The sequence below is a fragment of the Halococcus morrhuae DSM 1307 genome, from assembly GCF_000336695.1.
Classification (GTDB): Archaea; Halobacteriota; Halobacteria; order Halobacteriales; family Halococcaceae; genus Halococcus; species Halococcus morrhuae.
Genome location: NZ_AOMC01000054.1, coordinates 55263 through 110794, shown reverse-complemented (window position 1 = coordinate 110794; position 55532 = coordinate 55263). Strand labels below are relative to the sequence as shown.

At 65.2% G+C, this 55532-nt stretch carries 53 protein-coding genes, 3 tRNA genes, 3 rRNA genes, 1 other RNA gene and 2 pseudogenes (1 of these 62 only partly in view); 26 read left to right on the top strand and 36 right to left on the bottom strand.

All coding sequences use genetic code 11. The features are described 5' to 3' along the window. Positions 1–196 precede the first annotated feature (196 nt). The 3 genes from C448_RS03800 to C448_RS03790 are packed head-to-tail and all read left to right on the top strand — an operon-like array spanning position 197 to position 3077. Positions 197–1831 (top strand): CTP synthase, encoded by a 1635-nt coding sequence (locus C448_RS03800; protein WP_004051987.1) that lies wholly within the window; start codon positions 197–199, stop codon positions 1829–1831. After that, entirely contained in the window at positions 1831–2748 is a 918-nt protein-coding gene (gene guaA / locus C448_RS03795) for a glutamine-hydrolyzing GMP synthase (protein ID WP_004051986.1), read from the top strand. Before C448_RS03800 ends, guaA begins: the two co-directional genes overlap by 1 nt. After that, the gene (locus tag C448_RS03790) at positions 2745–3077 is read left to right on the top strand and encodes a DUF7126 family protein (protein WP_004051985.1); all 333 of its coding nucleotides are present in this window, start codon (positions 2745–2747) and stop codon (positions 3075–3077) included. Before guaA ends, C448_RS03790 begins: the two co-directional genes overlap by 4 nt. On the opposite strand, the gene C448_RS03785 is transcribed toward C448_RS03790, so the two are convergent. The 4 genes and pseudogenes from C448_RS03785 to C448_RS03770 all read right to left on the bottom strand — a co-directional run bounded on the left by C448_RS03785 (position 3058) and on the right by C448_RS03770 (position 6648). Then, on the bottom strand, positions 3058–3387 hold the full coding sequence (locus tag C448_RS03785; RefSeq protein ID WP_004051984.1) for a hypothetical protein: 330 nt from the start codon (positions 3385–3387) through the stop codon (positions 3058–3060). The genes C448_RS03790 and C448_RS03785 overlap by 20 nt on opposite strands. Positions 3388–3462: 75 nt before the next feature. Next, positions 3463–4924, bottom strand: a pseudogene (locus C448_RS03780) (RNA-guided endonuclease InsQ/TnpB family protein). Positions 4925–5085: 161 nt separating this feature from the next. Then, positions 5086–5754 (bottom strand): MBL fold metallo-hydrolase, encoded by a 669-nt coding sequence (locus tag C448_RS03775; RefSeq protein ID WP_004051982.1) that lies wholly within the window; start codon positions 5752–5754, stop codon positions 5086–5088. A 75-nt stretch (positions 5755–5829) separates the two neighbouring features. Continuing rightward, the gene (locus C448_RS03770) at positions 5830–6648 is read right to left on the bottom strand and encodes an aldo/keto reductase (protein WP_004051981.1); all 819 of its coding nucleotides are present in this window, start codon (positions 6646–6648) and stop codon (positions 5830–5832) included. Positions 6649–6733: 85 nt separating this feature from the next. Between C448_RS03770 and C448_RS03765 the strand changes: the two genes are divergently transcribed. Further along, positions 6734–7048: a cupin domain-containing protein gene (locus tag C448_RS03765; RefSeq protein ID WP_004051980.1), complete on the top strand. Its 315-nt coding sequence runs from the start codon at positions 6734–6736 to the stop codon at positions 7046–7048. Here the strand turns inward: C448_RS03765 and C448_RS03760 are convergent, their stop codons facing one another. Then, the gene (locus tag C448_RS03760) at positions 7049–7681 is read right to left on the bottom strand and encodes a MogA/MoaB family molybdenum cofactor biosynthesis protein (RefSeq protein ID WP_004051979.1); all 633 of its coding nucleotides are present in this window, start codon (positions 7679–7681) and stop codon (positions 7049–7051) included. 105 nt (positions 7682–7786) lie between these two features. On the opposite strand from C448_RS03760, the gene C448_RS03755 reads away from it, so the two are divergent. Further along, the gene (locus C448_RS03755; RefSeq protein WP_004051978.1) at positions 7787–8086 is read left to right on the top strand and encodes a hypothetical protein; all 300 of its coding nucleotides are present in this window, start codon (positions 7787–7789) and stop codon (positions 8084–8086) included. Positions 8087–8332: 246 nt separating this feature from the next. Here C448_RS03755 and C448_RS03750 read toward each other — a convergent pair whose 3' ends face one another. Continuing rightward, positions 8333–9913 (bottom strand): acetolactate synthase large subunit, encoded by a 1581-nt coding sequence (locus tag C448_RS03750; RefSeq protein ID WP_049916033.1) that lies wholly within the window; start codon positions 9911–9913, stop codon positions 8333–8335. A 94-nt stretch (positions 9914–10007) separates the two neighbouring features. Here C448_RS03750 and C448_RS03745 point away from each other — a divergent pair, with 94 nt between their 5' ends. From C448_RS03745 to C448_RS03735, 3 genes are all read left to right on the top strand, one after another. After that, positions 10008–11360, top strand: a complete 1353-nt coding sequence (locus C448_RS03745) for an MmgE/PrpD family protein (protein WP_004051976.1) — start codon at positions 10008–10010, stop codon at positions 11358–11360. A gap of 45 nt (positions 11361–11405) precedes the next feature. Further along, on the top strand, positions 11406–12242 hold the full coding sequence (locus C448_RS03740) for a phosphosulfolactate synthase (RefSeq protein WP_004051975.1): 837 nt from the start codon (positions 11406–11408) through the stop codon (positions 12240–12242). An 86-nt stretch (positions 12243–12328) separates the two neighbouring features. Then, positions 12329–12667: a DsrE family protein gene (locus C448_RS03735; RefSeq protein WP_004051974.1), complete on the top strand. Its 339-nt coding sequence runs from the start codon at positions 12329–12331 to the stop codon at positions 12665–12667. Here the strand turns inward: C448_RS03735 and C448_RS03730 are convergent. From C448_RS03730 to C448_RS03720, 4 genes are all read right to left on the bottom strand, one after another. Beyond that, on the bottom strand, positions 12664–13587 hold the full coding sequence (locus C448_RS03730) for a sulfite exporter TauE/SafE family protein (protein WP_004051973.1): 924 nt from the start codon (positions 13585–13587) through the stop codon (positions 12664–12666). The genes C448_RS03735 and C448_RS03730 overlap by 4 nt on opposite strands. Before the next feature lie 257 nt (positions 13588–13844). Next, an RNA gene (gene rnpB / locus C448_RS03935) (RNase P RNA component) lies at positions 13845–14315 on the bottom strand. Between the two features lie 41 nt (positions 14316–14356). Next, complete coding sequence (locus C448_RS03725; protein ID WP_004051972.1) at positions 14357–15499, bottom strand: nicotinate phosphoribosyltransferase; 1143 nt, start codon at positions 15497–15499, stop codon at positions 14357–14359. A 36-nt stretch (positions 15500–15535) separates the two neighbouring features. Further along, positions 15536–17026: an Hvo_1808 family surface protein gene (locus C448_RS03720; protein ID WP_004051971.1), complete on the bottom strand. Its 1491-nt coding sequence runs from the start codon at positions 17024–17026 to the stop codon at positions 15536–15538. Between the two features lie 81 nt (positions 17027–17107). Between C448_RS03720 and C448_RS03715 the strand changes: the two genes are divergently transcribed. Beyond that, a complete protein-coding gene (locus C448_RS03715; protein WP_004051970.1) occupies positions 17108–17680 on the top strand; it encodes a cysteine hydrolase family protein in 573 nt (190 codons plus the stop codon). On the opposite strand, the gene C448_RS03710 is transcribed toward C448_RS03715, so the two are convergent. Continuing rightward, positions 17681–18145 (bottom strand): PaaI family thioesterase, encoded by a 465-nt coding sequence (locus C448_RS03710; protein ID WP_004051969.1) that lies wholly within the window; start codon positions 18143–18145, stop codon positions 17681–17683. 42 nt (positions 18146–18187) lie between these two features. Next, positions 18188–19054 (bottom strand): hypothetical protein, encoded by an 867-nt coding sequence (locus C448_RS03705; RefSeq protein WP_004051968.1) that lies wholly within the window; start codon positions 19052–19054, stop codon positions 18188–18190. 96 nt (positions 19055–19150) lie between these two features. Here C448_RS03705 and C448_RS03700 point away from each other — a divergent pair, with 96 nt between their 5' ends. Both C448_RS03700 and C448_RS03695 read left to right on the top strand, forming a co-directional pair. After that, positions 19151–19825 carry a lipoyl protein ligase domain-containing protein gene (locus C448_RS03700; RefSeq protein ID WP_004051967.1) on the top strand — a complete coding sequence of 225 codons (675 nt, stop codon included), beginning with the start codon at positions 19151–19153 and terminating at the stop codon, positions 19823–19825. 24 nt (positions 19826–19849) lie between these two features. Continuing rightward, entirely contained in the window at positions 19850–21175 is a 1326-nt protein-coding gene (locus C448_RS03695; RefSeq protein ID WP_004051966.1) for a dihydroorotase, read from the top strand. On the opposite strand, the gene C448_RS03690 is transcribed toward C448_RS03695, so the two are convergent. The 5 genes from C448_RS03690 to C448_RS03670 are packed head-to-tail and all read right to left on the bottom strand — an operon-like array spanning position 21167 to position 27891. Next, a complete protein-coding gene (locus C448_RS03690) occupies positions 21167–21523 on the bottom strand; it encodes a DUF7268 family protein (protein WP_004051965.1) in 357 nt (118 codons plus the stop codon). The genes C448_RS03695 and C448_RS03690 overlap by 9 nt on opposite strands. Positions 21524–21527: 4 nt before the next feature. Further along, positions 21528–22460: an ABC transporter permease gene (locus tag C448_RS03685; protein ID WP_004051964.1), complete on the bottom strand. Its 933-nt coding sequence runs from the start codon at positions 22458–22460 to the stop codon at positions 21528–21530. Continuing rightward, positions 22460–23569, bottom strand: a complete 1110-nt coding sequence (locus tag C448_RS03680) for an ABC transporter permease (RefSeq protein WP_004051963.1) — start codon at positions 23567–23569, stop codon at positions 22460–22462. Before C448_RS03680 ends, C448_RS03685 begins: the two co-directional genes overlap by 1 nt. Before the next feature lie 21 nt (positions 23570–23590). Beyond that, positions 23591–25357: an ABC transporter substrate-binding protein gene (locus C448_RS03675; protein WP_004051962.1), complete on the bottom strand. Its 1767-nt coding sequence runs from the start codon at positions 25355–25357 to the stop codon at positions 23591–23593. Between the two features lie 56 nt (positions 25358–25413). Beyond that, positions 25414–27891 carry a dipeptide ABC transporter ATP-binding protein gene (locus tag C448_RS03670; RefSeq protein ID WP_004051961.1) on the bottom strand — a complete coding sequence of 826 codons (2478 nt, stop codon included), beginning with the start codon at positions 27889–27891 and terminating at the stop codon, positions 25414–25416. Positions 27892–27972: 81 nt separating this feature from the next. Here C448_RS03670 and C448_RS03665 point away from each other — a divergent pair, with 81 nt between their 5' ends. Then, positions 27973–28419 (top strand): DUF7529 family protein, encoded by a 447-nt coding sequence (locus C448_RS03665; protein WP_004051960.1) that lies wholly within the window; start codon positions 27973–27975, stop codon positions 28417–28419. A gap of 33 nt (positions 28420–28452) precedes the next feature. Here C448_RS03665 and C448_RS03660 read toward each other — a convergent pair whose 3' ends face one another. After that, positions 28453–29100: a DUF5806 family protein gene (locus tag C448_RS03660; protein ID WP_004051959.1), complete on the bottom strand. Its 648-nt coding sequence runs from the start codon at positions 29098–29100 to the stop codon at positions 28453–28455. A gap of 87 nt (positions 29101–29187) precedes the next feature. Between C448_RS03660 and C448_RS03655 the strand changes: the two genes are divergently transcribed. The 3 genes from C448_RS03655 to C448_RS16890 all read left to right on the top strand — a co-directional run bounded on the left by C448_RS03655 (position 29188) and on the right by C448_RS16890 (position 30258). Further along, complete coding sequence (locus tag C448_RS03655; protein ID WP_004051958.1) at positions 29188–29544, top strand: universal stress protein; 357 nt, start codon at positions 29188–29190, stop codon at positions 29542–29544. Next, a complete protein-coding gene (locus tag C448_RS03650) occupies positions 29541–30059 on the top strand; it encodes a GNAT family N-acetyltransferase (protein WP_004051957.1) in 519 nt (172 codons plus the stop codon). Before C448_RS03655 ends, C448_RS03650 begins: the two co-directional genes overlap by 4 nt. Positions 30060–30123: 64 nt before the next feature. Then, positions 30124–30258, top strand: coding sequence for a hypothetical protein (locus C448_RS16890; protein ID WP_275039121.1), 135 nt, complete (start codon positions 30124–30126; stop codon positions 30256–30258). 6 nt (positions 30259–30264) lie between these two features. Here the strand turns inward: C448_RS16890 and C448_RS03645 are convergent, their stop codons facing one another. Beyond that, on the bottom strand, positions 30265–30708 hold the full coding sequence (locus C448_RS03645; protein ID WP_004051956.1) for a universal stress protein: 444 nt from the start codon (positions 30706–30708) through the stop codon (positions 30265–30267). A gap of 81 nt (positions 30709–30789) precedes the next feature. On the opposite strand from C448_RS03645, the gene C448_RS03640 reads away from it, so the two are divergent. Together C448_RS03640 and C448_RS03635 are read left to right on the top strand one after the other, a co-directional pair. Continuing rightward, positions 30790–31221, top strand: coding sequence for a universal stress protein (locus C448_RS03640; RefSeq protein WP_004051955.1), 432 nt, complete (start codon positions 30790–30792; stop codon positions 31219–31221). 38 nt (positions 31222–31259) lie between these two features. Then, positions 31260–32339, top strand: a complete 1080-nt coding sequence (locus C448_RS03635; RefSeq protein WP_004051954.1) for a DHH family phosphoesterase — start codon at positions 31260–31262, stop codon at positions 32337–32339. 41 nt (positions 32340–32380) lie between these two features. Here the strand turns inward: C448_RS03635 and C448_RS03630 are convergent, their stop codons facing one another. From C448_RS03630 to C448_RS03615, 4 genes are all read right to left on the bottom strand, one after another. Beyond that, positions 32381–33235 carry an NAD+ synthase gene (locus tag C448_RS03630; protein ID WP_004051953.1) on the bottom strand — a complete coding sequence of 285 codons (855 nt, stop codon included), beginning with the start codon at positions 33233–33235 and terminating at the stop codon, positions 32381–32383. Between the two features lie 51 nt (positions 33236–33286). Continuing rightward, on the bottom strand, positions 33287–33733 hold the full coding sequence (locus tag C448_RS03625; protein WP_004051952.1) for a DUF5807 family protein: 447 nt from the start codon (positions 33731–33733) through the stop codon (positions 33287–33289). 86 nt (positions 33734–33819) lie between these two features. Then, the gene (locus tag C448_RS03620) at positions 33820–34251 is read right to left on the bottom strand and encodes a DUF7112 family protein (RefSeq protein WP_004051951.1); all 432 of its coding nucleotides are present in this window, start codon (positions 34249–34251) and stop codon (positions 33820–33822) included. After that, positions 34248–34652, bottom strand: coding sequence for a 30S ribosomal protein S6e (locus C448_RS03615; RefSeq protein WP_004051950.1), 405 nt, complete (start codon positions 34650–34652; stop codon positions 34248–34250). The genes C448_RS03620 and C448_RS03615 overlap by 4 nt, the downstream gene beginning before the upstream one ends. Positions 34653–35068: 416 nt before the next feature. Here C448_RS03615 and C448_RS17160 point away from each other — a divergent pair. Together C448_RS17160 and C448_RS03605 are read left to right on the top strand one after the other, a co-directional pair. After that, positions 35069–35695, top strand: a pseudogene (locus tag C448_RS17160) (DUF7537 family lipoprotein); the annotation flags it as partial. Between the two features lie 76 nt (positions 35696–35771). Next, a complete protein-coding gene (locus C448_RS03605; RefSeq protein ID WP_004051947.1) occupies positions 35772–37016 on the top strand; it encodes an MBL fold metallo-hydrolase in 1245 nt (414 codons plus the stop codon). On the opposite strand, the gene C448_RS03600 is transcribed toward C448_RS03605, so the two are convergent. Continuing rightward, entirely contained in the window at positions 37017–37985 is a 969-nt protein-coding gene (locus C448_RS03600) for an oxidoreductase (protein WP_004051946.1), read from the bottom strand. An 87-nt stretch (positions 37986–38072) separates the two neighbouring features. On the opposite strand from C448_RS03600, the gene C448_RS03595 reads away from it, so the two are divergent. Then, on the top strand, positions 38073–38465 hold the full coding sequence (locus tag C448_RS03595) for a hypothetical protein (protein WP_004051945.1): 393 nt from the start codon (positions 38073–38075) through the stop codon (positions 38463–38465). Between the two features lie 23 nt (positions 38466–38488). On the opposite strand, the gene C448_RS03590 is transcribed toward C448_RS03595, so the two are convergent. The 3 genes from C448_RS03590 to C448_RS03580 all read right to left on the bottom strand — a co-directional run bounded on the left by C448_RS03590 (position 38489) and on the right by C448_RS03580 (position 40974). Next, a complete protein-coding gene (locus C448_RS03590; RefSeq protein WP_004051944.1) occupies positions 38489–38773 on the bottom strand; it encodes a DUF6360 family protein in 285 nt (94 codons plus the stop codon). Between the two features lie 6 nt (positions 38774–38779). Then, positions 38780–40552 carry a nitrite/sulfite reductase gene (locus C448_RS03585; protein WP_004051943.1) on the bottom strand — a complete coding sequence of 591 codons (1773 nt, stop codon included), beginning with the start codon at positions 40550–40552 and terminating at the stop codon, positions 38780–38782. Positions 40553–40635: 83 nt separating this feature from the next. Continuing rightward, positions 40636–40974 (bottom strand): hypothetical protein, encoded by a 339-nt coding sequence (locus C448_RS03580; protein ID WP_004051942.1) that lies wholly within the window; start codon positions 40972–40974, stop codon positions 40636–40638. 461 nt (positions 40975–41435) lie between these two features. On the opposite strand from C448_RS03580, the gene C448_RS03575 reads away from it, so the two are divergent. Together C448_RS03575 and C448_RS03570 are read left to right on the top strand one after the other, a co-directional pair. After that, positions 41436–42125, top strand: a complete 690-nt coding sequence (locus tag C448_RS03575; protein ID WP_004051940.1) for a DUF7119 family protein — start codon at positions 41436–41438, stop codon at positions 42123–42125. Positions 42126–42154: 29 nt separating this feature from the next. Further along, a tRNA-Lys gene (locus C448_RS03570) sits at positions 42155–42228 on the top strand. Positions 42229–42388: 160 nt separating this feature from the next. Here C448_RS03570 and C448_RS03565 read toward each other — a convergent pair. Continuing rightward, on the bottom strand, positions 42389–43387 hold the full coding sequence (locus tag C448_RS03565) for a hypothetical protein (RefSeq protein ID WP_049916037.1): 999 nt from the start codon (positions 43385–43387) through the stop codon (positions 42389–42391). A 104-nt stretch (positions 43388–43491) separates the two neighbouring features. Between C448_RS03565 and C448_RS03560 the strand changes: the two genes are divergently transcribed. Further along, positions 43492–43869 (top strand): Rid family detoxifying hydrolase, encoded by a 378-nt coding sequence (locus C448_RS03560; RefSeq protein WP_004051938.1) that lies wholly within the window; start codon positions 43492–43494, stop codon positions 43867–43869. A 195-nt stretch (positions 43870–44064) separates the two neighbouring features. Here the strand turns inward: C448_RS03560 and C448_RS03555 are convergent. From C448_RS03555 to C448_RS03530, 6 genes are all read right to left on the bottom strand, one after another. Then, a tRNA-Cys gene (locus C448_RS03555) sits at positions 44065–44140 on the bottom strand. A 224-nt stretch (positions 44141–44364) separates the two neighbouring features. Then, positions 44365–44483, bottom strand: a 5S ribosomal RNA gene (gene rrf / locus C448_RS03550). 131 nt (positions 44484–44614) lie between these two features. Beyond that, a 23S ribosomal RNA gene (locus tag C448_RS03545) occupies positions 44615–47550 on the bottom strand. A 206-nt stretch (positions 47551–47756) separates the two neighbouring features. Next, positions 47757–47828 (bottom strand) — tRNA-Ala (locus tag C448_RS03540). A gap of 148 nt (positions 47829–47976) precedes the next feature. After that, positions 47977–49450: ribosomal RNA gene (locus C448_RS03535) — 16S ribosomal RNA — on the bottom strand. The 16S, 23S and 5S rRNA genes sit together here with 2 tRNA genes alongside, the layout of an rRNA operon. 707 nt (positions 49451–50157) lie before the next feature. Then, entirely contained in the window at positions 50158–50469 is a 312-nt protein-coding gene (locus tag C448_RS03530) for a non-histone chromosomal MC1 family protein (protein ID WP_004051937.1), read from the bottom strand. Between the two features lie 184 nt (positions 50470–50653). Between C448_RS03530 and C448_RS03525 the strand changes: the two genes are divergently transcribed. Both C448_RS03525 and C448_RS03520 read left to right on the top strand, forming a co-directional pair. Then, positions 50654–50851 (top strand): hypothetical protein, encoded by a 198-nt coding sequence (locus C448_RS03525; RefSeq protein WP_004051936.1) that lies wholly within the window; start codon positions 50654–50656, stop codon positions 50849–50851. 25 nt (positions 50852–50876) lie between these two features. Next, a complete protein-coding gene (locus tag C448_RS03520; RefSeq protein ID WP_004051935.1) occupies positions 50877–51926 on the top strand; it encodes a quinone-dependent dihydroorotate dehydrogenase in 1050 nt (349 codons plus the stop codon). Here the strand turns inward: C448_RS03520 and pheT are convergent, their stop codons facing one another. Continuing rightward, a complete protein-coding gene (pheT, locus tag C448_RS03515; RefSeq protein WP_004051934.1) occupies positions 51927–53639 on the bottom strand; it encodes a phenylalanine--tRNA ligase subunit beta in 1713 nt (570 codons plus the stop codon). Continuing rightward, on the bottom strand, positions 53639–55138 hold the full coding sequence (gene pheS, locus C448_RS03510; RefSeq protein WP_004051933.1) for a phenylalanine--tRNA ligase subunit alpha: 1500 nt from the start codon (positions 55136–55138) through the stop codon (positions 53639–53641). The genes pheT and pheS overlap by 1 nt, the downstream gene beginning before the upstream one ends. A gap of 93 nt (positions 55139–55231) precedes the next feature. On the opposite strand from pheS, the gene C448_RS03505 reads away from it, so the two are divergent. Then, positions 55232–55532: the beginning of a ferredoxin--NADP reductase gene (locus tag C448_RS03505; RefSeq protein ID WP_004051932.1), read on the top strand. It continues 764 nt past the right edge of the window; 301 of the gene's 1065 nt are visible here — the first part of the coding sequence; its start codon is at positions 55232–55234; its stop codon lies off the right edge, out of view.

Here is a 55532-nt window from a genome sequence, read left to right as displayed (position 1 = left end):
GAATAACGAAATCCAGTTTCGTCCTGTATATTTTTTATACTCTCCTTGTGGCGGATGTTTTATATCTAACGGAATGATGAATCATAGCAATAGACAAAGAAGGCCGGACTAGGAGAAGACGAATGGAAACGATGAGGTAATCGGTACGCGTTGGTAGCTCCGAAACGTCTTTCCCTACCGGTTGCTCACCGTTGCTATGCCGACCGATTCGGGTCCCGCCTCGGGACCGAAGTTCGTTTTCGTCACAGGTGGTGTAATGAGCGGCCTCGGAAAGGGGATCACGGCCGCGAGTACGGGTCGATTGCTCGAAAACGCCGGATTCGACGTGACGGCAGTCAAGATCGACCCCTATCTCAACGTCGATGCCGGGACGATGAACCCCTACCAGCACGGCGAGGTCTACGTGCTCAAGGACGGCGGCGAGGTCGACCTCGATCTCGGCAACTACGAACGGTTCCTCGACGCGGACATGACGTTCGATCAGAACATAACCACAGGCAAGCTCTACAAGAACGTCATCGAGAAGGAGCGCGCCGGCGATTATCTCGGGAAGACGGTCCAGATCATCCCCCATATCACCGACGACATCAAGCGCCGGATCCGGGCGGCCGCGGCGGGCCACGATGTCTGTCTCATCGAGGTCGGCGGCACGGTCGGCGACATCGAGGGCGGCCCGTACTACGAGGCCATCCGGCAGTTCGCCCACGAGGAGCGCGATGAGGACGTGTTACTCACTCACGTCACCCTCGTCCCGTACTCGAAAAACGGTGAGCAGAAGACCAAACCGACCCAGCACAGCGTGAAGGAACTCCGTTCGATCGGGCTGCAGCCGGACGTCCTCGTCGGGCGCTGTGAGGACGAACTCGACGCCGACACGAAGGAGAAGATCGCGCTGTTCTGCGACGTGCCGACCGACGCGGTCTTCTCGAACCCCGACGTCGAGGACATCTACCACGTGCCGCTGGTGGTCGAAGAGGAGGGGCTCGACGAGTACGTGATGGACAGGTTAGGGCTCGCCGCCGACGCCCGGCCGAAAGCCGAACGCGCGAGCCAGTGGCGCGACATCGTGACCCGCGAGCAGTCCGGGACCGTCACCGTCGCACTCGTCGGCAAATACGCGCTTGAAGACGCCTACCTCTCGATCCACGAAGCGCTCAAACACGCGGGGCTCGAACACAGTACCGATGTCGAGGTGCTCTGGGTCGACGCCGAGGAGATGGCGAACACTCACGAACAGCGCCTTCGCGAGGCCGACGGCATCGTCGTGCCGGGCGGGTTCGGCACTCGCGGCACGACCGAGAAGATCGCCGCCGCGCGCTACGCCCGCGAGAACGACGTCCCCTTCCTCGGGCTCTGTCTCGGCTTCCAGATGGCCGTCATCGAGTACGCCAGAAACGTCTGCGGGCTCGACGACGCACATTCGACGGAGATGGAGGCCGAGACGCCCCACCCGGTCATCGGCCTGTTGCCCGAACAGTACGACGTCGAGGATCTCGGCGGGACGATGCGACTCGGCGCGCACGAAACCGACATCCAGGACGGAACGCTCGCAGCCGATCTCTACGGCAAGCACTGTACCGAACGCCACCGCCACCGCTACGAGGTCAACCCCGAATACATCGAGGAGCTGGAGTCGGCCGGCCTCCAGTTTTCGGGCCGGGCGAACAACCGGATGGAGATCCTCGAACTGCCGGACCATCCGTTCTTCTTCGGCACGCAGTTCCATCCCGAGTTCCGCTCGCGACCCCAGCGAGCGAGCCCACCCTTCGTGGGCTTTCTCGACGCCGCGATCGACGAGCGCGAGCGGCCGGTCAGCGAGGTGGAAGCCTGATGGTCGAAGTAGAGCAGTTCATCGACGAGGCGATCGACGAGATCGACGAGCAGGTCGGCGATGCGGACGCCATCATCGCCCTCTCGGGCGGCGTCGACTCCTCGGTGGCGGCCGCGCTCGCCTACGAGGCGCTCGGCGATCAGCTGACCCCGGTCTACGTCGACACCGGACTGATGCGTAAAGGCGAGACCGAACAGGTCGAGGAGACCTTCTCGTACATGGAGGGACTCCGGATCGTCGACGCCCACGAGCGGTTCCTCGACGAGCTCTCGGGAGTGACGGACCCCGAGGAGAAACGCGCGATCGTCGGCGAGCGGTTCATCCGCGAGTTCGAGCGCGAGGCGCGCGAGGCCGACGCGGAGTATCTCGTACAGGGCACGATCTACCCCGACCGCATCGAGAGCGAGGGTGGAATCAAATCCCATCACAACGTCGGCGGACTGCCCGAGGTCGTCGACTTCTCGGGTATCGTCGAGCCCGTGCGCGAACTCTACAAGGACGAGGTCCGCGAGGTCGCCCGCGCGCTCGACCTCGACGCGCTGGTCGCCGAGCGGATGCCGTTCCCCGGTCCGGGGCTCGCGGTCAGAGTGCTCGGCGAAGTCACCGAGGAGAAGCTGCAGGTGGCACGCGAGGCGACGCACATCGTCGAGGAGGAGTTGGAGGAGTACGATCCGTGGCAGGCGCTCGCGGCGGTCATCGGCAAGGCCACGGGCGTGAAAGGTGACAACCGCGTCCACGGCTGGGTCGTCTCGGTCCGTGCGGTCGAGTCGCGCGACGGGATGACCGCCCGCGCCCAGGAACTCGATTGGGCGACGCTCCAGCGCCTCCAGAGCCGGATCACCGGCTCGCTGGAGAACGTCTCCCGGGTCGTCTACGACGTCACGCACAAACCACCCGCGACGATCGAATACGAATGAGCACGGCCGTTTTCGTCGGCCCTGATCCCGAAGGACTCGGCGACGCGCTCGAAGCGGAGGGGTTCGACGTGACACGCATCGACGGTATCGCCGACGGGTCAGCGCTCGAAGACGCCGGCATCGACGCGGCCGAACTGTACGTGCTCACCGATGTCGGCCAGGCGACCTCGATCCCGGTCGCCGTCGACCGCGCCGGCGAGCTCCACGTCGTCGTCTACACGCGCGAGTCGTTACCCGAGTTCGCCAAGGGCCAGGCCGACCTGCTGCTCGATCCCGCACTCTTCGATCCCGAAACGGTCGCCGAGGAGCTCACCGGAACGACGCGATGACGTCCGCGGCGCTCTCGTTCCCGTCGACACAGCGCTCGTTGTAGGTCTCCATGAACTCGCGGGCGATGTCGATCGCGCTGTCGCGACCATCGATCCCCTCGCGAACCGGTTCGGTCATCTCGCGGTCCTCGTCGACGACGTTGAGCCGCCAGACGTCCTGGTCCGTGTCGGCGGTGTTCGTCGCCGGCTGGATGTGAACCTCGATTCCGTCACGCTCGTAGCGGATCGGCTGCTGTGGATTGTACTGGCCGGCCTGTGCGTCGGTGTCGGGTTGCTCCCAGCCATCAGGGAGTTCGTTGCCGTCAGTCATGCGAGACCGTAGCACCTGGATCGTTGACATCCTCCCCGCCCTGAAGGGCGAGGATTCCCTGCCGCAGTTGGGATATTAAGGTTCGTGGGTCGCCTGTTCTGACGGGAGGAAGCTTCCTCGGGTTTTGTCGAACAAACGAACCACAGGCTGTGCCAACCAGCCGTTACTCCTATCTTCATCGACTGAAGACTCGGAGGTACTTTTCTGCCTGATGTTCTCCGCACCGTTCGTGTCGGCGTTCGCCACGGTTCCGCATTCGTCGCAGACGTACAAACCACGCTCAACGCGCTGGCTGTCCGCTTTCGTCCCACAGACCGAGCAGGTCTTCGACGTGTCCCGTTCAGACACCGTTTCGACGGCGATGCCCTGCATCTCTGCTTTGTATTCGAGCATCGTCGTGAAGCGGTCGAACGCCCACCCGTGCAGATCGAGGTTGCCGTGTTTACCCCAATTCTTCGGGTTGCCGTTCTCGTCGTCCCGGATTCCACCGAGATCGCCGACGAATATCGTTCCGACACCGCGTTCGGCGCACTGTTCCACGATCTCTTTCGAGAGCGTATGGAAGAAGTGCGTGCGGCGGTCGGTGTGTTTCTGGTCAAGACGCCGTGCCTCTCGTGAGGCCGAATCGTCCGTTTCGGCGCGTTTCTTGCCGAAGTAGTATTCGTCCTCTTTGAGTGAGCCACCGGGGTAGAGCAACGATTCATCCCCGAATGAGACGGCGGCGACGTTGCAGATTCCGAGATCCACGCCCGCCGTGCGGTCGCCGGGGGGTTCGGCCACTTCCACTTCGACACGACAGACGATGTGTAGTCGCCACACACCGTGTTCGTAGACGGCGCGGACCTGTTGGACGTTCTCGACGGTCGTCCCCTCCGGGCCGATAACGTCGTACTCGCAGAGCACGAAGTCAGAGCGGTGCGCTTTGAGGTTGCGCCCCTTCGAGAGCCGAATCCGCTGGTTCTTCGCATCGTGCTTGAAACCAGCCTGTTTGAACGTGACCGTCGAACGGGGGTGTTCGTCACCGTTCTTGCGGTAGCCGGGCGGGTTCGCTTTCTCGTTCCCAGAGTTTCGGTGGCCAAACCATCCAGAGAACGCTTCACCGAGTTCGGCAAGAACTCGCTGANTTGCGGTAGCCGGGCGGGTTCGCTTTCTCGTTCCCAGAGTTTCGGTGGCCAAACCATCCAGAGAACGCTTCACCGAGTTCGGCAAGAACTCGCTGACTGGATTGTGAGTGCAAATCCACGTAGCGTTCACTACCTTTGAGGTAGGCCTGAAGGTCGAAACCACTGGGAATCTGGCCGCAAGCGTCCCAGACACGTTGGGCGGTCCATCGCCCGACGTTCCAGAGCTTGCTGGCGGCGAAACCAAGCGAATCGAGGTCNATCTGGCCGCAAGCGTCCCAGACACGTTGGGCGGTCCATCGCCCGACGTTCCAGAGCTTGCTGGCGGCGAAACCAAGCGAATCGAGGTCATCACGCACCTGCGAGTGGTTGCAGATGCGTGCGCGGTAGGTCCGTGTGACCTCGGAAATCGCCATACGTAACCATGTATGGCCGGGTAGTTGACCCTTCCGATCGTTGAATATCCAGTTGGGCCATGCCGTGTAGCCGGCAGGCGAACAGTACCGAGACAGAGCTTACGGCGCGTATCCCCGCCCTAAAGGGCGAGCCTTTGCGCCTGTCTTTCACGTAAACTTCCTCAGTTGGCGGCGAGGTCGGCGAGGCGCTCGTCGCCACCTCGGCAGAAGGGCACGCCGTGGCCCATGCCGAGCGCATCGAATGCCGGCGCGCGCTCGACGAGCGATCGGATGCTCGTGGCGACTGCGATGGTATCGTAGCTCACGAGCCACGAAGAGGGCGCGAGCGCACCGCGATCCTCGAAGACGAGATCGCCGAGAAAGCCCGCTGAGCGCTCCTCGCTCACGAACGCGGTGTGGCCAGGCGTGTGTCCCGGCGTGTGATAGGCCGTGAACGAGCCCACCTGCTCGCCGTCGGCGATCGGTTCGATCGGGCAATCGGGCGTGCGCACGAACGGTCCCGAAACGCGCTGGAGCAGCCCCTTGTGGTTCGAGAACGGTGGTTTCCGCTCGCCGGTGAGGACGGCAGCGTCGGCCGCGCCGGCACGGATCGTCGCATCGAGATCCGGAAGCCGCGCGAGCGCGCCGGCGTGGTCGAAATCGTAGTGCGTGAGCAGGACGCGCTCGACGTCCCCGACCGTGTGGCCGGCGTCCGCGATGCCGGCTTCGATGGCGTGGGCGTCGAACGGCGTGCCGGCATCGACGAGCGTGAGTACGTCGTCTTCGACGAGATAGGCGTTCACGCCGGTCAGTTCGAACCAGTGGATGCCCTCGGCGAGCTCGGTTGCCATGTGACGACGAGGAGCGCGACGGAGGAAAGCATCAGGGGTGATCGGAGGAAAAGAGGGAGGGAGAGGGGAGGAAACTCAGAACGGCAGTCGTGCGCGGAGGAAACTCGACGCGGTGCGCGAGATGGATGGTCGCCGGATGGCGCGCAGCTCCTCGTCGGTGAGTTCGAAGTCGAACACCTGGAGGTTGGCTTCGAGATGCGCGGGACTGGTCGATTTCGGGATCGTCGAGACGTTGTCCTGTTGGACCAGCCAGCGGAGCGCGACCTGTGCGGGCGTCTTGTCGTAGCGCGTGCCGATCTCCGCGAGGAGGTCGTCGTTCACCGCGCCGCCGTGAGCCAGCGGGCTGTAAGCCGTCAGCATGAGATCGTTGATCTGGCAGTAATCGACCAGCGTCGACTGATCCCAGAAGGGGTGGTACTGCACCTGGTCGGTGAGGATCGACGCGTCAGCGTGCTCGCGGGCGGCGTGGAGGCGCGAGAGACCGAAGTTCGAGACGCCGATATGGTCGACAAGCCCGTCGTCGACGAGTTCGTCCATCGCGCCGATCGTCTCTTCGAGCGGTGTGCCGGTGTTCGGCTGGTGAATGAGCAGCAGATCCACGTAGTCGGTTTCGAGCTTCCGGAGGCTCGCACGGGTCGACTCTACGACGGAGTCGTGATCGCGGTTCGACGAGCCGAGCTTCGTCGTCAGGAACAGCTCGTCGCGATCGACGCCGGATTCGGCGATGGCCGCGCCGACCTGGCGCTCGTTGCCGTAGGCCTGGGCGGTGTCGACGTGGCGATAGCCCAGTTCGAGCGCCGTTGCCACGGCACGCCGGCAGGTCGCCCCCTCCATTCGCCACGTACCGATCCCGAGCGCCGGGATCTCCGTGTCCTGAACGGTAACGTACTCCATGTGGAGCGGTGCATCGGCAGGCGGTTAACCTCCCGGCCTCCGGCAGCGCCGAAAGGGATAGGGCTCTCGCGCCCGCCGAACGACCGTGCTCGACAGCTATCCCGATCTCGACCCCGAGGCGGGCGAGGTGCTGACCGAGGAACTCCACGCGAGCGATGACGTGCTCGTGAAGGCGTTCGCGCTCGGTCCCGACGCGGAGATCGAACCGCACGAACACGAGGGCGCGACCAACGTCTTCCACGTCCTGAAGGGCAGCGTCGTCGTGACCCGCGACGACGAGGAAGCAACCGTCACCGCACCGGGCATCGTCGCGAACGAGCGCGGCGCGGTCCACGGCGCGCGCAACGAGGGCGAAGAGCAGGCGATGCTCACCGCAAGCCTCTGTCCGCTGCCGTCGTAGCTACTCGTCCGCGTCGTCTTCGTCCGTCTCGTTCGCCGCGTCAGCATCGCCATCGGCCTCGTCGTTCGTCGTTCGTCCGGCGAGCCCGGCGAGATGGGCCGCCTCCTCGGTGATGATCCCCGCGCCGAGACGGGCGGCGTTCTCGCTACCGGGCAGGCAGAAGACGGGGACGCCGTCGACGACGCCGCCGGTAGCACGGGTGGCGACGACGCGCGTGCCGATCTCGTCACGCGAGCGCGCGCGGAACAGTTCGCCGAAGCCCGGGAGTTCCTTCGAGAACAACGGCTGGACCGCCTCGATCGTCACGTCGTCAGGCGTCACGCCCGTGCCGCCGGTGGTGACGATACAGTCGACGTCCTCGCGACCGGCAAGCGCGTCGACGGTCCCCTGGACCGTGTCGTACTCGTCGGGGACGAGTTCGCGCGTCGGCACCTTGTCGTCCTCCTCGACGGCCGCTGCGAGCGTGTCGCCCGCCGGATCGTCGTCGAGCGTCCGCGAGGTCGAGATCGTGACGACGGCGATCCCGACCGGTCCGAACTCGTGTTCGTGGGCGTGGACCGCCTCGTCTCCGTGGTCGTGGTGATCGTGATGGTCATGCCCGTCCGAACCGTCCTCGTCGTGTGAATCGGCCATGCGAGAGGCCGGAGCGCCCGGGACAAAACTCCCCATGCTTTTGGTCGTGCCGACCCTCGAATCGGACATGTACCACGGCACGCCGGGCCGACGGGGCGGGCCGCGATGAGCGACGACGGCTACGTCCACGACCCGGAGGCGTTCGACGACGACCGCCCGCGCAGCGAGTACGACGAGGCGCGCGCCCGCGCCGCCGACCAGGAGTTCGACTGGCGCGGCTGGGTGCTCGTCGGCATCATCGTCGTCGCCTTCCTGGTCGTTCCGGGAACGATCCTCGCGCTCCCGCACGCCGGCGGGCTGCTCGCCGCGGTCGGGCTGACGTGGCGCGACACCTTCCTCGTGCTCCCGCTCGCGCCCGCGGTCGCGCTCGGCGTCGCTGCGATCTGGGCGACCGCACGCGCCTGATCGACCACACGGAACGCCGATCGAGGACGTTGCCGTGCGGTTGGCGCGCGGGAGCGCCCGGAGGGCGCGGCTCGCGCGAGGGGCGACTGAGCGACCGAAGGGAGCGAGGGAGTCGGTTGGGGAGGCGTGTGGCTTGCGGTTCTCATTTGCGTCAGGATCGAGGCTGTTCGAGAGCCAGTAACAGCTATCCGGACATCCGCCGGGAGCAACACCGAAAATCGACGCACTGGCGCGACGACCGGTTCGTCATTCCACCGGGACTTCGACGAGGGACATCTCGTCGCCCGGAACGACGGTTTCGAGCGTCTCGCCCAGCTCGTCCCAGCTCTCCGGACGGTACGCGTCGATGCCGAAGCTCTCCGCGAAGGTGACGAAATCGGGGTTCGTGAGAGCGGTCCCGGTATGCTCGCCGCGGTGATCCTCCTGCTTTGCCGAGATGAGACCGTAATCGTCGTCGGTGAACAGCAAGATTGTGAACCCACAGCCCAGTCGAGTGGCGGTCTCGATCTCGGCGGCGTTCATCAGGAAGCCACCGTCGCCGGTGGCGGCCACCACATTGGAATCGACGGCGAGGTCGGCGGCCACCGCGCCCGGGACGGCGATCCCCATTGTCGCCAAGCCATTGGAGATGATGCAGGTGTTCGGCTCGTCGGTCGGGAAGTTCTGGGCGATCGCCATCTTGTGGTTGCCCGTGTCCGAGACGAGGACGTCCTCGTCAGCCATCGCATCCCGAAGGAGGGGGAGCGTGCGGCGAATCGAGAATCCCTCGTCGGGGTCGGGGTGGCGCGTCACGTCCGCGACGATCGACTCGCGGAGGTCGGCGTACCAGTCGGTGTCGGTCTCGATCGTCGTGTCGGTTCGCTGGATCGCGCGCAGCCCCGCCGAAACGTCCGCGACGACCTCGACCTGCGGGTTGTAGTGGGCGTAGACCTCCGCCGGCTCGAAATCGAGATGGATGATGCGCTTTTCCTGGTGTGGGTTCCAGTTCTCGGGGTCGTGCTCGGCGATGTCGTAGCCGACGGCGAGGACGACGTCCGCCCGGTCGATTGCGCTCGCGGCCTGACCGTCCGCACCGGAATCGAGCGTCAACAGTGAATGATCGTCGGCGTCCGAGACTGCGCCCTTGCCCATGTAAGTGGCCACGACGGGGATATCGGTCTCGGCGACGAACGAGCGCAGGCGTTCCGACGATCGAGTGCGGATGCCGCCGTTGCCCGCCAGCACGATGGGGCGGTCGGCGTCGGCGAGCAGCGCCGCGGCGCGCTCGATCGCCTTCCCGTCGGGGCTCGGTCGGCGCACCCGATTGCGCGGCGGCAGCGGCCGGTGATCCGTGTCGGTGGCCGCGACGTCCTCGGGGAATTCGAGATGGGTCGCACCGGGTTTCTCGTGTTCGGCGAGTTTGAATGCCTTGCGCACCGATTCGTTGACGATCTCCGGATCGGAGATCCGCGTGTTCCACTTCGTGATCGGCGCGAACAGGTTGACGACGTCGAGGTTCTGGTGGCTCTCCTTGTGGAGGCGTTCGAGACCGCCCTGACCGGTGATGGCGACGACCGGGCTCTTGTCGAGATGGGCGTCGGCGACACCGGTCAGGAGGTTCGTCGCACCCGGTCCCAGAGTGCTGAGACAGACGCCGGCATCGCCCGTGAGCCGGCCGTGGACGTCGGCCATGAAGGCCGCGCCCTGTTCGTGGCGGACGGGGACGAACTCGATCGTCGAATCGCGCAGCGAGAAGAGGATCTCCTCCAGCTCCTCGCCCGGCAGGCCGAAGACGTACTCGACGCCCTCGACTTCGAGACTCTCGACGAGCAGGTCGGCAGCGTTCATGCCGGCGGGACGCACCCGCCGCACATCATTCCACCGGCGCTCGCGTGGTCGGTGGCCGGGGAAAGCTTTTGCGCCCATCGGTGATAGAACAAGCATGACGACCACCGAGGAGCTGGCCGACTTCGTCGACGACGTCGCCTACGACGAGTTCTCCGACGACGTACGCGAAGAGCTCAAAAAGCGTGTGCTCGACTCCGTGGGAATCGCGGTCGGCGCGCTCGGGGCCGACGCGACCGAGAGCGTCCGCGAGACGGTCGAAGAGACCGCCGGCGGCGATGCGGCCCGCCTCTGGGGGACTGACGGGCGCGCCAGCCCGACCGGTGCGGCGACGTACAACACCAGCCTCACGCGCTATCTCGACTTCATGGACTCGTTTCTCGCACCGGGCGAGACGCCACATCCGAGCGACAACATCGGGAGCCTGATCGCCTGCGGCGAACACGCCGACGCCTCTGGTACTCAGCTCATCGAGGCCGTGGGAACGAGCTACGAGATACAGGGCGAGCTCGCCTGGAACGCACCCGTGCGCGATCGTGGCTACGATCACGTGACCCACACAGTGATCTCGGCGGCCGCCGGCACAGGAAAAATCCTCGGACTCGATCACGAGCAGCTCCGCAACGCGGTCGGCATCGCCGGCACCGCGCACAACGCGCTGCGAGTTACCCGGACAGGCGGAATCAACGAGTGGAAGGGGATCGCAAGTGCGAACGCCGCCCGGAACGCCGTCTATTCGGCGCTGCTCGCACGAAACGGGATGGAAGGGCCCGTCAATCTCTTCGAGGGGCAAAAGGGCTGGAAACAGATTATTTCGGGCGAATTCGAGGTCGATCTCGACTCGTCCTGCGAGCGCGTGTTCGACACGATGACCAAACGCTACGTCGCCGAGACCTACGCCCAGTCGGCGGTCGAGGGCGTCATCGAACTCGCCGAGGAGGCCGACATCGACCCCGAACAGGTCAACTCCATCCATCTCGACACCTTCCACGGCGCGAAGCTCATCATCGGCGGTGGCGAGGGGAGCAGATACGAGGTCGAAACGAAGGCCCAGGCCGACCACTCCCTCCCATACATGCTCGCGGCCGCGCTCATCGACCGCGAGATGACCAACGACGCCTACGACGAGGAGCGCATCCAGCAAGACGACGTGCAGGAGCTGCTCAGAACTGTGGAGGTCGAGGAGGACGAGGAACTCACCGAACGGTTCGAGAACGGCGAGATGCCCGCGGTCATCGACATCGCGCTCGCCGACGACTCGACGCGCCACATCGAGAAGGACGCGTTCAACGGCCATCCGACGAACCCGATGACGTGGGAGCAAGTCGAAGAGAAGTTCGTCACGATGACCGAGGAGCGATACGACGAGGATCACAGACGGGAGATCATCGACACCGTCGAGAATCTGGAGGAACACGACGTGGCCGACCTCACCGAGTTGCTCGACTGAACAGTCACGAACAGCTAAGTGACCGGCCTGTGAACACGAACGGGTATGAGCGACAGACCGTTCGACAGGGCCTTCGACTTCCTGCACGTCAACGAGCGACCGGAGAAACCCCGCGAGAAGGGGATCACCGAGATGCGCGGGCCGTACTACGATCCGATGGGCCCCCGCGAGCTACGGGACATCCTGGAGACGATGGGTTGGTACGTCGATATCTACAAGTTCTCGGGCGGGTCGTTCTCGCTGATGCCCGAAGAGGCGGTACGCGAACTCATCGACATCTGCCACGAGTTCGATGTCAAAGTCTCGACTGGCGGGTTCATCGAGAACGTCCTGATCCGTGACAACGACAAAGTGGATCAGTACGTCGAGGAGTGCGCCGAGATGGGCTTCGACATCGTGGAGATCTCGTCGGGGTTCCTCGCGATCGATGCCGACGACATGGTGGCGATGACGGAGATGGTGTCGGAGGTCGACGGCGTCGAGCCGAAACCCGAGATCAACGTCCAGTTCGGCGCGGGCGGTGCCTCCGATCCCGAAGATCTGGAGGAGGGTCAGCAGGACCCCGATATGGCCATCCGCGAGGGCGAGCGCCATCTCGACGCCGGCGCGGATCTCCTGATGGTCGAGGCCGAGGGCATCACCGAAGAGGTCGTCGAGTGGCGCACGGACGTCGCCTATCGGATCGCCAACGAGCTCGGCGCGGAGAACTGCGTCTTCGAGGCCCCCGGTCCGGAGATGTTCGAGTGGTACATCAAGAACTTCGGTCCGAACGTGAACCTGTTCGTCGACAACTCACAGATCGTCGAGCTCGAATGCATGCGCTCGGGTCTCTGGGGCAAGACCACCAGCTGGGGCCGCACCACGACCTACAGCGAGGACTGAGGCCACGCGGTCTTTCGGTGCAGGAGGTAGGTGCATGGCATGCCGGAACCCGACGGTTTTGAGATACTGGCGCTCGTTTTATCTCCGTGAACGTCGTTTTCCACCACACTGACGACGATTCGGAGCTCCACGCACGCGTCACGGGCAACATCGAGAACCTACTCGACGACGAGACCGTCGAAACAGACGACGTGGCGCTCGTCTCCAACGGTGGCGCCATTGCGCTGCTCACCGAGGACTCGCCACAGCGCGAAGCGATCGAGACCCTCCAAGAACGTGGCGTCGCGTTCAAACAATGCAGCAATACGCTCACGGACATCGACATCGACGAAGACGATCTCATCGACGGCGTCGAACTCGTCTCGTCGGGTGTGGGCGAGATCGCCCGACTCGAAGCAGCGGACTACGTCTACATCACGCCCTAGAGGAACAGCGCCGGGATCGTGTTCCGGAAGATGTTGAGCGAGATGATGAACAGTAGCCCGATGACGAACCACGTGAATTTCTGCTCGTCGATCTCGATGCGCCGGAGGTAGGTCCCCAGGAGGAGTCCAACGATGGCGACGACGGCGATGACGGAGCCGAGCCAGAGGCGATAGGGAGTCATCAAATCGGTGAAGAAAGTCATGAGGACGATGCGGGTGGCGAAGATCGTGCCGAGCGCCATCGACAGCCCGCCGATGTATTTCTCGGCATCGCGCTCGAAGGTGTGGAAGTACGCCGGCAGCACGGGTCCGAGGTTTGCGGCGGCGAGCAAGAACCCCTCGACGAGCCCGATCGCACCCAGCGCGATGGGATGATGGGCCTCCTCGATGACGACGAAGTTCTCGACGATCTGGAAGACGACGTAGCCGAGGATGATGAGACCGATCAGGAACGGAACGAGCGGGCCGGTGCTGAACTCGGTGAGAAAGACCACGCCGATGACGGTGCCGATGATGGCGAGGATCATCAGCGGCCACTGCTTGCGGACGAACTCGATGCCGGTTCCGGTATCGCCCATCTGAAAGACGTTGATGATCAGCGGCGGGACGGCGAGGACGACCACCGCGAGCGTCGGGTCGATGACGCTCACGAGGACGGGCGTGACGATGAGCGAGAACCCGAACCCGAGCATCCCCATGACCGTTCCGCCGAGGATTGCAACGCCGATGAGCAGGGCGAACAGACCCCCCGAGACGTTCGATTGAATTCCCTGCGTGACGTTCTCCACCCCCGGGAAGAGCACGATCGCCGCGGCGATGGCGACGAAGGTCGCACCCGTCATCAGCACTTCGCGATAGTGAAAGTGGGTGAGATTGTCGATGAACTGTGCGACGTCGATGCTGGATTCACGTGTGCCCATTCGATGAATACTCCTCGAAGATGGCCGGTAACGTGCCGACCGCGCTTGAAGAGAGACAGGAGTGGCACACCTATGGGGGCGCGGTCCGCGGAGAGAACTGCACGTATGCGGGTCGGGTCGTTTCCGACCGATCCGTTGCCAACGCGGCTTGTCGGGACGCTATGGTCGATACGGCCTGCTCATGGCTGTCATGGAATTCGGCAATATTTGTGAGTTTCGTGGAAGAATGCGACGCCGATCGGTCGTGTCGAGAACATGGCTGAGAGGAGTAAGCCCCCTTCTGTTCGCCCCGGCATTCGGCTGAGCGTCCACGTCCCTGCCGGGCTACCGTGCGGCCGATCCGCGTGGCGTGGACTTGCACCGGTGAGGATTCGCCGTTCCATCCGTTCTCCACCCTCATCCCTCGGCGGGTTAGCTCCCCGTTGCTTTGTCCGACCAGTGGCCGTTTTGCGTCGGGTTCGCACGCTCGCGGCTGGCTCGCGGGCGGTGCCCGCTCGCTTCGGGGCGCACGATGCACCCCGTGCCGCTCGCGCCGAGACGGTGGCGATGCCACCGCCCGCGCCTCATCGGTCGGGTGGAGGGGTCTCGTTGCTGTTCCAGCGCCGACGGTCTCCCGTCCCGGGGTTTCCCCGGTCACCTGCCCGGCGGTGGGGGGACTTTCCTCGCGTGCGTACCCGCTGGCACGTGTGTGCCTGTCGGTACGCCGCGGTGGCCGGGCTCTCTCTGCCGGTTCGGAGTAGGCCCGCAGTCGTCAAAAGCGGTTCGCTCGTCACGCGAAGTCGACCGCCGCGGCGTCCGTACGGGCGCGGTCGGTCGCCGCATCGAGATCGAACTCCCGGACGAGTTCCCCGTCGCGGAGCAGCGGTTCGAGCAGCGGTTCGCCCGCGCTCTCGGTGCCGGCGAGTGCGACGTGATGGCCACCGTCGTCCGTGCGATAGACCTGCTTCTTTCCGGAGAGTTTGCCGCGTTTGGCGGCGGGCTCGCCGTCGATCGCGACGATATCGAGCGCGAAATCCACCGGATCCGCGTTCGAGACGTAGCCGCCGACGCCGAAGCCCGCGGCGATGTCGCGAAGATCGCGCAGCGAGTCCGGATCGAGACCACCGCTGACGAACACCTCGACGTCCTCGCGCCCGCGTGCGTCGAGCTCCCAGCGCACCTCGCGGATGATGTGCCGGATGTCGCCCCGCCGGGAGCTCGTCGTGTCGATGCGCACGCTGTCGAGGTTCTCGCCGAGCGCGTCGGCCGCGCGCAGCACTTCGTCGACCTCGTCGGAGTAGGTGTCACAGAGCGTGATGCGTGGCACGGAATCGGCGACGGCCTCGTCGAAGGCCGTCCACGCTGCCTCCTGATTGCCCTTGCCGAAGGCGATGACGAGCGCGTGGGGCATCGTCCCGCTCGCCTCGCGACCGAGCAGCTCGCCCGCGGCCACGTGCGAGAAGCCGTCGAACCCGCCGAGCAGCGCGCTCCGCTCGACGACGGCCGCGATCGACGGATGGACGTGGCGCGCGCCGAAGCTCAGCAGCGACGCATCGGGAGCCGTCCGACGAGCGCGCAGCGCGTTCGTCGCCATCCCCGAGGCCTGCGAGAGAAATCCGAGGAGGGCGGTCTCCAGCCGGGCGAAATCGAGATACGGTCCCTCAATCGACATGACCGGGCCGCCGTCGAACAGTTGGCCCTCGCGGAGTGCATCGACGGCGACGTCGCAGCCATCGAGCAAGCGGGCGGCGTCGGCGATCCCCGCGAACACCTCGAACTCGCCCGTCGGGAACTGATCGGCGGTGACCTCGGCGACGACGTGGGGGTTCTTCCCGGCGTGATCGAGCGTTTCGACGGTGCGCTCGAAGTAGGCGTCGGTCGCGCGACCCTCGCGGATGGTCTCGGGGGTGACGATGTCGAACGGCTCCGGCATGGGGAGAGTGCTCGACCGATCGACAAAAACCATTCGTCACCCGCGCGCGTGGACCGCGTCGAGCGCCGATGGCTGCGGGGCATTGACGATGGTCACGGTGTCGCCCGATCGGGAGATCCGGAAGGCGTCGGTGAAGGGGCTCGACCGCTCGATCTCCCAGACGCCCTGCCGACCGAGAACGCGCTCACCACCCCAGTGACTCAACAGTTGGCGGTAGCCACGGACGAACTCGCGGGCCTCTTCCGGCGAGTCCCAGGCGAGTTTCCAGACGTAGCCCGTCGACCCGTCGTTCTCGTAGACGGCCATCCGATCGCCGTCCCAGCCGTCGGTGGGGGCGAGCCCGTACTCGAAGGGATCGGTCCGGTTGACGCTCCGCCCCTCGGAGTTGATGAACTCGTCCGGCCGAACGACCGACGAGCGGTTGTAGTCGTCGTAGATGGTGTAGCCGAACATCGCCGACAGCCCCGACTGGCCGAGCGTGGCGTAGTCCGGGCGGCCGTTCGGGCGGACCCGCTCCCAGCCGCCCGCGGTGCGATCCCGAACAGTGAGATTCGTCGGCGTGTCGGTGCCGTACTTTTCGGGATGGATGATCTGCTCGGAGCTTGCGGGGATCTCATCGTAGAGCTCGTTCACACCCTGCCAGCCCGCGCGGTCGTAGACCGCATCGACGAACGCCGGCCCGTCGGCGTACGGGAAGTATTCGAGCGCGTAGACCCCGAGATGGAGGTCGCCACCGCCACCGCTCCCGCCCGCACCGCCGACGTCGAGACAGCGCCACTGACTGCCACAGCGCTTCTCGTACCGTCGCTGGACGTAGTTCGCCTCGCCCTCGACGAGTCCGTTGCGGGCGTTGTAGCCGTCACGGGTCGGGGGCGCGCCCTGTGAGAGGTTGAACTGCTGGTCCTGGAGCGCGTGGACGAGTTCGTGGGCGAGCGTCGAGCGTCCGAGTTTCGGGGTCTCGCTATCGGAGACCACCACGATCGAGTCGTTGCGGGGGCTGTAGTAACCGAGTACGTTCTGGTTACTGTTCGACTGCTGGACCGTGAGCGAATCGTTCTCCTCGCCGATGAGGAACAGCCCCTCGAACTTCGCGTTGTCGAAAGTACGGAACGCCGGCGAGCGCGCCCCACCGCCGGTCGCGTTCGGGGGGCCCTGGAACTCCTCGCGCGAGATGACCTCGACCGGCACGGTGCTGTCGAACTCCAGCTCCCGAACGCGCTCGATACGGGCCATCGTCCGGTTGACGAGTGCCGATTGTTCGCTCTCGTTGAGACCATCCGTTCCCGTGACGGGGATCGACTCGTTGTACCAGTAGCCGCCCTCCCAGCCGAGTACGTCGTCGGCAGGGTCGGCGAGGTTCCGGGCCGGGGCATCGGCGGTCGCGGTAGCGGTTCCGGCATCGCCGGCCCCGCTGGCCCCGGTGCTGTTCGATCCACCGGTCGTGCCCTCACCGCCGATGGAGAAGGGGACGCTGCAGCCGGCGAGAACGACGAGGAGCACACAGAGGACGGCGGCGCGGGGTCGCATTGTCCGAGACGGGGGCGCTATAGCCAAAAAAGCCCCGGCTGGCGAGCAAAGACACTTGTCGAATCCGGCGATAGGACGGGTATGCAGTTCGATCCAGACCGAACCGCGGTCGTCGTGGTGGACATGCAAAACGGGTTCTGCCATCCCGACGGCAGCCTCTACGCCCCGGCGAGCGAGCACGTTATCGAACCGATTGCGGAGCTGGCTGCGGCGGCCCGGGCGGCGGGTGCAGCCGTGCTCTACACTCGCGACGTCCATCCCGACGAACAGTTCGCGGACAACCACTACTACGACGAGTTCGAGCGCTGGGGCGAGCACGTCGTCGAGGGGACGTGGGAGACCGAGATCGCCGACGGGCTCGACGTTCGGGGGGACGATCACGTGGTCGAGAAACACACCTACGACGCCTTCCACGACACAGAGCTGGAGGGCTGGCTCGACGCCCGCGGCATCGACGACCTCCTGTTCTGTGGCACGCTCGCGAACGTCTGCGTGCTCCACACGGCCGGCAGCGCCGGTCTACGCGATTTCAGGCCGGTGCTCGTCGAGGATGCGATCGGCTACATCGAGGAGGACCATCACGAGTACGCGCTCGATCACGCCGACTGGCTGTTCGGCGAGGTTGCAGACCGTGAGGAGATCGAGTTCGTCTGATCAGGGGCGGAACAGTCGGTAGGCTCCCTGACCGGTGGCGACGGGTTTGGTCTCGCCGTCGGGCGTCTCGCTCTCGACCGTCACCGCGGAGACGCCGACGCTCGTGCCCGCCCGGATCACCTCGGCGGTCGCCGTCAGATCGCCGGCGGCCGGCCGGAGGTAGTTGACGTTGAGGTTGATCGTCGAGACGCCGCCGTTGATCGGGTCGTCGAGCGCGGGCCGGAGCGCGATGCCGCCGGTGGTGTCGATGAGCGTCGCGGCGATGCCGCCGTGGATGCGGGCGGGCATCTCGTTGCTCTCGCCCGGCCCGGAGTTCGTCAGTTTCGTGTCGAACGGGATCGTCATCACGAGTTCGCCGTACTCGATCGACTCGACGCGCGCGCCGAGCCACGACAGATAGCCGTGGGCGTCGACGTAGCGCTGGAGGAGATCGGTCGTCTGGTCGGGAACGTCGGCATCGCTCATGGCGGTTCGTGACTGGCGATCGGTTTGTACCCGTCGGTAGCGTCAACCGAGCCGCACGGGATCGTCGCTCGGCCGGAGTTCGATCGCGACCGTCTCGCCGACGGCGAACTCTCGCTCGGGACAGACGAGTTTCGCACCGAAGGTGTCGCGAGCGCAGAACAACGACAATCCGGTGATCGGTGCGTCGTTCGCGATGATTTCGAGGCCGTTCCAGGCCACGTCGCGGCCGGTCGCGCGGCCGATCGGTTGGCCGAACAGCGAGACCGTTCCATCGTCGCTTCCGTGCGCACCACCGCCCACGTAGTGGACGAGTCCGCCGTCGAGAACCGCGCCCCCGTCGCTCGCGATGCCGACGAACCGCTCGCCCGGTGCGGGGTGGGTGGGTGCGTCGAGGACGGCGTAGGTCGCGCCGCTCTCGACGACTTCCCCGAACCCGTCCCAGTCGAGCGCCTCGATCGGGACGTCGATGGCGAGCGATTCGGACCCGCTCGCGCGAGAGAGGTTCGCGTCGGGATCGCGAAATTCGAGATGGACGTGGTTGTCGACCCACGGCGCGAAGAAGCCCGCACGGACGAGTTGGCCCATCCCGTCGCCGATTTCGAGCACGTCGCCCGCTGTGACCGACGGCTCGACGTGGAGGATGCGCGCGACGTACTCGCCCGTATCGACGAGCACGAGATGATCGTTCTCGGCAGCGTAGGGTTTCGACGGTGCGCGCACAGTCCGGGTGTCGAGCACCTCGCCGGCGACGGGCGAGGGAGCGATCGAGCGATCGCCGTCGGTTGCCGGGCCGAATCCCGCGTTGGGATAGAGATCGACGGCGAAGCCCCGCTCGTGGGCGACGTAGGGTGAGTTGTACAGCGAGAAGCGCCGAAAAGGCGAGAGTGCGTCCGCCGAGAGGGTGGCCATCGCCGACCGAAGGGCGCGTGAGCGTTTATGCGGACCGTTGTAGCGTGCTGGAAGCCTCACAAACAGCCCCTTAGCCTTCGCTCTCGTACTCGTGCCATGCGCGTCTTCGACGGCCGGGCTGCCGACATCGACGCCGACAGGGAGCGAACTCAGGCGATGTTCGCGTTCACGAAGGAGACCGGCGAGCCGGCCGTGCGCGCGTGGTGTCCCCATCGGCAGGTGGCGTTCGGACGGCGCGACGCCCGCGCTGACGGCTACGGGGAGGCGACACGGGCCGCCGCAGACAGGGGATTCCCGGCCGTTGAGCGGGCGGTCGGCGGGCGGGCAGTCGCCTACACGGGTTCGACGGTCGCGTTCGCGCGCGCCGAACCCACCGAGGGACGAGCAATACAGCGACGGTACGACCGGACGAGCACCGATCTACGGCGCGCCTTCGACCGTCTCGGCATCGAGGCGCGCCCCGGCGAACCGCCCGACTCGTTCTGTCCCGGCTCGCACTCGCTCCAGACGAACGGCAAGATCGCGGGGCTCGCACAGCGCGTCACGGACGAAGGGGCGCTCGTCGCCGGTATCGTCCTCACTCGTGACGCCGACGCGATCGCCGACGTGCTCGCTCCCGTCTATCGCGCGCTCAACGTCCCGTTCGATCCCGCGAGCGTGGGCAGCGTCGAACGGGCCGGCGGCGAGAGCGAGCCCGCGACCGTCGCCGACGAGATCGAGCGGGCGCTCGTCGAGGGCTATCGAGAGGACGCGGGCGATCGACAGGATTAGGCCCGCAGGCACGCCAGCGAAGGCATGTTGATCCAGAACGCGACGCTCGCCGACGGTCGTCGGCGCGACGTTCGCGTGGAGGGCGAACGCATCGCTGCCGTCGAGCGCCGGCTGTCGCCACGCGATGGGGAGTCGGTCGTCGACGCCGACGACAAACTCCTCCTGCCGGGGATGATCGACGCACACGTCCACTTCCGCGAACCGGGCTTTCCCGACAAGGAGACGTGGGCGAGCGGCAGTCGGGCGGCGGCCGCCGGCGGCGTCACCACCGTCGTCGATCAGCCGAACACGGAACCGCCGACGATCGACGGGGAGCGGGTCGCCGAAAAGGCGGCGCTGGCCGCCGATTCGCTCGTCGATTTCGGCATCAGTGGCGGCGTCACGCCCGACTGGGATCCCGACGAACTGCTCGCCGAACCGCTGTTCGCGCTCGGTGAGGTCTTCCTGGCCGATTCGACGGGCGAGATGGGCATCGACGCCGACCTGTTCACGGACGCGGTCGCGGCGGCCACCGAACACGGCATCGCCGTGACCGTTCACGCCGAGGACGCCGACGAGTTCGACGAAAGCGTGCGACCCTCCAGCGAGGACGCCGGAGACGGGCAGCGCCAAGGAGCGGACGAACGCACGGACACCGACGCCTGGAGCGCGTTCCGGACGCCCGAAGCCGAACACGCCGCCGTCGAACGCGCCTGCCGGGTCGGCGAGGAACTGGGCGCACAGCTCCACATCGCCCACACGAGCACACCGGGCGGTATCGATCGTGCGAAGGAAGCAGGCGTGACCTGCGAGGTGACGCCCCACCACCTCCTGCTTTCGCGCGACGACCTCCCCGAACTGGGTACGTTCGGACGGATGAACCCGCCGCTGCGCAGCGAGCAGCGGAGAGAAGGAGTCTTCGAGCGCGTCGCCGACGGGACGGTGGACATCGTCGCGACCGACCACGCACCCCACACCCGCGCCGAAAAGGATGCCGCGATCTGGGACGCACCGAGCGGCGTGCCGGGCGTCGAGACCGCCCTCCCGCTCCTCCTGGCCGAGGCTCGCGAGGGACGACTGAGCTACGAACGGGTGCGCGATCTCACGGCGGCGACCCCCGCAGCCGTGTTCGATCTCCCGCGAAAGGGGCGGATCGAGGCGGGCAACGACGCCAATCTCGCCCTGTTCGATCCCGATGCGACACGCGAGATCAGGGGCGAACAGCTCCACTCGAAGGCGGGCTGGACGCCGTTCGAGGGCTGGGACGGGATCTTCCCGGAGTGGACGATGGTGCGCGGCGAGACGGTCTACCGAAACGACGAGGACGAGGCGTTCGGCGACGCACGCGGCGAGAACGTCCGATCAGGGTAGTAGCGGCGTCACGATCACGACGCCGGCCATCACGCCCGCACCGAACCCCGAGAGGCGGGTCATCGCTCGCCGGGAATCGCGTTCGGTCCAGTCGGAGTTCGTGTCGAGGCGGCGCTGGAGCCCCTCGATACTGCGGCCGGCGAGCGCCGATCCCGACCAGCCGAGAATTCCGAACCCGAACGCAAGCGTCCCGATCGCGAACGTCTGCGTGCTGGCGGTCGTCGGATCGTCGAGAACGGCGATCACGACGGCAGCGATCCCACCCAAGACGATTCCGACCGCGCCCGCGGTGGCGACGAGACGAAGTCGACGGCGGAACCACGCGAGCAGCGGATCGTAGCGAGCCATCGACTCACTCGACGGTTTCGCGCATCCGCGGGTCGAGCGCGTCGCGCATCCCGTCGCCGAGCAGGTTGAAGCCGAGCACCGTGACCGCGAGGAACAATCCCGGGAAGAAGGAGAGCCACCAGTCGCCGGTCAGCAGCCCGTTGCTGACGCCGTTTTTCAACATCAGCCCCCACGACGGCGTGCCGGCCTGCGCGCCGAAGCCAAGGAAGGACAGCGCCGCGAGATCGATGATGGCGAGCCCGAAGTTCAGCGTGCTCTGGACGGTGATCGGCGCGAGACAGTTCGGCAGCACGTGGCGAACGAGCACGCGCGGATCGCGCGCGCCGAGCGCCACCGTGGCGTCGATATACTCGTCTTCCAGAACCTTGAGTGCGGCACCGCGGACGACGCGCGCGAAGCGAGGCGTGTAGACGAGCGTGAGCGCGATGACGACCTTCGACAGCCCTGCGCCGAAGATGGCGACCAGCGCGAGCGCCAGCAAGAGTGATGGAAAGGCGAGGAAGACATCCATCGTCCGCATCACGACGTTGTCGACGACGTCGCCGTAGTACGCCGCGATGATACCGAGCGAGATACCAAGCACCGTGGAGGCACCGACGACCAGTACGCCGAACTTGAGCGCCAGCCACGCGCCGTACAGCACGCGCTTGAAGATATCGCGCGCGGCGGCATCGGTACCGAAGAGGAACTGATCGAGCGCCGCGGAGCCGAGCCAGCCGGGCGGGGCCTTGTTCGGATGTGCCGCGAGCTGCGACTGTGAGATGGCCCCGAGATCGAGAAACAGCCGGGCGTAGACGCCGAGGAGCACCATCCCGAGGATGATGCTTAACCCGATGATCGCGAGCCGGTTCGAGAGCAGTTCCGAAAGGAACGGCGAGGCGCGCAGTCGCTCGACGATGCCCCGACGGTCGGCCGTGGTGGAGGTTTCGGTCGCCATTATTGTTGGATCCGTGGGTCGAGATAGCTGTAGGTGACGTCGACGCCGAGGTTCACGAGCGTAAAGAGCAGCGCGAACACCAGCACCGTACCCTGGACGAGCGGGTAGTCGGTCGCACCGATCGCCGCGACGAGCAGCTGGCCGATGCCGCCGATGCCGAAGACCGTCTCGGTGAGCACCGCCCCGCCGAGCAGCGTGCCGAACTGGATGCCGATCACGGTGATCACGGGGATGAGCGCGTTCCGGAGCCCGTGTTTCAGTATGGTGATCCGCTCGCCTTGGCCCTTCGCGCGCGCAGTACGGATGTAGTCCTGGCGGATCACTTCGAGCATCGACGAGCGCATCATCCGCGACAGCAGCGCCATCGAGTAGATGCCGAGCGTCAACACCGGCAGGAGCAGATGTTGCACCGCCGAGATGAACGAGGCGTAGTATTCGGTCAGCGACGCGAACGCGCCGAGCCCCTCGCCGTAGAGGATCGACTGGACGAACGCGCCCGTGTCGAGGATGAACGTATCGATCGACACCATCCCCGTCAGCGGGAGCTGCGTGCCGAACAGCACCCAGTGATCCTCCAGGAAGAAGGTGCTACCGATGCGCCCGCTCGTCGGGAGCCAGCCGAGGAAGGTCGCGAAGACGAGCAAAACCAATGGGCCGCTCCAGAAGATCGGGACCGAGATACCCGTCAGCGCGCCGATGCGGGTGACGTGATCGGTCAGCGAGTCCTGTTTGACCGCCGAGAGCACGCCGAGGGGGATCCCCAGCAGGATGGCGGTGATCTGGCCGTAGATCGCGAGCTCGATCGTCACCGGCAGACGGTCGGCGAGCACGTCCCAGACGGGACTGCCCTTGGCGATCTGGTAGGACTGTCCGAAGTCGAGCTGGGCGGTATCGGCGAGGAATCGGCCGTACTGGACCCAGATCGGGTCGTTCAGCCCGAGCTCACGCCGTAGCTGGACGACCTGCTGGGTCGGCGCGCGCTGGCCGAGGATCACCCGCGCCGGGTCGCCCGGTGCGAGATGGAGAATGGCGAAGACGACCGTCGCCACGCCGAACAGCACCGGCACCAACAGGAGGAGACGTTTCGCGATGAACCGCTTCGAGACCATATAGATCGTTCCTGAGGGTAGCTACTGTTTGAGCTTTACCGATTCGAGATACGGGTTGTTGATCGAGGTGACGGTGAACGTCGACTGATCGACGGCCTGGTTGACACCGCGCAGCGTCTTGGCGTAGTCGACAAACACCCAGGGTGCCTCCTCGTGGGCGACCTTGCTGGCCTCCTGATAGATCGATTTGCGCTCGGACTCGCCGTAGGTCTTCTGTCCCTTCTCGGTGAGATCCATGAACTTCCGGTTGGCCCACCCCGAGGCGTTGTTCGTGTTGTAGCCCTCGGTGTCGAAGCTCACCCAGTCCTGGCCTTCGGGGATCTCCGATTTGTCGACGCCGGGATGGAGCAGCACGTAATCGAAGTTGTCCGGGTCGGCGTTGTCGGTGTACCAGCCCAGGAAGCAGGCGTCGTGTTTGCCCGCGTACGTGTATTCGAGATAGGACGAGAAGGTGGAGAACTGGTTGATCTTCACCGAGATGCCGATATCCGAGAGGTCGGATTTGACCTGCTGGGCGGTCTGGACGGGTGAGGGGTTGTAGCCCCGCGGGTTCGAGAACGTCGCCAGCTCGAAGGAGAGCTCCGATTCGCCGGCCTCCTCCAGCAGTTTCTTCGCCTTCTCCTTGTCGTTCGAATACGGATCGATCGAGTCGTTGTAACCGGTGACGTTCGGCGGGAGCGGCTGATCGGCCTGAGAGGCGAACCCCTCGTAGATGTCGTCGACGATGGCCTTCGTGTTGATCGCGTGGCTCACCGCCTGGCGCACCTTCTTCTTCCGGAACGGCTCGTAGCGCTCCATGTTCATCGCCATGTAGCCGATGTTGATCCCGTCCTTCTGGAGCAGCGAGGCGCTGTCCGAGTTCTGGAGCTGTTTCGAGGCCTGCGCGCCGATGCCGTCGATGATCTGGGCGTCGCCGTTGATCACGGCCTGTGCACGCGTGGAGTTCTGGCCGATGGTCGTGAAGATGACGCGGTCGAGATACGGCCCGTCCTTCCAGTAATCGTCGTTCTTGCCGAGCAGCACGCGCTGGTTGCCGTCGTCGAGCTCTTCGAAGGTGAACGGGCCGGTGCCGACGGGGTTCTTGCCGAGCTGGTTCTGTTTCTTGCCGAGCTCCTCGATCTGTTTCTTCGAGAGCACTGCCGAAGGGAACATCCCGAGGTTGCGCAGGATCGGCGCGTACTTCTGTTTGAGCTCGATTTCGAGGTCGTAATCGCCGTTCACGGTGACCGACTTGATCCAGTCGCTGTACGTGACCGACGCGTAGCCGGAGGGCTCGCCCGAGACCGCGTCCTTGCCGAGGTAGTACTGGTAGCTGTCGTCGACGAACCGGCGGTAGGTCGCCTTGAAGTCGTCCGCGGTGAACTCCTCGCCGTTGTGGAATTTCACGCCCTGTCGGAGCTTGAGCGTCACCGTCGTGCCGTTCAGCTCGTAGTCCTTCGCCAGACCGGCGGTGAGTTTCCCGCCACTGCCGGGGACGAACGCGATGAGATGGCTATACACCTGGTCGGTGATCTTCGCCACCTCGCCGCTGGTCGACTGGTGGGGATCGTAGTTGGAGGGGTAGTCACCACGAGCGTAGGTGAGCGTGCCGCCGCTCTGGCCGCCACCGCCGCCGTTGCCGCCCCCGTCAGAGCCGTTCCCACCGCTACCGTTTCCACCGGAGCCGTTGCCGCCCGATCCGTTGCCGCCCGAGCCACCGCTGTCGAGACAGCCGGCCATCGCCGCGGCCGCCGCACCGCCGGCCGCCGTGAGGAACGACCGCCTACTCGTGTCGCTATCGAATGACATGGTGGCTACTGACGAGAGTGGATTAATAAGAGTACCGGAAAAAATTGCGTCAGACGTCAGTGCTGGCGGTCGGTTGGCTGCTCGTAAAGATGACACGCGGCGGGGTGGGCTTCGTCCTGGAGGACCGGCTGATCGCGTTCACAGACGCTCTCGAAGCGCTCGCGAAGCCGGTCGGCCGCCCCGTCCCAATCGTCGGCGACGATTCGCTCGAAGGAGTCCTCGATGACCGATCGCGATCGCTCGTCGAGTTCGTCGTCGTGCTCGAAGAACTGCTCCCAGAACGCCCGCGTCGGTACGTCCGTGCCACCGTCCGCCGCGACCGTCTCCGCCCGCTCGACACCGGTGTCGGCACGTACGTCCGCCACCGAGATCGACTTGTTCTCGACGCGCTGGCGGTAGTCCATCACCTCGCGGTAGGCTTCCTGGGAGACGTCGAGTTCGTCGGGCGGGATGACCGACGGACAGCGCGTGTGGAACCGACAGCCGGAGGGCGGATCGATCGGGCTCGGCACGTCGCCTTCGAGCACCACCCGATCGGTGTCACTCGTCGGATCGGGTTCGGGGATCGCCGACAGCAGCGCCCGCGTGTAGGGATGTTTCGGCTCGGCGAACAGCTCTTGCGTGCCCGCGACCTCGACGATCTCGCCGAGATACATCACGGCCACGCGATCACAGATGTGGCGCACCACCGAGAGATCGTGTGCGATGAACAGGAAGGTCAGCCCGAACTCCTCCTGGAGATCTTCCAGAAGATTCAGGATCTGGGCCTGCACCGAGACGTCGAGCGCGCTTACGGGCTCGTCACAGACGATGAAGTCGGGATCGACGGCCAAGGCACGGGCGATGCCGACGCGCTGGCGCTGGCCGCCGGAGAGCTCGTGGGGGTAGCGATCGAGCTGGGAGACGTCGAGACCGACGGCCTCCATCAGCTCCTCGACGCGCTCGCGGCGCGTCTGCCCGGTCGAACCCTCTTCAGAGTCGGGGAGATCGTGGATCTTCAGCGGTTCCGCGATCGTCGCGCCGACGTTCATCCGGGGGTCGAGACTCGACAGCGGATCCTGGAAGATCATCTGCATCTCGCGGCGCTTGGCGCGCAGCCCGTCCGTGTCGAGCTCGCTCAAATCCTCGCCAGCGAAGACGACCCGTCCGTCGGTGGGGTCGAGCAGCCGGAGGATCGACCGCCCGGTCGTCGATTTCCCACAGCCGGACTCGCCGACCAGACCGAGCGTTTCGCCCTCGTAGACCTCGAAATCGACGCCGTCGACCGCCCGCACCGGCTGACCACCGCTGCCGAGCCACGAATCGAGCAGGTCGTCGGCCTGCGAGAAGTGCTTTTCGAGCCCATCGACCGAAACCAGCGGGTCGGTGGCGCTCTCCCGCGTCGGCGTGGCATCGCTCGTCGCCTGCACCCCCTCGTCGGTGCCGTACTCGTCGGTATCGAACGACTCCAGAATGCATTTCGAGCGGTGATCCGTCTCGTCGGGGCCGTGCTGAAGATACGGGATCTCGCCCTCTCGGCATTCGGGCTGGGCCCACGGACACCGCGGCGCGAACGAACAGCCCGTCGGGAGATCGACGAGATCGGGGACGTTCCCCTCGATCGGCGTCAGCCGGTCGGCATCCTCCCGGGGGATCGATTCAAGCAGCGTGTAGGTGTACGGATGTGAGGGGTTGTGGAAGATCTCCTCGACGGGGCCCTCCTCGACGATGTCGCCGGCGTACATCACGGCCACGCGATCGCAGGTCTCGGCCACGACGCCGAGGTCGTGCGTGATGAAGAGGACGGACATGCCGAACTCGTCCTGAAGGTCGTTGATGAGATCGAGGATCTGAGCCTGAATCGTCACGTCGAGCGCCGTCGTCGGTTCGTCGGCGATCAGGAGCTGGGGCCGACAGGCGAGCGCGATGGCGATCAGGACGCGCTGGCGCATCCCGCCGGAGAACTCGTGGGGGTACTCGTCGACGCGGGCGGAGGGTTCGGGGATGCCGACCTCGTCGAGCATCTCGATCGTGTCGGCGAGCACCGCCTCGTCCATCTCGGAGCCGGTTTTCGGGAGGATCTCGCGGACGGCGTTGCGCCACGAATCGGGTTTCTGGCCACCGTACTGATGGAGACGGAGGCTCTCGGCGACCTGCTCGCCGACGGGGACGGCGGGGTTGAGCGAGGTCATCGGGTCCTGGAAGATCATGCTCATCTCGCCGCCACGGACCGTCCGCATCGCGTCCTCCGGCGCGTGCGTGAGATCGACGGTGCCCGCGTCGGGATCGGCGACCCCGTCCCCGTAGTCGTCGGCGAACGATCGCGCGAGCTCCGCGTCGTGAAATTCGACCGTGCCGTCGGCGACAGTACCGGGATCGTCGACCAGTCCCATCGCCGACAGCGCCGTCACCGACTTGCCCGAGCCGCTCTCGCCGACCAGTCCCACGGTTTCGCCGGCCTCTACCGTCAGATCGAGCCCGTCGACGGCTTTGACCGTGCCACGCTCGGTGGCGAACTGCGTCCGCAGCCCGGATATCGAGAGAAGGTCACTCACGCCGTGGCGTTTGCAACCGTGCTATATAGATTTGCCGCAACCGAAAGCAAGGCTTTTGCTCGCGTCTCCCACACGACGCCTGTGTCCGAGAACGAGCCGAACGAGCACGTGGCGGGCCACTGGGAGGCGGTCGTCGACGACATGGAGGCCACCGCCGCGGGCTACCGCGACGCGGGCGTGTCGGTGCTCGAACTCCATCCCGGCGACGTGACGGTCCTCGACGAGGGCAACGGACTCGACGTGCTCGTCCCCGGCGACGAGTTCGAAGAGCTGGAGACGCTCGCCAGCGAGGCGACCTTCGACTCCTACGAGGTCTATCGCGCCGAGGAGTCGGGAACCGTCTTCGCGCTGATCGTGCTCGAAGACGCCGCCGGCGAACGCGCGGTCTGCTGTCCGATCCACTACGATCGCGACGAGATCGAGCGGCTGAAACGACGACTCGACGACGGCGTGCTCTACACCCATATCCGCCCGCTGGCCGACGATCGCGTCGTGGCGTTCAGCTACGAAGACCCCGACCTGTTCTGAGGAGACCGTCTCACTCGGCCGACTGTTGGACCCCTACTCGATGTCGGCGTGTTCGTCATCCCCGTTGGCTGCCTCGTTCGCCGTGTGGTCGTCCGCAGCGTCGCTCGCGGCGAACTCCTCGCCGCAGTGCGGGCAGGTGAGGTCGTCGTGGCGCAGCGCCGCACTCTGGGCGCGCACCTCGCGCATCGTACTGGAGATACGTTCCTCGCTATCGAGCTCCTCGCCGACCGCGAGATCGACGCCCTCGACTTCGAGCAGGAACTTCGCCACCTCGGTCGCCTCGTACATCACGTCGTCGAGCTCCTCGGCGGTGAAGAAGTCACACATCGCGCCGTAGAGGAAGGTCGCCCCCGCCTTGCGGACCTTCTCCTCGAAGGCTGCGCGCGCCTGATTGACGGCCTGTGGCGTGTAGGTATCGGTCATGAACGGAACGAGCTCGGGGAGATGATTACCGATCTTCGTCATCTCGACGCCGGTCTCGGTACGGAAATCCGCACAGAGGCGGGCGATCGCCCACTCGCGGGCGGTGATGTAGGTGCGCTCGCGCAGGAAGTCGTTGGCACGCTCGTAGCGCGCGCCATCCATCTTCGTGAACCGCTCGTACCGGCGCACGTCCTCGGGAACCTCGGCCTCGTCGCCGCTATCGGTGGTCGGCGTCGGCGATGGCGAATCCTCGGTCATCGGCGTCGATTGCGAACGGCCGGGAAAAAGCGTGTCGTGTCCCGCGGTCGGCACAACGGTTTTGCCCCGACCACCCCATCGGCGGGCATGAACGTCGTAGTGAGCATCGACGGGAGCGACGACGCCTTCGCCGTCCTCGAACGCGCGGTCGGCCGGGCACGCGAGACGGGCGACGACCTCACGGTGGCGCTCGTCGAGAGCGCGCTGGACGACGCGACGACGGTCGCCGACCGCGTGCGCGAGACGCTGTCCGAGGCGAGCCTGGAGGCCGCGATCGAGCACGTCGCCGACGACGGCGAACTGGTCGAACTGGCCAACGGCGAGCGCTTCGACAGGCTCGTCGTCAGCGGCGGCGAGCGCACGCCGACCGGCAAGCTCTCGTTCAGCCGGACGACCGAGTTCGTCCTCATGAACGCCAACGTCTCGGTGACGCTCGCACGATGACGCGCGTCTATCCCGACGACCGCGCCGGGGAGTTCGAGCGGCCACCGATCGAGTTCACCGACGCCCACGACCGCGACATCGAGATCACGGTCTACGCCGACGACGACCGCGCGGCGCTGACCGAGATGTACGTCTCCTTCGACCCCGCGGACCGCGCACAGGGCATCCCGCCGACCGAGCGCGGCGCGATCGAGGGCTGGCTCGACACCATCCTCGACGGCAGCTACAACGTCGTCGCCAGCCACGGCGAGGAGTGCGTCGGCCACGCGACGCTCGTCCCGGACGACGAGGACGCCCACGAGCTCGCCATCTTCGTTCTCGACACCCACCAGCAGGCCGGCATCGGCTCACGGCTACTTACGGGGCTGCTCGGCCACGCCAGGGCCGAGGGTGCCGAACACGTCTGGCTCACCGTCGAGCGCTGGAACACGCCCGCGGTCGCGCTCTACCGGAAGGTCGGCTTCGAGACCTGCAACACCGAGAGCTTCGAGATGGAGATGTCGCTACGGCTCTGACCGATCGAAATCGGCATGCAATGGCACCCCACAGCGTTAGGATGATCGAGACCCGACGGGAGATATGTCACCGTATCAGCGATGTCCGTACTGCGAGACGGTCATCGAGATCAACTCCGACGACAAGGAACGGCTGAAGCGCCATATCCGGGTCGAACATCCCGACGACGAGCAAGTAGAGCAGTGTCGCGCGGCTTGATGGGAGCTACACCGAGAGCACGGGCTGGGTCGCGTACTGGAGGACGTACTCGGCAGCGCGCCCGAGCGGTTCGTCGGGATCACCCGAGACCGGCTGGCGCGGGATGACGATGAAGTCGACCTCGACGTCCTCGGCGGCGTCGAGCACGACGCTGCCCGGATGGCGGGTCTTCGTCATCGCCGAGAAGCCGTAGGCCGACGAGTGCGAGAGCGAAACGCCCTCGGGTGCGAGTTCGTGCGCGTCGGCGATGAACGCCTCGTTGGCGGCGGCGAGCTCCGAATCGTCGACGTCGCCGAAGGAGGCCGTGCGGGTAGTCTCCTCGTCGACGACGTACAGCGCGTGGACGCCGGCGTCGTAGCGCTCGGCGATCGCGACGGCGTATTCGATCGCGCGCATGGACGTGTCGCTGCCATCGACCGGCGTGAGAACGGTCTCGACCGCGAGCGTCATGCTTGCCACTCGCGGCCGGAAGTCAAAAACCCACCGAGAACAGCGCGCGACCTTTATCACCCAGCGGTCGGTAGCGGACGTATGTTCGAGACCGTGGTCATTGCCACCGACGGCTCGGAGAGCGCCGGGCGGGCAGTCACGGCCGCGCTCGACCTCGCCGATCGCTTCGATGCGGCCGTCCACGCACTGTACGTCGTCGAGGAGGACGACGTTGCCGCCGCACCGGAGGACGTCCGCGATCGCCTCCGATCGTCGCTCGAAGAGAGCGGCGAGGCGGCCGTCGAGAGCGTACAGGCGGTCGACGAGAGCGTGACGACCGCCGTTCGCGAGGGCCAGCCGACCAAGGAGATCCAGCGCTACGCCGACGATCACGACGCCGATCTCGTGGCGACGGGCACGCGCGGGCGACACGGTGAGTACCGGTTCGTCCTCGGCAGCGTCGCCGAAGCGCTCGTCAGAAACCTCTCGGTCCCGGTGCTCACCGTCCGCCAACTCAACGAAGCGGCGGACTGAAGCGGGGAGTACTTCGGCCGCGGTAGCGTTGGAGGCGCATGAACGACCGACTCATCGACGACGATCACCTCCCGCTGGCCCGGAAGTCGCTGCTGCCGGGCACGGGTTTCTTCTATCCCGATTCGTTCGACGAGGAGCGGGCCGACCGCGAGACGCGTGAGACCGTCACCGGCGCGGAACGGGTCGTGATCGCCGATCCCGATGCCGACGGGCTGGCCTGCGTCGCCCTGATTCGGGAGGCGTTCGGCCCGACGGCGCTCGTCCCGGCCGGCCCGCACGACCTCAGTAACGCCATCGACCGGGTGGCCGATCATCTGGATGCCGGCGCGCGCGTGTTCGTCTGTGACCTCGTGCCCGACGACTTCCACTACATCGCCGGCCAGTTCGAGCGCCTCACCGAGCGTGCCAGCGCGGTGAGCTGGTTCGATCACCACCAGTGGGACGAGGAGGACGCCGAAAAGGTACGCAGCCACGGTGCGCGCCTCGTCGTCGGCGATTCCGACGAGGAGTGCTCGGCGGACGTCACGCTCGCGGCGCTCGATCACGAGTTCGGCCCGCGGTGGGCGGAGCTCGCGGCCGTGACGCGCGATCACGACCTCTGGCTGCGCGAGGATCCCCGCAGCGACGATCTCGCGGATTTCGCCTACTGGACCGACCCCGAGGAGTACGTCGGAATCGTCAGCGAACACGGCGCGGACCTCCCCGCCGAGATCGAAGAGTATCTCGCCGAGCAGCGCGTCGAGAAGGAGGCACTCATCGAGCGGGCGGTCGAACGGGCAACGATCGAGGAGATCGGGCCGTGGACCGTCGGGGTCACCTACGGCCGCTGCTCGCAGAACGAGGTCGCCGAGGCGCTCCGAGAGGCGGGTGCCGACGCCGCCGTCGTCGTCAAACCCTCCGGCAGCGCCTCGATCCGTGGTTCCGACGGGTTCGAGCGCTGTCACGAGGTCGCCGGACAGGTCAACGGCGGCGGCCACCCGAAAGCCGCCGGCTGCAAGCCCGACATCTACGGCGACATGCTCGACTACGCCAATCACTGGACGACGCGCGGTGCAGTGACCAAACAGGTGATCTTGGAGGCGTTCGGGCGACTCCTGAAGAACGAAGAAGCACAGTAAGACGGGCGTTCGATCGGAACGTCAGGTTCGATTGCAAACGCTCAGGCGTCGGTCGGCATCGGCGGCGCGGTCCGCTTGTGCTCGTTGTCGCGGTGGAGCTCCTGAATGTGCTCGACGACCGCCGGCGTGGTGTCGGCGATCTCCGCGGCCGCGGCGGTCGCCACGTTGCCGTCGACGGTGAGCGCGACGATCGCATCGATGGTGTCGTACTCGACGCCGATCTCCTTCTCGTCGGTTTCGTAATCGACCATTCCGCCGGTCGGCGTCTTCTGGACGAGCCCCTCGTCGGCCCCGAGGTCGGCGGCGAGCTGGCGGACCTGCTGTTTGTAGCAGTTGCCGATCGGGTTGCAGTCGACGCCGCCGTCGCCGTATTTCGTGACGTAGCCAAGCGAGAGTTCGACGCGGTTGCCGGTCCCGAGCACGAGTTTGTTCTCCTTGTTCGCGACGAGGTAGTTGACCGTCATCCGGACGCGTGCGCTCGTGTTGCCGACGAAACGGTTCGCCCAGTCGTCCTCGTCGCTCGCGCTCTCACCCGCATCGATCGCGAGCAGTTCGTCCATGACCGGGTCGATATCGACGACGTCGTAGCGAATGCCGAGATCGACCGCGACGCGCTCGGCATCGCTCATGTTCGCGTCGCTGTTGACGTCACGGGGGAGTATGAGCCCGTGAACGGCCGATCGGCCGAGCGCCTCGACGGCGAGATGAGCGACGGCCGTGCTGTCGACGCCGCCCGAGAGCCCGAGGACGACGCCGTCGGCGTCGTGGCGATCGACCTGTTCCTGAATGAACGACGTGATGCGCTCGCGCTCAGCAGTGAGTTCGTCGCTCGAAAACCGCAGGTCGAGCGGCGTTATCTCCGCGTCGAGCTGGGGCTGTCGCTGTGATAATTCCATGGCCGTACACGGCCGTCATCGTATATAAACTGCGTGATGCGCTGCGACCGATCAGGCCGCGCCCGCGACCCAGCGCTCGGAGTAGACGCCTCCACACTCACAGACTGCATAGGCGTGGATCACGTCGCCCTCGGCGTAGATGCCGCCGACGTCCTCGTTGCGCTCCTCGGCAAAGGCGAAGACGAATCGCGGGGCGTGCTCGTCGGTGCCGTCGGCATCGTCGCCGTCGGCCTCGGGGCAGTCACCCTCGAAGGAGTCGAGATCGACCGTTCCTTCGGCGTCCATCGCCGCGCTCGCGAGCGTCATCGGGTCGACACCGGTCGCCCCCTCGAAGGCACTCCGGCCGCGCTCGGCGTCCAGAATCAGTGCGACGCCGTTGCCGACCGCCTCACCGTGTTGAGAGAGCGTTCCGAGGTCGGAGACGGCCGATTCGGCGAAGAACAGGAGCACGTCCTCGGGGCGCTCACCGTCGAGGAACTGGCGTCGGTCGGGGTTCATGGAACCGTTACAGCGAGGGCGAACAAAAGGTCGCGGGACTCGTGTCGTCGGTTTCGAGAGCACCGATCGCGGACGACCGTTCGACGTCAGCCGTCGGCGTCGTCGAGATCGCGCGCGATGGCCGCCAGCCCCTCGTTGGGTGATTCGACGGCCTCGTAGACGACGCGCTCGCCGGGTTCGCGAACGCCGTAGAGAAATCCCGGCTCGACGACATCGACCAGCACGCTCCGTCCGTAGTCGATGTCCACAGCTCTGCGCCACGCTTCGAGGCGATCCTCGCCGTCGCGCTCGCGTGCGAGTCGGGCATTGCCGTACGCACCGTTGATCTCGACGCCGTCCCCACGAGCGCTCTCGATACGGGAGTGAGAAACGTCACCATCGAGAACGAGACGGGTAGTCGTGAGTGGAAAACGGTCGTCCGCCGGCAGTTCGAGCCGGGAGCGGGTGCGTCCGCGGCGGGCGAGCGTCGCACGCACCGTCTCGATCGACGGATGGTCGCTCGGCAGCCGGTCGGTCACTCGTCGTCTTCGTCCGCGTCGTCCGCGTCGAGCAGTTCGTCGATCGATCGGTCGCCGCGGGCCGTGATCGTGGCGTTGATCTGCTGGGTCTCGTCGCCGACTTCGCGCCCGCGGACGGTGACGCGCTTTCGCTCGCCGTCACGGGTCGGTTTGAACCCCGTTCCGCCCGAGAGCAGGACGGCGTTGAGCGCCGGACCAGCGATGTCCTCGCGCATCGGTCGGCCGGCCGTATCCGAGCCACCGGTAAGTTCGAGCGTGTAGCCGTCGAGACCGACCGCGTCGCCGTCGACTTCCTCGCCGATCGAGCGTCCGATGAAGCGGTTCGCGTCCTGTCCCTCGACCGCGTTCTGGTAGGCCGCCCCGTCCTCGGGGTCGGCGACGACGACCGTGAAATCAGCCATGTGCGGGGAAGTCGGTCGGCGTTCAAAAGCGTATTGAAAGCTTCATGGCGGGAACGTCACGGACGGCGAACACGATCCACGACCAGCAGATTAATATTTACCCGGGCTGCAGACGATAACCAATGACACGACGGACGATTCTCACGGGGGTCGTCATCGCGCTCGTGCCTGTCTCTTATACACATCTCTGATGGCGCGNGGCACCGACGGCGGAGACGACCGCCGCCGCAACGACGGTATCGACGGCGACAGCAACCGCGACGGCAACGGAAACGGCGACCGCAACGGCAACGGCAACGCCGACATCGACAGCGACACCAACCGAGACCGCCACGCCAACACCGACCGAGACCGCCACGCCGACGGACACAACAACGGCGACGGAGACCGACGAGTCGGCGGCGTCGGCCGCCGGACCCGAGACGCCGCTGGACGCTGGCAGTATCGCCAGCGGACACGTCGAGGGGCTCAGAGCCGCTGGCAGCTTCTCGATCACCGATAGCGAGACGATAGAGGGCGACAGAACCAACGACCGCAGCGGCCGGGCCGATCTCGAAGCGAACACGGCCCGACTGACGTCGCAGCCGACCGACGAGGCGACCCGCCACAGCTACGCCGAGGGTGCGACGGCCTACGAGAAAACGGAGTACGAGAGCATGGAGCCCCAGTACGAGGTCTCCGAACTCGGCCGGCCGCTCGCCGAGAGCCTGCTCACGGCCACCGAGATCCAGGAGACCGTCCGGGCGGTCGACTACGAGCGCTCGGGCAGCGTCACGCGCGACGGCCGCGAACTCGCCGTCTACGTCGCCAACGGCACCGACGGCCTCAGCACGGACGTCCTGTTCCGCGGCGAGGACGTCTCCGAGTTCAGCTCGACGCTCGTCGTCGATCCCGAGACGGGCATCGTCCACACGCTGAAAACCGAGCGCACGACCGACAAACTGAGCGCCGGCGAGCCGAACACGATCGTCGAAACCCTCGAATTCTCGGATGTCGGCTCGACCAGCGTCGAGCAGCCCGGCTGGGTCGACGATCTGAAGTAGCGAAACAGCCAGTAAAGAGCGGACAGGGCGCGGACGGACCGACGGGCCGAAAGCCCGCAGCCATGAAGGATGGCCAATGAACGTCGAATTCCTCGGCGGCGCGCGCGAGGTCGGCCGGAGCGCGGTGCTGATCGACGACGAGCTGTTGCTCGATTACGGCATGAAAAGCGGGACACCGCCGGGCTATCCGGTCGGCTCTGTCGATCCGGAGGCAGTCGTCGTCTCACACGGCCATCTCGATCACGTCGGAGCCGTGCCCGCGCTGCTGTCGGGCGACGATCGGCCGACGGTCCACTGGACGCCGCCGACGCGCGAGCTCGCGATGACGCTCGCGCGCGACACGCTCAAACTCCACGGCGGAACCTACGGCTGTCCGTTCACCGAAACCGAGCTACGACGGCTCACCCAGGTCTCGGAGACCCACGCATACGGCGAGTCGTTCACGGCCGCTGGCCACGAGATCACGCTGTACGACGCCGGCCACATCCCCGGGAGCGCGCACGTCCTCGTCGACGATGGCGAAACGCGGCTCTGTTACACCGGCGACTTTCATACTGGTCATCCCGACCGCGGCCAGCGCCTCGTTCCCCCCTCGACCGCCCGACCTGACGCCGACGTCGTGATCTGCGAGAGCACCTACTCCGACACCGAACACGACCCTCGTGAACAGGTCGAGGAGCGATTCGCCGAGAGCGTCAGGAGAACGCTCTGGAACGGCGGGACGGTCGTCGTGCCGGCCTTCGCCATCGGTCGCACGCAGGAACTACTCCTGGTCTGTGAAGCCCACGACATCGACTGCTACGTCGACGGAATGGGCAAGGAGGTGACGGGGATGTGTCGACGCCATCCCTCGTTCGTCCGCGACGGCGACGCGCTCGATAGGGCGGCAGGCCACGCACGATTCGTCACCGGCCGCGACGGCCAGCGAGAACGCATTGCCGCCGAGAACACCGCGATCGTCACCACCAGCGGGATGCTCTCGGGCGGGCCGGCGATGTCGTACATCCCCGAGATCCGTGCGGACCCGACGAATCTAATCGCCATGACCGGCCACCAGGTCGCCGGCACCCCTGGTCGCGAGCTGCTCGATACCGGGCGCGCGGAGATCGACGGCCGCGTGATGGCCGTGAGCGCACGGGTCGAGGCGTACGATTTCTCGGCACACGCCGACCGCCGCGGTCTGCTCGCGTATCTCGATTCGTACCGCGACGCGACGGTGCTCTGTGTCCACGGCGACCGCTGTCCGGCCTTCGCCGACGAGCTACAGGAACGGGGTTTCGACGCGAACGCACCCGAACGCGGCGAGCGGGTCGAGCTCTGATTAATTCGAACTGAGATCGTACTGCACGCCGGTCAGGTTTTCGGAGACGTCCCAGAGCCGTCCGGCGGTCGTCTCGTCGTACGAACGCTCGCTGGAGCGCTGTATCTCGGGCTGGCCGCGGATGGTCCCGAACCCGCCCGGGCCGACGTACTCGCCGCCGTCGATGTCGTCGGCGGTCGCGGCGTAAAGCAGGGGGAGCGCGCCCGTCGCGGCGTCCTGGCCGATCACGGCGTTGGCGGCCTTCATTCCCAGTAGCCGGAGCGTGGAGCCCGCCTGCTCCGGCCCGCGCTTCTGGAGATTCGTGTCGGCGTAGCCGGGATGGCAGGCGACGCTCGAAACGCTCTCGACGCCCGTGGCACGGAGGCGGCGCTGGAGCTCGTAGGCGAACAGTACGTTCGCGAGCTTGCTCTGCCCGTAGGCGTCCCACTTGTCGTAGGACTCCTCGCGCTGTCGATCGGCGCTGCGCGCCACGCTGTCGAAGTCGATCTCGCCGTTCTCGTGGAGCGCGCTCGACTGGGTGACGACGCGCGTCTCGCCCTCGGTGTCGCGGAGTTCGTCGAGCAGCAGGCCCGTGAGCGCGAAATGGCCCAGATGGTTGACGCCGAACTGCGTCTCGAAGCCGTCCGCGGTTTCGCCATACGGGACCGCCATCACGCCGGCGTTGTTGCAGAGCACGTGGAGTTCGTCGTGCGTGTCGGCGAAGCTCGTCGCGAACGCACGGATCGACGCGAGATCGGCGAGGTCGAGTTCGATCACCGTCAGTCGGGTGTCGGGAGCCACTTCCCTGATGCGCTCGCCCGCATCGACACCGCGCTCGACGTTCCGACAGGCCAACACGACGTCCGCGCCGTGAGTCGCGAACGCTTTCGCCGCCTCGAAGCCTAGCCCGCTGTTCGCGCCGGTGACCACGACGGTTCGATCGCTCAGGTCGCCCATCCGCTCGGTCGTCCAGTCGCCGTTGGCGGTCATGGCCGTCGTGAGAGTGGCCGGCGGAAAGCGGTTGGCGTTGCGGCGACCGCACCAAACGTTTTGGTCGCTCTCGGCAATGGGGAGGGTATGGACGACCAGCAGGGACCGGACGAGGACGAACGGGCGGCGCTCCACGACCTCCAGCTCGGCATCGAACACCTCCACCGGGGCTACGGCCACCTGCTCGCCTTCCACCACGCGGTCGGCCGCGGCATGAACCGCTTCGACGACGCCCGCGAACAGCTCCGCGCGAGCGGACACGGCGAGCACGCCGACGCGCTCCGCGACGATCTCCTCCCGGCGGGCGTCGTCGACGAACAGTGGACCTACGAACTGGTTGAGGCGTTCGTCGACGAGTTCCTCGATCCCGTCGACGAGTTCGAGGCGGACGTCCGCGAAGAACTGGCCGACGGTCGACGCCATGTCACCGAGGATCGCCAGCGGCGGGCGTGGCGCGAGCGCAGTGAAAAAGACTGGTAACGAAAGATAAGAGCGGGATCGGTTCAGTCGTCGTTCACGCCCTCGACCGTCTCGGCGCGTTCTTCGAGGGCGGCGGCGACCGTGCGGGCCTGTTCGGGCGTGAGTTCGATCTCGTCGGCGTGGGCCGGCACGGCATCGAGATCGGTGTTGTCGAGTTCGAGCTGGAGTTTCACCGCATCGGGGTTTTTGCGGTCGGCCGTGACGTTCAACACAGCCAGCGCGTCCTCCTCGAAGCCGTGGCCCTCCGCCCGCCCGTCGAGCAGGTCAAGCGTCGTGTAGGCGTTGACCTTCAGGATGCGATCGCTCATCGGCGATCAGTCGTCGGCGGTGATCGGCGTGCCGTCAGCACGGGCCGGCGTCGGCCGATCGTCCATCTCGTCCTCGTCGGCGTAGGGATACCACGTCATCTTCGTGTTGTGCATGTACGGGTCCGCGTAGTCGGTCTCTTCGGGCTCGGCGAGTGCTTCCAGTTCCTCCTCGTCGCGCGCGGCGATGAACTCCCGGAAGCTCTCTTCGCCGGATTCATCCTCGTAGGCCGCGAGCACGTTCCGGATGTAGCCCGGCACCTCGTCGGCCGCGACACGCATCGCGATCCAGTCGGCGAAGTGGGGATCCTCACCGAGACCCCCTCCAAGACCGATGTCGAACGCCTCGACCGGCTCGCCGTCCTTTCTCGTCTTCATTCCGCGAAGGCTGATATCGGCGATCTGTGGCTGGGCACAGGAGGCGGTACAGCCCGAGAGATGGATGTGGAAATCCTGGATCCCGGCCGGCAGCTCGACGTTCTCCTTGAGCCAGCGGGCGTACCGGACCTGTCGATTCTTCGTCTCGACGATCGACAGCGAGCAGAACTCCGTCCCGGTGCACGCGATCGACCCGCGCATGAACGGATGCGGGTCGGGCGAGTAGTCCTCCAGGAGCGGTTCGTCGAGGAACGCGTCGAGGCTCCCCTCGGGAACGTCGGTGACGATGACGTTCTGGCGCTGGGTGAGTCGCACTTCGCCGGAGCCGTACTCGTCGGCGAGGGAGGCGAGCTCGCGAACGTCGTCGACTCCCATCCGCCCGACCATGACGTTCAGGCCGACGTAGTAGTTGCCGTCGGGCTGTTCGTGGACACCGATATGGTCGCCGTGTTCGTCCTGTCGGCCCGCGTTGTAGGTGTACTGTTCGCGGAGGTCATCGCCCGCCGAGGGGAGTTCGTACTCGACGTACTCCTCCTGAAGGGTGTTCCGGATCTTCTCGGTGCCCCACTCGTCGACGAGGAACTTGATGCGGGCGTTGAATCGGTCGTCGCGGTCGCCGTGGTCCCGAAAGAGCGCGGACATCCCCGCCGAGACCTTCGGGGCGTCCTCGGGCGTACAGAACACGTCGATATCGCGCGCGAAGCGCGGTTCCTTCCGCGAGAGACCGCCGCCGACGCGGACGTTGAACCCCATCGTCTCCTCACCGTCGATCTCCTTTCGGGCGGGCTCGAACGCGAGATCGTTGATATCGCCCTGGCCACAGCCCTCGTCACAGCCCGTCACCGAGACCTTCCACTTCCGGGGGAGGTTCTCGTAGGCGTCGTTGCCCTTGAACTCCTCGTGGAGCTGCTCGGCCACCGGCCACGCGTCGACGTGCTCGTGTTTGTCCTTGCCGGCGACCGGACAGCCGACGATGTTGCGCCACGAGTCGCCACAGGCCTGCATGGTCGACAGTCCATTGGCTTCGAGTTTGTCGAAGATCTCGGGCACGTCCTCGATCCGGATCCAGTGGAGCTGGATCGACTGGCGCGTGGTCCAGTCGCAGTACGCGCCGCCGAACTCGGGGTTGTCGGCCGGGCCGCGGGCATACTCGTCGGCGATATCGGCGACCACCTCCAACTGGCCCGGTTCGAGCACGCCGTTGGGCGTCCCGATCCGCATCATGAAGTAGCTCTCCTGGCCGTTGCGCTGGTGGTACAGCCCCCACCATTTGAACCGCTCGAACCAGGCGTCGTGCTCGTCGTCGGGGATCGACTCCCAGCCCTCCTCGGCGAACTCGAAGAGATGCTCGCGGATCTCCTCGCCGTAGACCTCGTCCTTCCAGCCTTCGACGTTGGTCGACATACCGTCGCAACGACCCCGACTCCTAAACCCTCCTCCGTGGTGTCAAACCTCCCCGCGTCTCGGTAAACGAGGAAAGAATTGCTTCATTCGAGCGACGCCGGACGGGCGAGTCGGCTGCGTCGACACGGGATATGGACGCTCTCGGGCACGACAGGGCGGAACTCGCCGTCGAGCACGCGACCGACGGCGAGCCAGTCGGTGACGCCGCTCGCGCCACAGGCGATGCACTGACCGGCGATGCGTGCCTCGATAGCCCGCGTGTCGACGCCGACCTCGACGAACCCCTCGGCGAGGAAATCGGCCATCTCGCAGCCACAGAACTCCTGTCTGGCGAGTCGCCAGAGGTTACTCACGCTCACCTCGCGGCTGTCGTTGACGCTGATCCACGCGCCGGCGTCGAGCTGATGGACGTCGATCGACACGCCGTCCGTTCCACCCCCAGTACACTATGTCTGTCGCCCGCTCGCCGCCGAGATTATGGTGACGCACGATTTCGGAAAAACCGCATGACTACGGCTGGATTCGTCGATGAGGTGCGTCGAAGACACAGGCAGCAGTTGCCGGGAGATGAGAGCCGGGGTAGCGCTTACGGGTGAGCGCGTGCTTATGCTGGTACCGCCCCTGTTGAACAACGATGTCAGACACCGAGGGCGCGCGCCAGCACGTTTCAGCTGACGTCGCGCCGGAGCTCTACGAATCGGGAGACGAACGATGAGCGAGACGGAACGCGAAGAGGAGGAGCCGGCGACCGACCACCTCGACGATGTCGCGGACGGCTGTGGCTGCACCGAGATCTGGGAACACCTCTCCGAGCAGCGCGACGACTGAGCGTGGCGGAGTCACACGGCGAGGTGCTTTTGTCCGTTGCCGTTTCACATGGAGTATGACCCCCGACGACGCACCCGACGGGCCGACCGATCGCGAGTCACCCGTCGGCCAACCGGTCGTCCGGGGCGATCCGGCCTTCGCCGGCGAACACGCCGAGCAAGCCGTCCAGTTCGATCCGGACGATCCCGACAGCCTCAGTCGTGCCGCCGACATCGTCGAACGCTTCGCCGACGATTCGATCGGGGCGGCCGACAGCGTCTACATGCTCCGCGGGGCGGCCGCCTGTGCCGCACTCGTCCGCGGCGAGGGCTCCTACAAGGCGGCCGCCGAGCGAGCCGACGAGGGCGTCACGGTCTCGTTCATTCGGAAGTGGGCGCGCGTCCACGACCTGCCGCGACCGATCCGCCAGTACGTCGCCACCGGCGACATCGCTCCGACGGCGGCCAAGCACATCGCACGCGTCACCGACCGATCCCGCTATCTCCTCGCGTGGGCCGTACTCGATGGCGATCTCACCGTCCGCGAGGTGCGATCGGTCGCGAGCGCGATCAACGCCGGCACCGATCCCGAGGCGGTGCTCGACGCCCACGACGTCACCCTCGGCGAGATGACGCTGCGCCTCCCGCGAGAGACCTACACCGATCTCAGACGCCAGGCCGCACGGGAAGGCGTCGATCCCGCGGTACTGGTCGCGGAGGCGCTCAACGAGCAGCCGACCGACCCCACAACCGCCGAACGGTACTGATTTACGGCCGCCGCCCTCAGCCGAAGCGAGGGCTGGTAGCTCAGTTAGGCAGAGCGTCTGGCTTTTAACCAGACGGTCGGGGGTTCGAATCCCTCCCAGCCCGCTGTTCTGCCGAACGACAATGAGAATCCAACAGCGAACGCTGACGGTTCGAGCGACAAAGCGGACTGAGCATGGCGAGTACAGAGATTACGATGACGAAGCGATTCCGTCGCACGAAATATCGATCGATACCGAAACGAAACCTGCGGCGGAGCGCCGGGTTAGCCTCTGATCGGCAGATACGCCAGCGCAACGATGAGAATGGCGGCGAACAGGCTGATGATGACGATCCCCCAGAGGCCGAGGATACGGTTGTTGAACTCGTCCAGCTTCGACTGCTCGGCCTGATAGCCCGAGACGTTCTGCGAGAGCGTGACCGAGCTGTTGGTCGGGAACTGCGCGACGTACGTCGTTCCGCCGATCGTCGCGTTCTCGCCGTCCTTCAGCTCCGTCGAGCGGGTCAGATTGCCTTCCCACGCGAGCGTCGCGCCGCTGGTGTTGACGCTTGCGACGCTCGACGAGTTGTTCTCGTACGGGAACGAGTCACCGACCGAGACGTTCCGAACCGCCGGCGTCGGGAGATACTCGTCGAGGGGCTGGGTCGTCCCGTTACGGTAGCGGACGTACTGCGTACCGTTCTCGCCGGTCAGCGCCACGTCGGCGACCGACGGGTCCTGCCGCAGGCGCTGGCTCGTCATGAACTCCTGACGAAGGGTGAACGACGAGACGTTGGTCGCGTTGCCGGAGGCGTTGCCACCGGACGCGTTCCCGCCCGAAGCGTTGCCGGCCGTAGCGTTCGAGATGACGACACGGAATCGCGTCGCGGAGTCGTTGCTGGCCGACTCACCGGTCGCAAGACTGGTTCCCGAGCCACCGGGCGTACCCGTCGCACTTGGCGAGGGGCTACCGGTACCGGTTCCGGCACCGCCGCCCGAACCGTTCGGAGCGGGGCGATACTCGCCGTTCGCGAAGAGCAGCGACGAGTTGTTCGCGATCGACGTGGTGAACCGCGCCGATTCGTTGACCCGCGAGACGTTGCCTTCGCCGTCGTTGACGTTGACCGTCCACTCCATGCCGCCGGCCGAGAGGGTATCGCCCTGCGAGTAGTTCTGTCCCGCGACCGATACCGACGGCTCCTGCGCCACCGTCGTCAGCGAAAACGCTCCAACGGCGACGAGGACGAAGAAGACGACGTAGATCGCCGCAGCCCGTCGTTGCATGTTCGCCAGAAACATTGCCGGTGGTATAATCGTTGCTTTTCGCCGGAGGACCGCGCGGGACGGCAACCAAAGCCATTAACTCACATCGGATGGATGACGGACACGTGAAACGAATCATCTCGACCGACGACGCACCGGCGGCCGTCGGCGCGTACAGCCAAGGAGCGACGACCGACGAGCTCGTCTTCACCGCGGGACAGCTCCCCTTCACCGCCGACGGGGACTCCCTCGCCGACGAATCGATCGCGACCCAGACCGAACAGAGCCTCGCGAACATCGAGGCCGTCCTCGCCGAGGAAGGACTCGACATGGACGACGTGGTCAAAACCACCATCTTCCTCGCCGACATCGACGATTTCGACGAGATGAACGAGGCCTACGGCGACGTCTTCGACGACGAGCCGCCCGCCAGAAGCGCCTTCGCCGTTGGCGATCTCCCGAAGGGCATCGGCGTCGAGATCGAAGCCATCGCCTCGCAGTAACGGACTGCTGGTCGAGAGCCGCCGCTATCGGTTCGATTTTTTTTTGGAGACTATTCGTACTGCTAACCGCAATAGCGTAGGCTGACGACGAGAACGGACTCGATCACCGACGAATCGGCTGATACAACACAGACGGCGAGATAGTGAAATCCTTGACAGTGGGTCTTTCGAGCTGCAAACAAATGGTGCGTGTGAAGCCAAGGGCCGGATTTGAACCGGCGATGGGCGGCTCTGCAGGCCGCTGCGTTAGGCCGGACTCTGCCACCTTGGCGCAGTCGGGACTACTGGACTGACTGGCATAACGGTAGCGGTTTGCTACCGAGCGTTGCCACTCCGCGAGTGATGATGAGTGAGCTACCGAAAAGGGTAGCTCGAAGTATGAATGGGAGGCGGCGAACCACTAGTTATGAGCCGTTGTAACGGAGCGGTCTCGGGTTCCACCGGGACGGACCCTGCGTGTACTACCGATTGCGCTCCTGGGCTCACACTTGGCCCCTCTTGCGAGGCAGTTTTCCCAGAGGTTCGCACACTCCAGTACTCGCTGGAACGCTGGCGGGCTTATCTGCCGTGTTCGGGATGGGTACGGGAGTCGCCCCGCCGCTGTGGCCGCCTTAATGCCGATCCGCGGAATCGAACCGCGTAACGCCGACGATCGGTGGCCGATGCGTTCGGGTATGTGATATATGACGTGCGATCCAGTTAGCGCCTGGACCCGTCCAGCAGGACGGATTCCAATGCGATATGACTGATGTGGCTCGGTCTGTTAGTGCTCGCGGGCTAAACGCCTCGTTGCCTCGGCGCGTACACCCCGAGTCTATCGAACTCGTCTTCTACGAGTGACCTCGGCGGTACCTCTTTTCCGGGTGGGTTTCGAGCTTAGATGCGTTCAGCTCTTACCCCGTGTCGCGTGGCTGCCCGGCACGTGCCCTCTCGGACAACCGGTACACCAGTGGCGACCAATCGTAGTTCCTCTCGTACTATACGATCGTTCCCGTCAGGTACCATGACACCCCCAATAGATAGCAGCCGACCTGTCTCACGACGGTCTAAACCCAGCTCACGACCTCCTTTAATAGGCGAACAACCTCCCCCTTGCCCGCTGCTGCACGGGCAGGATGGAGGGAACCGACATCGAGGTAGCAAGCCACCCGGTCGATATGTGCTCTTGCGGGTGACGACTCTGTTATCCCTAAGGTAGCTTTTCTGTCGTAAATGGCCCGCATCAAGCAGGCTCATCCGTTCGCTAGACCGCGCTTTCGCGTCAGCGTTCTCGTGTTGGAGAGAACACTGTCAGACCACCTTTTGCTCTTGCGCTCTATTCCGGGTCTCCGACCCGGATGAGGTGATCTTCGGGCGGGCTCGATATCTTTTCAAGCCCGTACCGCCCCAGTCAAACTGCCCAGCTACCGGTGTCCTCCTCCCGGAGTAAGGGTCACAGTCACTAGTGGGTAGTATTTCAGTGGTGTCTCGGCGGCCCGCTAGCGCGGGTGCCTGCGTGACGACTCCTACCTATCCTGCACACTAGCGACCGTGTCCCAGCGACAGCTTGCAGTAAAGCTCTATAGGGTCTTCGCTTCCCCTTGGGGGTCTCCAGACTCCGCACTGGAACGTACAGTTCACCGGGCCCAACGTTGGGACAGTGACGCTCTCATTCATCCATTCATGCGAGCCGCTACTGAAGCGGCAAGGTACTACGCTACCTTAAGAGGGTCATAGTTACCCCCGCCGTTGACGGGTCCTTCGTCCCGTTGTACCGGGTGTTCAGATACCCGCACTGGGCAGGATTCAGTGACCGTACGAGTCCTTGCGGATTTGCGGTCACCTGTGTTGTTATTAGACAGTTGGAGCGTCCGAGTCGCTGCGACCTGCCTCATTCCGAGGCAGGCATCCCTTATTGCGAACGTACGGGACTAACTTGCCGAATTCCCTAACGTCGGTTGTCCCCGACAGGCCTTGGCTTTCGCCGCCACGGACACCTGTGTCGGATCTGGGTACGGACCGCGTGCGCCTTTTCACGGGCCCCAGGTTGGACCGAATTTCTCTATCTCACCGTTCGCCCGCTTCGTGCCGTTACGGCTTCCACGAGTTTTGGTGATTCGACCGGGCGAGTGCCCGGCTCGGTCGACCCCGAGGCGTCGGCATGATTGCACGCGGGCACTGGAATATTAACCAGTTTCCCGATTCGTCTTACTCGAACTGCGGTAAGACTGAGGACCGGCTAACCCTCGGTTGACGAACATTGCCGAGGAACCCTTGTCCGTGAGGCCGTCGGGATTCTAACCCGACTACCGCTGCTACTGTGGCCAGGATTATCGTCACCGTTCGGTCCATACGAACTCTCGCCCGTACTTCCACCCAAACGGAGCGCCGACCTACTGGATCGCACTATACAGTGCGCCGCTAGGTATCGGTGGTGGACTTGAGCCCCGATCATTTTCGGCGCTCCAAACCTCGGCCGGTAAGCTGTTACGCTTTTCTTAGCGGGTAGCTGCTTCTAAGCTCACCTCCCGGCTGTCTATGGCTCGGAACCACCTTCGATCGCACTTAGTCCACACTTGGGGACCTCAACCAAGCTCTGGGTTGTCTCCCTCATGGTGCACAGGCTTACCCCGCACACCGCTCTCCCCGCGTCGACGGCGTTCGTAGGTTCGGAGTTCGACAGGAGGGCCGACTCCTCTCGGAGTCGGTCCCTCCAATCGGTCGCTCTACCCCACGAACTACCTCGGCGGAGGTCATGCTTCGACATGTTTCGGTCGGAACCAGCTGTTGCCGGACTCGATGGGCCTTTCACCCCTACACACTGGTCACGGGAGGGTATTGTAGGACACCATCCCTAACAGGCCTCCACGCAGCTTTCGCCACGCTTCACCTTGCCATCGTGTAGATCGTCCGGATTCGGGTCGTGTCCGCTCGACTCCCCGCGCTTGAACACGGCGGCCCTGGTACGTAGAACGCACTGCGGCCATGTCGGTTTCCCTATGCCTTCCCCGATGCTCGGGTTAGACTCGTCAAGCAGACACACTCCCTGGCTCGTTTTTCAAAACGCACGACGGAACATCGGCTCGTCTCGGTTGCTACTGCGGGGTCGCCCCCGGGTCGTTCACTAAGACGCCTTTTATGCCCCGTCGCTCGATCGCCAACTGAGTTCAAGCCCTATTGCACCTCCCTTTGTGGGGTGCTTTTCAGCGTTCGCTCACGCTACTTGTTCACTATCGGTCTCGAGATGTGTTTAGTCTTGGCCGTCGATGCCGGCCATATTCACGAGGGATATCCAACCCCCGATACTCTGGAGCTGACGCACACCGTACTGGTCTGTGTTACGGGGTTTTCACCCTGTCTCACGCTCCGTTCCAGGAGACTTCACACAGACGATCCGGTGCTGAGAGTCAGTCCGAACACCACATTGCTCGTGGGGCAAAGCCCCGTAAGCTTCGGTTTGGACTGTGTCGCGTTCACTCGCCGTTAGTAACGACATCCCATTCGGTTTCTCTTCCTGCCGGTACTGAGATGTTTCAGTTCCCGGCGTTCCCCATTGCGCGAAGCAATTGCGGTGGGGATTCCCATTCGGAAATCTCAGGTTCTTCGCCTCCGTGCGGCTCCCCTGAGCTTATCGCAGCTTGGCACGTCCTTCATCGGCACTCGAGCCGAGCTATTCACCAGTTGGCATAGTAGCCACGGTCTTCTAATCAGAATCCATGAACCCGCTGAACGGGTCCAGTGGACGCCTGGATCGCACGTACACACAGTCTCATGGACGCGCCCGAGTGTCACGAGGCACGTCTCAACCCTTCCCACCCACGCTTGCACGGGGTGGTGCATCGGTTCGGTCGGACTCGAACATATCCCCGAGACCCACTTAAGGGACTCGGTTCGTCCGAGTCGACGGATGGACCCACTGGGATTCGAACCCAGGGCATCCTCCTTGCAAAGGAGGCACTCTCCCACTGAGCTATGGGCCCGCCTTCCGTTTTTCCGCAGGCCGACTGCCACGGAAGGCTCGTGTTTGCTGTCAGCCCTGATAGTTCGTAGGTGCCCGGTCGGCACCGCGAGTCACGAACGCGAACACAGTTGCAAATGGGTCGGGCCGTCGGCCCGATCCCGGTCTGTAGGAGGTGATCCAGCCGCAGATTCCCCTACGGCTACCTTGTTACGACTTAATCCCCCTTGCGAAGCCCAGATTCGACCGGCGTTGCGCCGGCCTCATCCGGACCTCACTCGGGTGATTTGACGGGCGGTGTGTGCAAGGAGCAGGGACGTATTCACCGCACTCTTCTGAAATGCGATTACTACCGAATCCAGCTTCATGCGGGTGGGTTTCAACCCGCAATCCGAACTACGACCGAGGTTAGGAGATTAGCGTCCCCTCTCGGGGTAGCGTCCCACTGTCTCGGCCATTGTAGCCCGCGTGTCGCCCGGCACATTCGGGGCATACTGACCTACCGTTGCCCGTTCCTTCCTCCGTCTTAGCGACGGCAGTCTCCCTAATGTACCCAGCCAGCACAAGGCTGCTGCTGGCAATTAGGGACGCGGGTCTCGCTCGTTGCCTGACTTAACAGGACGCCTCACGGTACGAGCTGACGGCGGCCATGCACCTCCTCTCAGTGGCTCAAGTAAGCCCATCAGACTGACTGTCACTGCACACTGTCGGTGCCGGTGAGATGTCCGGCGTTGAGTCCAATTAAACCGCAGGCTCCTCCGGTTGTAGTGCTCCCCCGCCAATTCCTTTAAGTTTCATCCTTGCGGACGTACTTCCCAGGCGGCTCGCTTCTCGGCTTCCCTACGGCACAGCGCTGGCTCGTAGCCAACGCCACACCTAGCGAGCATCGTTTACAGCTTGGACTACCCGGGTATCTAATCCGGTTCGAGACCCAAGCTTTCGTCCCTCACCGTCGGGTCCGTTCTCCAGAGACGCTTTCGCTACCGGTGGTCCGTCCAGGATTACAGGATTTCACTCCTACCCCGGACGTACCTCTCTGGTCTCCCGGCCCCAAGCCGACTGGTTTCCGCCGGACGTCCACCCGTTGAGCGGGTGGATTTCCCGACGGACCTGTTCGGCCGGCTACGGACGCTTTAGGCCCAATAATAGTGGCTATCACTCGAGCTGCCGGTATTACCGCGGCGGCTGGCACCGGTCTTGCCCAGCTCTTATTCTGAGACCTTCTTACGGTCACGAAAAGCGAGGACTGTATGCCCTCGCACTCGGGGTCCCCTTATCGCACTGGCGTGCAGTGTAAAGGTTTCGCGCCTGCTGCGCCCCGTAGGGCCCGGTATCTTGTCTCAGATACCGTCTCCGGGTTCTTGCTCTCACAACCCGTACCGATTATCGGCACGGTGGGCCGTTACCCCACCGTCTACCTAATCGGCCGCAGTCACGTCCTCCGGCGGCGGACCGTTTCCGACTTTCTGTATTCCAACATGAAAGCAGTATCTGGGATTGACCTCAGTTTCCCGAGGATATCCCGGTCCAGAGGGTAGTTTGACCACGTGTTACGGAGCTATTTGCTACGGGTCTAAACCCGTACAACTAGCATGGCTGAATCGGACCCCGATAGCAATAGCCTCCGGCAGGATCAACCGGAATGTCCCGAGCACGAAGGCTCGGGGGGTTAGGCGGGAACACAAGGTTGTGTTCACCTATCGGGTTCGCGTTCGTGACACCGCGGACCGAACCGGGTGTCACCGAACTATCAGGGCTAACGTCAGATCCCGTCTTGACGGCGGACCGCAGGGGCGGAATCCTCATCTCCTTCGGATCTCTTCGTACACCGTTCGAGGGTATAAACCCTTCGAAGCGGCGACCCGGTGAGCGAGCCGACCTCACCCACCGCGATCCGGCGAGAGCCGAGTTGAACGGCCCCCGAGTGTCGCTTTCTTTCTGCATTCCATCCGAGTGCCCTGTACCACTTAAGGGCGTCGGATCGTCGTTCGGTCGATCGATCGTTTCCAACCGACCTTCGCATTCCATTCGAATCCCGGGTAACGGATAAACCCGTCGGAAGAGACGCCGTGTGTCGCCCGTTCACGCCGAACTCGTGTGTTGCTATACCGGGCGGGGTTCGATGCCGGAGTTAGTAAATATTGCTGCTACCGAAAGGGGAGATTCCCGAAATAGTCGCGAAAAGCGGCGAACTATCATCATTGTGACTGTGTGGTCCTCGAAGAGCTGTTGCGCGGCTGGAGGTCGACCGTTCATCCCGCGCGTGTGCGTCGGGTCGGGTCGGATGTCTGGCCGCGCATGTGGGCGTCGGCGCGTCGAACAAAAAGTCGGCCCGGTTCGTCGCTCGTGGACTACAGCTCTTCGAGATGTTCGATGCCCTGTTTCGAGACGTTCGCCTCCGTGATCCGGTCGGGCATCCAGTTGGGTTTGTCGTCGGGTGCGTCCTCGCGCCACGCCCAGCCCTCGTAGATGTGGACCTTCTGCGTGCCCTTCTCGCGGAGCCGGAGATCCGCCCGACCGGCATCGTCCTCCGAATCAGCGGGTTCGAGCCGGCGAGCAGCCTTCAACGCCGCCTGCCGTGGCGTCCGTCCCGAGAAGACGCTCGTTTCCCCATCACTCTCGCGCAGTGCGAAGTTCCGCTTACCGTCCGTATCACGTGCCATGGTTTTGATCGCTCCATGCGAACCCAACGCAGGCCACATTATAAATATATCCCCCGCTACGGGGCGTCGACACGGATCGGAGCCGCCATCGAAACGCCGATCACCGACGGCGGGAGTGATCCGGTCGCCGCTCGGACCGTAACGTTAAGTGTATGCTACGTCGAACCCCGGTCAAGACTCCGCGATGGTACGGAAAAAGAAACTGAGTCCCAGCGGGGCAAAGGACGACGACGGCGAATACCACAACGTCCACGTCAACCTTCACGAGGACGAGCTGGCCGTCGCCGGGATGGCCATTGGCGACGAGGTGTTCGTCCGGGTGCGCGAGGACAAGATCATCATCCAGAAAGCCGACCAGGACGAGGTCGAGCACGACTTCTGAGTCGCCCAAACGACTCGATTTTCCAATGCGCGCGTACGATGCCCTGAAACCACTGTTGTTCCGCCTCCCGCCCGAAACCACCCACAGAGCGGCTCATGCACTCCTCGACGGCGTCCAGCACACGCCGCTCGAACGCGCTCTCGACGCCCGCTACACCGTCGACGATCCCCGACTGCGGACGGAGATGTTCGGTTGCGAGTTCCCGAACCCGATCGGCGTCGCCGCCGGCTTCGACAAGAACGCCGAAGTCCCGCGCGGGCTCTCGAAACTCGGCTTCGGCCATGTCGAAGTCGGTGGCGTCACCGCCGAGCCACAGGCGGGCAACCCGCAGCCGCGACTCTTTCGCCTCCCAGGGGACGAGGCACTGGTCAACCGGATGGGGTTCAACAACCACGGTGCCGACCGCATCGGCGACCGGCTCACGCGTGCGCGCGTTGGTGTCCCCGTCGGCGTCAACATCGGGAAGTCGAAGGCGACGCCGCTCGACGAGGCAGCCGCCGACTACCGCTACTCCTACGAACGCTGCGCGGCGGGCGACTACTTCGTCGTGAACGTCTCCAGCCCGAACACGCCCGGGCTGCGCGATCTCCAGAACCGCGAGCATCTGGAACGGATCCTCGGCACGCTCCAAGACGCCGGCGCGAACCCGCTGCTCGTGAAGCTCTCGCCGGATCTCACCGACGACGCGACCGCGGAAGCGATCGCGGTCGCCGAAGAACGCTCCCTCGACGGGATCATCGCCACGAACACGACCACCGAGCGGACGTCGTCACTCCGTGGTGAACACCGAACCGAGGAGGGCGGGCTTTCGGGAGCACCGCTCGAATCGCGCGCGACGAGAACCGTTCGGTTCGTGGCCGAGCGCACCGACATGCCAGTGATCGGTGTCGGCGGCGTCTCAAGCGCTATGGACGCTTACCGAAAGATCCGGGCCGGCGCATCCCTCGTCCAGCTCTACACCGGACTCATCTATCGGGGACCAGCCATCGCGCGCGAGATCAACCGTGGCCTGCTCGCACTCATAGAACGCGACGGGTTCGAATCGGTCGCCGACGCGGTCGGCGCGGATCGCTGATTATCGCAGCGCGTCGGCACGAAGCTCGAAACCGACGACGGGGACCTCCAGCCCGTGCTCGACGAGTGTCTCCGGATGGAGTTCGCCGACGACGCCCGCATGCTCGCCGTCGAGCACGACGCTCGCGACGCGACCCTCGATGAACGAGGGATGGTCGGTCGCAGGTGTTGCCAGTTCGACGTCGAACGCGCGCGCGAGCGACGCCAGCCGCCCTTTCACGTCCTCGTAGGAGGCATCGGTCCGCGCGAGCACGCCGGCGACGCGGCGCTCCTCGGCGACGTTCGTGTTCTCGTCGGAGTCGACGTGGGCGGCGAGACCGACCTCGGCGAGCTCCTGTGGGTAGCGCCGGTGAGTGTTGTTCTCCAGAACCATCAGCAGCGAGGGGAGCGCCCACGTGCGGACGGTCTCGTAGTCACGGCTGTACGGTTCGGCGATGGTCGCGGGCTCGGCGGCCCCGAGCGCGTCGTCGGCCGGTGAGAGCCCCATCCGGTCGAAGTTCACCGATTCGCCGATGAGATGGAAGTTCAGCAGATCCTCGAATCCCAGGCCGACAAGCGTCTCGCGGATCGCCCGCTCATGGCGCGAGCGTTCGTGGCGGCCACCGACGGTGCTGACGTCCGGGTACTCCGGCTCCAGACGGTTGAACCCGTACGCGCGCCCGATGTCGTCGATCACGTCGACGGGATGGAGCACGTCGGTCCGGTAGGGCGGAATCGAAACGCGATAGCTGAGTGCGTCAGCCTCGCCGTCGCTCTCGGCGTCGAGCCCCGCGCGTTCGAGCAGATCGATCACCTCCCGCTCGTCGACGTCGATGCCGAGCGCGCGCTCGATGCGCCGATGGGTGACGGTCTTTTCGTCAGTCTCGAAATCAGGGCGGTCGAGCGTGCGATCGGGATATTCGACGCTCACGCGCTCGATCGTCGCCCCACGCGCGTCGAGCGCGTAGCAGATGATGGTGCACATCCGGTCGATCGTCCACTGGTCGGTGCCCGTGAGTTCGACGAACAGCTCTCGACTACCCGTGTTGACCTCGGTGCGCCGGCCGTTGATCACCGGCGGGAACGAGAACAGCCCGAGATCGTCGTAGATGGCAGGGTAACGCTCGTAGCCATCGAGCAGGGGGGCGTACGTCTCGCCGATTGGATGATCGGTGAGCACTTCGGCGGGCGTGAGTTCGTCGTTGCTATCGAGCGGGACGAAACTCTCCCCGTCCGGATCGATGCCGCGATAGCTGATCGAGTTCTCGCCGCCCTCCACCCGTGATCGACCCTTCAGCATCGTCAGATCGTGAATGCCGATCGCGCCCTTCGCGCGCCCGCGACCCATCGTCGCGTGGAGCTTCTCCTGGAGCTGGATCAGCGAGTCGAGCCCCGCCGCGTCGAGATCGAGACCGCGGATCACGGCCCCGGTGACGTACGGGCGCTCGTCGGGCACGCTCTCGTCGACCTCAATCGTCCAGTCGGCGTCGTTGGTCGACGGGACGTAGACACCGCTGTCGTCGCCGTACTGATAGCGCAGCGAGCGCGCGACGCCCTCGACCGAGAGGCGATCCAGTCGATCGGCCTCGAACTCCAGTTGAAACAGTCCGTCCTCGGTCTCGCCCTCGAATTCGAGGCCGAGCTCGAAGAGATCGTCGAGCAGTTCGTCGTCGCCCTTCTCCCCGTGACCGGTGAACCGCCTGAGCTCGTCGGGATCGACGTCGACGACGGGCATCAGTAGACCACCTCCGCGTTCCGCAGGAAGTCGAGGTCGACGAGCGTCCCGTGGACGTCACGGATGTCCTCGAAGCCGTGTGTGAGCATCAGCAGCCGTTCGAGCGCGAGCCCCCAGGCCATCACGTCGCAGTCGACGCCAAGCGGGTCGAGCATCTCCGGGCGGAACAGTCCGGAGTTTCCGATCTCGACGAGCTCGCCTGTGGTGGGATGTTCGCCGAACAGCTCGAAGCTCGGCTCCGTGTAGGGGTTGTACGTCGGCTTGAACTCCAGATCGGTGATGCCGAACTGGGCGTAGAACTCGGTGAACGTGCCCATCAGGTCGCGTACTGAGAGATCCTCGGCCATCACCAGCCCTTCGATCTGGAAGAATTCGAGCAGGTGGGTCGCGTCGAGGGTGTCGTTCCGATACACCTTCTCGACGCTGAACAGCCGCTGTGGCGGTTCCAGCTCCCCAGTTGCGACGCCGGCGAGATGGCGCGCCGACAGCGAGGTCGTGTGCCCGCGCAGCGAGAGCCGTCGGGCAACGTCGGCCGACCACGGCGAGTGATAGCCGTCGCCGTCCGGGCCGACCCCCTCGCGGTGGGCGTGTTCGACACCCGCGACCAGTTCGTCGGGGAGGTCGTCGATCGCGTCGGGGTCGGCAAGCGTGAACTGGTCCCAGTGGGTTCTGGCAGGGTGATCCTGCGGCATGAACAGGCAGTCGTTGATCCAGAACTCGGCGTCGGCGTGGGGCCCGTCCATCTCCTCGAACCCCATCCCGACGAGCACGTCCGTCACGCGTTCTGCGGTCCGACGGAGCGGATGGAGACGACCGGCCTGCGCGCGCTCGGCGTCGGCTTCGACGTTGTACGCGGCGAAATCGGCGTCGCGCCACTCGCCGGTGGTGAGCATCTCGGGGGTGAGCGCCCCGACAGTGTCAGTGGTTTCGATCCCCTCCATCAGCGCGGTGACGCCGTCGTCGGTGAGCGTGACCTCGCGGACGGTGGTCTCCTCGCGCGCGACGAGGTTGCGACCGGCGAGTCCGTCGAGCACCGATTCGTCGTCGATGGGTTCGCCGTCGGCGAGCGCCGCGAGCGCCAGTCGTTCGGGGTCATCAGTCGGGTTCGCGTCCGGCGCGGCCGAGATCTGCCCGCTGTCGATCGTTCCATACCCTTTCCTGGAGAAATTCGAGAGCGCGATGTCGACCTGCGGGCCGTTGAGACCGGCCTCATCGATCGCGCTGCCGAGATCGGTCTCGCCGCCGGCCGCAACGACGGCCTCGTGAAGCGCCAGTTCGGGCAGTTCGGTGTCGGCGTACTCGCGACCCTCCTCGGTGAGCGTCGCGTCGGTCTCGACGCGCTCGGTGAGGGTGACGAGTCCCTCCTCTTCGAGAGTGAAGGTCGCGCCGACCACCGTCGGGTCCGGTAAGTCGGCCTCGGCAGTCAGTCGGTCGATCGACCGTGCCTCGTTCGCGCTCGCGGCTTCGAGCACGGCGCGTTGTGCGTCCGGGAGTTTCATGCAGGCGTCTACCGGGGTCGCTCAACTAACGGTTCCGACTCGGGCCGAGCCCGCCGAAGAGCTAACCGCGTCGAGCGAGAGGGTTCGAGAAAGATGTCGCCGAAACGCATCGCCGAGGCGGAGGCCGACGAGGCCGAGATCGAAAACCAGCGGGCCACCATCACCGAACGCGCGGCGATGGACCGCCAGCGTGGCGACGAGATCGAGAACGTGCTCGACGCCGACCGCGAGACACTTGTCGAACGTGCGGAAGTCGACGATCGGCCTGGCGACGTGGCCGACGATCGAGAGTCGTGGGACGAAGCCATCGAGCAACTCGCCGCGACAGGTGAGGAATCGATGGCCGACGCGATGGCGTCGAAGGTCGACACCCTCCGCGGGCGGGCCGAACGGG

Coding starts and splice junctions, on each gene's coding strand:
- C448_RS03520 (WP_004051935.1), top strand. CDS start 50,877: ATGCGCGCGTACGATGCCCTGAAACCACTGTTGTTCCGCCTCCCGCCC.
- C448_RS03630 (WP_004051953.1), bottom strand. CDS start 33,235: ATGGAATTATCACAGCGACAGCCCCAGCTCGACGCGGAGATAACGCCG.
- C448_RS03645 (WP_004051956.1), bottom strand. CDS start 30,708: ATGACGCTCGCGGTCGAGACCGTTCTCACGCCGGTCGATGGCAGCGAC.
- C448_RS03685 (WP_004051964.1), bottom strand. CDS start 22,460: ATGGCGACCGAAACCTCCACCACGGCCGACCGTCGGGGCATCGTCGAG.
- C448_RS03635 (WP_004051954.1), top strand. CDS start 31,260: ATGAACGACCGACTCATCGACGACGATCACCTCCCGCTGGCCCGGAAG.
- C448_RS03790 (WP_004051985.1), top strand. CDS start 2,745: ATGAGCACGGCCGTTTTCGTCGGCCCTGATCCCGAAGGACTCGGCGAC.
- C448_RS03675 (WP_004051962.1), bottom strand. CDS start 25,357: ATGTCATTCGATAGCGACACGAGTAGGCGGTCGTTCCTCACGGCGGCC.
- C448_RS03640 (WP_004051955.1), top strand. CDS start 30,790: ATGTTCGAGACCGTGGTCATTGCCACCGACGGCTCGGAGAGCGCCGGG.
- C448_RS03650 (WP_004051957.1), top strand. CDS start 29,541: ATGACGCGCGTCTATCCCGACGACCGCGCCGGGGAGTTCGAGCGGCCA.
- pheT (WP_004051934.1), bottom strand. CDS start 53,639: ATGCCCGTCGTCGACGTCGATCCCGACGAGCTCAGGCGGTTCACCGGT.
- C448_RS03585 (WP_004051943.1), bottom strand. CDS start 40,552: ATGTCGACCAACGTCGAAGGCTGGAAGGACGAGGTCTACGGCGAGGAG.
- C448_RS03750 (WP_049916033.1), bottom strand. CDS start 9,913: ATGAACGCTGCCGACCTGCTCGTCGAGAGTCTCGAAGTCGAGGGCGTC.
- C448_RS03590 (WP_004051944.1), bottom strand. CDS start 38,773: ATGAGCGATCGCATCCTGAAGGTCAACGCCTACACGACGCTTGACCTG.
- C448_RS03625 (WP_004051952.1), bottom strand. CDS start 33,733: ATGAACCCCGACCGACGCCAGTTCCTCGACGGTGAGCGCCCCGAGGAC.
- guaA (WP_004051986.1), top strand. CDS start 1,831: ATGGTCGAAGTAGAGCAGTTCATCGACGAGGCGATCGACGAGATCGAC.
- C448_RS03690 (WP_004051965.1), bottom strand. CDS start 21,523: ATGGCTCGCTACGATCCGCTGCTCGCGTGGTTCCGCCGTCGACTTCGT.
- C448_RS03710 (WP_004051969.1), bottom strand. CDS start 18,145: ATGAGCGATGCCGACGTTCCCGACCAGACGACCGATCTCCTCCAGCGC.
- C448_RS03525 (WP_004051936.1), top strand. CDS start 50,654: ATGGTACGGAAAAAGAAACTGAGTCCCAGCGGGGCAAAGGACGACGAC.
- C448_RS03660 (WP_004051959.1), bottom strand. CDS start 29,100: ATGACCGAGGATTCGCCATCGCCGACGCCGACCACCGATAGCGGCGAC.
- pheS (WP_004051933.1), bottom strand. CDS start 55,138: ATGAAACTCCCGGACGCACAACGCGCCGTGCTCGAAGCCGCGAGCGCG.
- C448_RS03700 (WP_004051967.1), top strand. CDS start 19,151: ATGCGCGTCTTCGACGGCCGGGCTGCCGACATCGACGCCGACAGGGAG.
- C448_RS03705 (WP_004051968.1), bottom strand. CDS start 19,054: ATGGCCACCCTCTCGGCGGACGCACTCTCGCCTTTTCGGCGCTTCTCG.
- C448_RS03605 (WP_004051947.1), top strand. CDS start 35,772: ATGAACGTCGAATTCCTCGGCGGCGCGCGCGAGGTCGGCCGGAGCGCG.
- C448_RS03740 (WP_004051975.1), top strand. CDS start 11,406: ATGAGCGACAGACCGTTCGACAGGGCCTTCGACTTCCTGCACGTCAAC.
- C448_RS03755 (WP_004051978.1), top strand. CDS start 7,787: ATGAGCGACGACGGCTACGTCCACGACCCGGAGGCGTTCGACGACGAC.
- C448_RS03715 (WP_004051970.1), top strand. CDS start 17,108: ATGCAGTTCGATCCAGACCGAACCGCGGTCGTCGTGGTGGACATGCAA.
- C448_RS03615 (WP_004051950.1), bottom strand. CDS start 34,652: ATGGCTGATTTCACGGTCGTCGTCGCCGACCCCGAGGACGGGGCGGCC.
- C448_RS16890 (WP_275039121.1), top strand. CDS start 30,124: ATGTCACCGTATCAGCGATGTCCGTACTGCGAGACGGTCATCGAGATC.
- C448_RS03760 (WP_004051979.1), bottom strand. CDS start 7,681: ATGGCCGATTCACACGACGAGGACGGTTCGGACGGGCATGACCATCAC.
- C448_RS03575 (WP_004051940.1), top strand. CDS start 41,436: ATGACCCCCGACGACGCACCCGACGGGCCGACCGATCGCGAGTCACCC.
- C448_RS03770 (WP_004051981.1), bottom strand. CDS start 6,648: ATGGAGTACGTTACCGTTCAGGACACGGAGATCCCGGCGCTCGGGATC.
- C448_RS03785 (WP_004051984.1), bottom strand. CDS start 3,387: ATGACTGACGGCAACGAACTCCCTGATGGCTGGGAGCAACCCGACACC.
- C448_RS03730 (WP_004051973.1), bottom strand. CDS start 13,587: ATGGGCACACGTGAATCCAGCATCGACGTCGCACAGTTCATCGACAAT.
- C448_RS03775 (WP_004051982.1), bottom strand. CDS start 5,754: ATGGCAACCGAGCTCGCCGAGGGCATCCACTGGTTCGAACTGACCGGC.
- C448_RS03680 (WP_004051963.1), bottom strand. CDS start 23,569: ATGGTCTCGAAGCGGTTCATCGCGAAACGTCTCCTCCTGTTGGTGCCG.
- C448_RS03745 (WP_004051976.1), top strand. CDS start 10,008: ATGACGACCACCGAGGAGCTGGCCGACTTCGTCGACGACGTCGCCTAC.
- C448_RS03725 (WP_004051972.1), bottom strand. CDS start 15,499: ATGCCGGAGCCGTTCGACATCGTCACCCCCGAGACCATCCGCGAGGGT.
- C448_RS03655 (WP_004051958.1), top strand. CDS start 29,188: ATGAACGTCGTAGTGAGCATCGACGGGAGCGACGACGCCTTCGCCGTC.
- C448_RS03800 (WP_004051987.1), top strand. CDS start 197: ATGCCGACCGATTCGGGTCCCGCCTCGGGACCGAAGTTCGTTTTCGTC.
- C448_RS03595 (WP_004051945.1), top strand. CDS start 38,073: ATGGACGACCAGCAGGGACCGGACGAGGACGAACGGGCGGCGCTCCAC.
- C448_RS03565 (WP_049916037.1), bottom strand. CDS start 43,387: ATGCAACGACGGGCTGCGGCGATCTACGTCGTCTTCTTCGTCCTCGTC.
- C448_RS03720 (WP_004051971.1), bottom strand. CDS start 17,026: ATGCGACCCCGCGCCGCCGTCCTCTGTGTGCTCCTCGTCGTTCTCGCC.
- C448_RS03530 (WP_004051937.1), bottom strand. CDS start 50,469: ATGGCACGTGATACGGACGGTAAGCGGAACTTCGCACTGCGCGAGAGT.
- C448_RS03695 (WP_004051966.1), top strand. CDS start 19,850: ATGTTGATCCAGAACGCGACGCTCGCCGACGGTCGTCGGCGCGACGTT.
- C448_RS03600 (WP_004051946.1), bottom strand. CDS start 37,985: ATGACCGCCAACGGCGACTGGACGACCGAGCGGATGGGCGACCTGAGC.